Source organism: Enterobacter sp. I4, from assembly GCF_022669095.1.
In the GTDB taxonomy this organism is placed as follows: domain Bacteria; phylum Pseudomonadota; class Gammaproteobacteria; order Enterobacterales; family Enterobacteriaceae; genus Enterobacter; species Enterobacter pasteurii.
Genome location: NZ_JALBUO010000001.1, coordinates 230,687 through 288,357, shown reverse-complemented (window position 1 = coordinate 288,357; position 57,671 = coordinate 230,687). Strand labels below are relative to the sequence as shown.

The following is a 57,671-nucleotide window of genomic DNA, read 5'->3' as shown; positions in this document are numbered from 1 at the left end:
ACAATCGCAGCTACCTGACGGTGGCGATTGGCTGTACCGGCGGTAAACATCGTTCGGTGTACATTGCCGAACAGCTGGCCGATTACTTCCGCTCGCGCGGGAAGAACGTCCAGTCCCGTCATCGCACGCTGGAAAAACGTAAAACATGACCGTAAAACAGACCGTCGAAATCACCAATAAGCTGGGCATGCACGCGCGCCCGGCGATGAAGCTTTTTGAGCTGATGCAGGGTTTTGATGCTGAAGTCCTGCTGCGCAACGACGAGGGAACCGAGGCAGAAGCCAACAGCGTGATTGCGCTGCTGATGCTGGATTCTGCCAAAGGTCGCCAGATTGAAGTTGAAGCCACCGGCCCGCAGGAAGAAGAGGCGCTGGCGGCGGTGATTGCGCTGTTTAATGCCGGGTTTGACGAAGACTAACGTCTGCTTTGCTGGCGGGTAACGCACCGCGTACCCGCCCTACATCAACGCCTTTCTCTCCATAAAGCCTTGCCCACCTAACTGCTGCATCTGGCGCATGATCCACGCCTGGCGGCTACGCACGTAGCCTGACGGGGCGCTGGCTTTGAAACGGATAGGGTTCGGCAGAACGGCGGCAAGCAGCGCCGCTTCGGACATCGTCAGCCTGCTGGCGGGCTTGCCGAAATAGCGCTGCGACGCGGCTTCGACCCCAAACACGCCGTCGCCAAACTCCGCGATATTCAGATAGACGGTCAGGATCCGTTTTTTGCTCCACACCGTCTCAATCCCCAGCGTCAGCCCGGCCTCCAGCCCTTTTCTCACCCAGCTGCGACCGTCCCATAAGAACAGGTTTTTTGCCGTCTGCTGGGAAAGCGTCGACGCGCCGCGTACGCGGTTCTCATGGCGCTCGTTATGATCAAGCGCCTTTTCGATGGCCGCCACGTCAAAGCCCCAGTGTTCCGGGAACTTCTGGTCCTCTGCGGCAATGACCGCCAGCCCCATCCACGGCGAGATCGCATCCATGCTCACCCAGTCTGAATGGGCAACGTAGCTGAAATCACCCGAGAGCCAGGCACTCGCCTGACGCTCCGCCATCACGGCGGAAAACGGGACGGGCACGAAGCTGAACAGCACAATGCCTCCGCCCCAGAAAACCGCCAGAACCAGCACTATCCGCAACAGAAGCCGTTTTAACCACCCGGCGGGGGTAAATTTACGGCTCATTCGGTAAGAACCAGCACTCTGTCCACCAGCTTTTCAATGCCCGTGGCAGCCTCGGCGATGGTCTGCGCCAGCATATACGCCGGCGTGGTGATGATTTTGTTATCCTCATCCACCACGATGTCGTCGACCGGGCAAGGCACGTGTTCACCGCCCATATCCTCGATAACCTCAGCCGTATCGATGTCGGTTCCGATCGTCAGCCGCAGCGGGAAATCAAAAATTTTCGGCAGCATGGCCGGGGCAATGCAGATAAAGCCCTGCGGCTTACCTGCCGCATGCATCGCCTGCGAAAGCGCTTGCAGATCGGGATCGACCTGACAGGCCGCGCCCTCCGCTGCAAAGGTGCTCAGGTTTTTTGCCGCGCCAAAGCCGCCCGGCACGATGAGGGCATCGAGTTCAGCGGCATCGGCCTGCGCCAGCGGATGAACGTCGCCGCGCACAATACGCGCTGCTTCAACCAGCACGTTACGGCTTTCGGCCATCGGCTCGCCGGTAAGATGATTAATCACGTCTGCCTGAGCTTTATCCGGCGCGAAGCAGATAACGTCAGCCTCACGGCGGGATAAGGCCAGCAGCGTTAATACGGCCTCATGTATCTCTGACCCGTCGTAAACACCACATCCGCTCAGCACGACACCAATCTTTTTCATTCTGTCGATCCTTCTATGCAACTCGCTGAAGCACATTAAAAATTCTGATTAAAACGCTATGCTTCACACATTTCACTGATTCATGTAACAAACTGTTTAAGATTTGCTATCTTATCTGCGTGCGGCCTCAAATTTCAGGCGGCGCCCATGCGAAAACCACCCATAAAAATCAGGCGCAGCCACGATTTCCCTGGTGTTGGCGCAGTATTCGCGCACCCCGGTATAGCCGGGGTCATTTTTTTCTGGACTCGACCCAGGCTTTCAGCACCGCCACATCGTTTTGCCACTCCTGCTTCATCTCCTCAACCCAATCACCGACGTTGTCTTCCCAGGCAGGTAAATCAGGCGACTGGATCTGCTGGCCCAGCTGCTGGAGATGGCGTAACCCGACGGAACCGGCGGCGCCTTTGATTTTGTGCCCCTCTTCTACAATGCCCTTCTGGTCACGCGCCGTCAGGTTTGACTCCAGTACGTTCAGATAGCCCGGCATCATTTTCTCGAACACGGCAAGGCCATCGGTGATCAGTTTTGGTCCCACCAGATCGATATACTGCTCCAGCATGGCGGTATCCAGTATCGTTTGGGCTTTGGCGCTATCAACTGACGTCATGGTGCTCTCCTCTTCATCACAGGTATCCCAGAACTTCTTGATCATCGCCGTCAGGGCAGGTACAGCCAGCGGCTTGCTGAGCACATCGTCCATGCCGGCATCGAGGTACTCTTTTTTATCTTTCAGCACGTTCGCGGTCAGCGCCACCAGCGGCGGCAGCTCGTCAGGGGCATATTTGCGCGTCAGCTCACGGGAGATATCCAGCCCGGTCATGTCCGGTAGCTGAATATCGAGCAGCACCAGGTCATACTCGCCCGGCGTGAACATCTCCAGCGCGGCTTTGCCGGTCATCGCCACATCCACGCTGTTGCCGAGTTTTTCCAGCACCGACCGCGCGACGATAACGTTCAGTTCAATATCTTCCACCAGCAGAACGTGCAGGGCTGGCAGCGGCATATCGTCGTTCTCAAAGGTATCTTCCACCTCTTCAGCTACGGCAGGCGCGTGCACGGTAAGCGTAAAGGTTGAGCCTTTACCCGGCTGGCTGGCAACGGTGATATCCCCGCCCATACTTTTCGCCAGCCGTTTAGACACCGCCAGGCCAATGCCCGTGCCCGTCGCCGGCTTACCGCCGTGGCTGTCTTTGACCTGATAGTACATGGCGAAGATCTTATCCTGCTCCTCCTGAGGAATGCCGATACCCGAATCCTCAACTTCAAAGTGCAGCATGTCCCCTTCGTCATAGCGAATGCGCACCGCAACCTGCCCCTTCTGGGTAAACTTCACGGCGTTACTGATGAGGTTCCACAGGATCTGGCGCAGACGCGTGCCGTCCGTCACCACCTTATGCGGCAGCGGCAGCGTGGGCTCCATCACGAAGCTCAGCCCTTTTTGCTGAGCCTGCAAGCCTGACAGGTTCTCCAGATCCGCGAGGAAGCCGGTAAAATCAACAGGCTGGTTATCGAGCTGAACTTTACGGCGCTCCATCTTATCCATGTCGATAATATCATTGAAGATATTCCCCAGCGTAACCGCTGAAACGTGGATCGTTTTGAGGTATTTTTCCTGCTCGCTGGTCAGATCGGTATCCAGCAGGATCCGGCTCAGCCCCACAATGCCGTTAAGCGGCGTGCGCAGCTCGTGGCTGATGGTAGAGATGAAGGTGGTCTTGTCACGGCTGGCGCGCTCCAGCGCGTCCTGGTAGCGCTTACGCTCGGTGATATCGCGGCCAAAGCCCATCAGGCCATGACGCTTGCCGACGCGGTCGTAATAAGGCACTTTGCGGATCTCAAAGCAGGCCTTACGTCCATCGGGATAATCCAGCCACTGCTCGTAGGTCAGCGAGACGTTATGACGGAACACCTTTTCATCCGTCTCCATCACTTTTGCCGCCGCCTCTTCGGAATAGACGTCCTGAGGCTTCAGGTGGATCAGCTGCTTTTCGCTTTTTCCGGTCAACAGTTCCATAGCCCGGTTACAGCCGGAGAACTCTTTATCTTCATTACGATAGAAAACCAGATCCGGAGAGGCATCCAGGAACGAGCGCAGGAAAGAGGACTGCTGTTCAAGCTGGATCTGCGTGACTTCGCGCTCTTTCATCTCAATTTTGAGCTGCTCCAGCGTGGCCTGACGCTCGGCTTCGGCCTTCTCACGATCTGAGATTTCCTGATTCAGCTGGGCAATGTTGTCCTTGAGCTGGACGTTGAGCTTGAGATCGCGCTCGCGCATCTCCTCCAGCTTTTCCACCAGCCTCGAAAGGCGCTGTCGGGATTCTTCCAGTTGCTCGACCACCACGGAGAGGAAGTAGACCGCCCAGGGCGTGATCAGCAGGCCAAAGAAGATGGAGCGGATCACGTCGATACTCTCGACCTGACCATGCAGGACCATGGTCACGGCCATCTGTACCACTATAGCCAGAACCACCAGCGCCAGCGCCAGCAGCATGGAAAAACGCACCAGCCCGAGCTTCATCATCAGGTCTACGTAGTACTGGGCCAGCATTCGAATTTGCTTCATAGAGGATCCCTTCACGACTTTATCGCTCAATAATACTCAAATTCAGAGCGAGGCGTTGCAGGTTGTGAGAAAAAGTGCGGGGTGAAACAGGAGATTAGCCTCGCCCCCGGGGTGCCGGGAGCGAGGAAAAGGAAATATCAGGAACGTTTAAGCAGCATCCAGAGGCTGATCAGGAAGAAGCTGGCGCTCGGCAGCAGCGCACCGATAATCGGCGGAATGCCATACACCAGCGTCAGCGGGCCAAAAATCTGATCGAGGACGTAGAAGACGAAGCCGAAGCTGATACCGGTTACCACGCGTACGCCCATCGGCACGCTACGCAGTGGACCAAAGATGAACGACAGCGCCATCAGCATCATTACCGCAACGGACAGCGGCTGGAAGATTTTGCTCCACATGTTGAGCTGGTAACGCCCCGCATCCTGCCCGCTGGATTTCAGATACTTCACGTAGTTATGCAGACCGCTGATGGAGAGCGCATCCGGGTCAAGCGCCACGACGCCAAGTTTGTCCGGGGTCAGGTTGGTTTTCCAGGTGCCGCTCACCGTCTGCGAACCGGTGATCTGTTTCGGGTCGGTCAGATTAGACTCATCAACCTGCGATAAACGCCACAGCTTGTTGTTCGCATCAAATTTGGCAGAGGCGGCATAGCGTACGGACTGTAAACGACGCTGGTCGTTAAAGGCATAAATACTCACGCCGCCCAGCTCGTCATCCCCTTTCACGCGTTCGATATAAACGAAGTTCTGGCCATCTTTGGCCCATAACCCCTGCTGCGTGGAAAGCAGTGAACCACCGTACATGGCCTGAGCGCGGTAGTTACGCGCCATCTGTTCGCCCTGCGGCGCAACCCATTCGCCAATCGCCATGGTCAGCAGCACCAGCGGGATCGCGGTTTTCATCACCGACAGCGCTACCTGCATACGGGTAAAGCCCGACGCCTGCATCACCACCAGTTCGCTACGCTGTGCCAGCATGCCCAGCCCCAGCAGCGCACCCAGCAGGGCCGCCATCGGGAAGAAGATCTGCACATCTTTTGGTACGCTGAGCAGGGTATACATTCCGGCGCCCAGCGCGTCGTAGCTGCCCTGCCCGGCTTTTTTCAGCTGATCGACAAATTTGATAATGCCGGAGAGCGACACCAGCATGAACAGCGTCATCATGATGGTGGTAAAAATGGTTTTACCGATATAGCGGTCAAGTACGCCAAACGCCTGCATTAGATGGCTCCTTTACGCGTAAACCGGGCACGAATACGACGCACAGGCACCGTGTCCCATAAGTTGAGTCCTACTGCCAGCAGCAGATACAAACCATTCACGACCCAGGTCCAGATCATCGGGTCAATTTTGCCTTTCCCGCCGTTAGACTTGATTGAGGTTTGCAGCAGGAAGAACACCAGATACAGCAGCATCGCCGGCAGCATGGACAGCACGCGGCCCTGACGCGGGTTCACCACGCTCAGCGGCACGACCATCAGCGCCATCATAAATACTGTGAATACCAGCGTAATACGCCAGTGCAGCTCGGCACGCGCACGATCGGTATTGGTGTTAAACAAGGTGCGCATATCCATCTGCTCGGTGTCCGTAGGATCGAGCGCAACGGCCTGGTGACCGATAATAGCCTGGTAGTTCTGGAAATCCGTAATGCGGAAGTCACGCAGCATTGCCGTGCCTTCGAAACGCGTTCCTTTGTTTAGCGTGACAACCTGAGAGCCATCCTTACGCTGCGCCAGCTGGCCGGAATCCGCTACCACCACGGAAGGGCGAGCGTTGCCTTTCGGACGCAACTGAGCAAGAAACACATCGTTAAAGCGGCTGCCATCAACGCTTTCGATAAACAGAACGGAGTTACCGTCGGTCGCCTGCTGGAACTGGCCCTGCGCAAGCGCCGCCATGCCGGGGTTCGCTTTCGCTTCTGCCAGCACTTCATCCTGATGACGGGAAGAGGTCGGCCCTGCCCACATCACGTTGACGGCAGCAACGATGCCCGTAAACAGCGCAAGCACCATGGCGGCTTTCACCAGTACGGCTTTACTGAGGCCGCAGGCGTGCATCACGGTGATTTCACTTTCGGTATAGAGCTTGCCCAGCGTCATCAGCAAACCGAGGAACAGGCTTAACGGCAGGATCAGCTGCGCCATTTCCGGCACGCCAAGCCCGAGCAGGGAAAGCACCAGATTCGTTGGGATTTCGCCATCGACCGCCGCGCCGAGGATCCTGACCAGCTTCTGACAGAAAAAGATCAGAAGGAGGATAAAGAGGATCGCCAGTTGGCTCTTCAGCGTCTCCCGAACCAGATATCTTATGATTATCACTTTAAATACGCCCGTTAAAACTCGTCTTATGCAGGAATTTAGCTTGTTTCATGGCTTAAACGTCATTTATTCTCTTGAGTCGTCGAAATCATCGCTAAGATTAAAAAACCCGGCGGATTCGCGCTTCATGACATTTTTTGACGTGTCGAAACCGTAGTAACGTAAGATTAACACGAAGTCACCACAACGGCGGACATGAGTTACGAAAGGTTTCAATTCTATCCGTAGCCGCCGCCGTTGTCTTTAAGATTCAGGAGCGTAGTGCATGGAGTTCAGTGTAAAAAGCGGTAGCCCGGAGAAACAGCGGAGTGCCTGCATCGTTGTGGGCGTCTTCGAACCACGCCGACTCTCCCCGATCGCCGAGCAGCTCGATAAAATCAGCGACGGCTATATCAGCGCCCTGCTGCGCCGTGGCGAACTGGAAGGCAAACCAGGGCAGACCCTGTTGCTGCACCATGTTCCGAACGTCCTGTCCGAGCGTATTCTGCTGATTGGCTGCGGTAAAGAACGTGAGCTTGATGAGCGCCAGTACAAGCAGGTTATTCAGAAAACGATTAATACACTGAATGATACTGGTTCGATGGAAGCCGTCTGCTTCCTGACCGAGCTGCACGTTAAGGGCCGCAACACGTACTGGAAAGTGCGCCAGGCTGTCGAAACCGCAAAAGAGAGCCTCTACAGCTTCGATCAGCTGAAGACCACCAAAAGCGAGCCGCGTCGCCCGCTGCGCAAGATGGTCTTTAACGTGCCAACCCGTCGCGAGCTGACCAGCGGCGAGCGCGCCATCCAGCACGGCCTGGCGATTGCTGCTGGTATTAAAGCTGCGAAAGATCTCGGCAATATGCCGCCAAACATCTGTAACGCCGCCTATCTGGCGTCTCAGGCGCGCCAGCTGGCTGACTCCTACAGCAAAAACGTCATCACCCGCGTTATCGGCGAACAGCAGATGAAAGAGCTGGGGATGCACTCTTATCTGGCGGTCGGTAACGGCTCTCAGAACGAATCCCTGATGTCGGTCATCGAGTACAAAGGGAATCCGTCTGAAGATGCGCGCCCGATCGTACTCGTCGGTAAAGGCCTGACCTTCGACTCCGGCGGTATCTCTATCAAGCCTTCTGAGGGCATGGATGAGATGAAATACGACATGTGCGGCGCGGCGGCGGTATACGGCGTCATGCGCATGGTTGCAGAGCTTCAGCTGCCAATCAACGTGGTCGGCGTGCTGGCTGGCTGCGAAAACATGCCTGGCGGGCGCGCTTATCGTCCGGGCGACGTGCTGACCACCATGTCAGGCCAGACCGTTGAGGTGCTGAATACCGACGCCGAGGGCCGTCTGGTGCTGTGCGACGTATTAACCTACGTTGAACGCTTCGAACCTGACGTGGTGATCGACGTGGCCACCCTGACCGGTGCCTGCGTGATTGCGCTGGGCCACCACATCACCGGCCTGATGTCGAACCACAATCCGCTGGCGCACGAGCTTATCGGCGCGTCTGAACAGGCTGGAGACCGCGCGTGGCGCCTGCCGCTGGGCGATGAGTTCCAGGAACAGCTGGAGTCTAACTTCGCGGACATGGCGAACATCGGCGGTCGTCCTGGCGGGGCCATCACCGCAGGCTGCTTCCTGGCGCGCTTCACCCGTAAATACAACTGGGCGCACCTGGACATCGCCGGCACCGCATGGCGCTCCGGTAAAGCCAAGGGCGCGACCGGTCGTCCGGTTGCGCTACTGTCGCAGTTCCTGTTGAACCGTGCGGGTTTTAACGGCGACGAGTAACACGGTACGGCAGTAAACCGCAGGCCGGGTAAGGCACAGCCGCCGCCCGGCTTAAGCATTTAAAATGAGCACAAGAAGCCCCACATATGAAGAATGCAACGTTCTACCTTCTGGACAACGACACCCATCAGGACGGACTCAGCGCCGTAGAACAGCTGGTGTGTGAAATTGCCGCAGAACGTTGGCGCGCGGGTAAACGCGTGTTGATTGCCTGTGAAGATGAGCAGCAGGCGATTCGCCTTGATGAAGCGCTATGGGCCCGCCCGCCGGAGAGTTTTGTTCCGCATAACCTCTCGGGCGAAGGTCCGCGCGGCGGAGCGCCGGTTGAAATTGCCTGGCCGCAAAAGCGCAACAGCAGCGCGCGCGACATTCTCATTAGCCTGCGCACAGACTTTGCAGATTTTGCCACCGCTTTCACAGAAGTGGTAGACTTTGTCCCTTACGAAGAATCTTTGAAACAGCTGGCGCGCGAACGCTATAAAGCGTACCGCCTGGCCGGTTTTAACCTGAATACGGCAACCTGGAAATAATGGAAAAGACATATAACCCACGCGATATCGAACAGCCGCTTTACGAGCACTGGGAACAGCAGGGCTATTTCAAGCCTAACGGCGACGAAAGCAAAGAGTCCTTCTGCATCATGATCCCGCCGCCGAACGTCACCGGCAGTTTGCATATGGGGCATGCTTTCCAGCAGACCATCATGGACACCATGATCCGCTACCAGCGCATGCAGGGCAAAAACACCCTGTGGCAGGCGGGGACCGACCACGCGGGTATCGCAACCCAGATGGTGGTTGAGCGTAAAATTGCCGCTGAAGAAGGTAAAACCCGCCACGACTACGGTCGCGACGCGTTCATCGATAAAATCTGGCAGTGGAAAGCGGAATCCGGCGGCACCATTACCCGTCAGATGCGCCGCCTTGGCAACTCCGTGGACTGGGAGCGCGAGCGCTTCACCATGGACGAAGGCCTTTCCAATGCCGTGAAAGAAGTTTTCGTCCGTCTGTACAAAGAAGACCTGATTTACCGCGGCAAGCGCCTGGTAAACTGGGATCCGAAACTGCGCACCGCGATCTCTGACCTGGAAGTGGAAAACCGCGAGTCTAAAGGCTCCATGTGGCACATCCGCTATCCGCTGGCCGACGGCGCAAAGACCGCAGACGGTAAAGACTACCTGGTCGTCGCGACCACTCGTCCGGAAACCCTGCTGGGCGATACCGGCGTGGCCGTCAACCCGGAAGATCCGCGTTATAAAGATCTGATCGGCAAATTCGTGGTGCTGCCGCTGGTAAACCGCCGTATTCCGATTGTGGGCGACGAACACGCCGACATGGAAAAAGGCACCGGCTGCGTGAAAATCACCCCGGCGCACGACTTCAACGACTATGAAGTGGGACGTCGTCACGCCCTGCCGATGATCAACATTCTGACCTTCGACGGCGATATCCGTGAAAGTGCAGAAGTGTACGACACCAAAGGCAACGAATCCGACGTTTACTCAAGCGACATTCCGGCTGAGTTCCAGAAGCTGGAGCGCTTTGCCGCGCGTAAAGCCATCGTGGCCGCCGTTGACGCGCTCGGCCTGCTCGAAGAGATCAAACCTCACGATCTGACCGTGCCGTACGGCGACCGTGGCGGCGTGGTGATCGAGCCGATGCTGACCGACCAGTGGTACGTGCGTGCCGACGTGCTGGCAAAACCGGCCGTGGAAGCGGTTGAGAACGGCAGCATTCAGTTCGTGCCGAAGCAGTACGAAAACATGTACTTCTCCTGGATGCGCGATATTCAGGACTGGTGTATCTCCCGTCAGCTGTGGTGGGGTCACCGAATCCCGGCATGGTACGACAATGAAGGCAACGTTTACGTTGGCCGCAGTGAAGACGAAGTGCGTCAGGAAAATAACCTGAGTGCCGACGTGGCGCTGCGCCAGGACGAAGACGTGCTGGATACCTGGTTCTCCTCCGCGCTGTGGACCTTCTCCACCCTCGGCTGGCCTGAGAACACCGACGCGCTGCGTCAGTTCCACCCAACCAGCGTAATGGTGTCCGGCTTCGACATCATCTTCTTCTGGATCGCCCGCATGATCATGATGACCATGCACTTCATTAAAGACGAAGACGGTAAACCGCAGGTTCCGTTCCATACCGTCTACATGACCGGTCTGATCCGTGACGATGAAGGCCAGAAGATGTCCAAATCCAAGGGTAACGTTATTGACCCGCTGGATATGGTTGACGGTATCTCTCTGGAAGATCTGCTGGAAAAACGTACCGGCAACATGATGCAGCCGCAGCTGGCTGATAAAATCCGCAAGCGCACCGAGAAGCAGTTCCCGAACGGCATTGAGGCTCACGGTACCGACGCCCTGCGCTTCACCCTGGCGGCGCTGGCCTCCACCGGCCGCGACATTAACTGGGACATGAAGCGTCTGGAAGGTTACCGTAACTTCTGTAACAAGCTGTGGAACGCCAGCCGCTTCGTGCTGATGAACACTGAAGATCAGGACTGCGGCTTTAACGGCAGCGAAATGACGCTGTCTCTGGCAGACCGCTGGATCCTGGCGGAATTTAACCAGACGGTGAAAGCGTTCCGCGACGCGCTGGACAGCTACCGCTTCGACATCGCGGCGGGCATCCTGTACGAATTCACCTGGAACCAGTTCTGTGACTGGTATCTGGAGCTGGCGAAGCCGGTGATGAACGGCGGTTCTGAAGCAGAGCTGCGCGGCACGCGCAACACGCTGATTACCGTTCTGGAAGGTCTGCTGCGCCTGGCGCATCCGGTCATTCCATTCATCACCGAAACCATCTGGCAGCGCGTGAAGGTGATTGCCGGCATCAACGCCGATACCATCATGCTGCAGCCGTTCCCGGAATTCGATGCGGCGAAAGTCGATGAAGCCGCGTCAGCGGATACCGAGTGGCTGAAACAGGCAATCGTTGCGGTACGTAACATCCGTGCTGAAATGAACATCGCGCCAGGTAAACCGCTTGAGCTGCTGCTGCGCGGCTGCAGCGAGGCTGCCGTTCGTCGTGTAAACGAGAACAACACCTTCCTGAAAACCATGGCGCGTCTGGAAAGCATCACCGTGCTGCCTGCGGATGACAAAGGTCCGGTTTCCGTGACCAAAATCATCGACGGCGCCGAGCTGCTGATCCCGATGGCTGGCCTGATCGACAAAGACGCTGAGCTGGCTCGCCTGGCGAAAGAAGTGGCGAAAGTCGATGTGGAAATTGGCAAAATCGAAAGCAAGCTGGCGAACGAAGGCTTTGTGGCCCGCGCGCCGGAAGCGGTCATCGCCAAAGAGCGTGAGCGCCTGGTTGCCTTCGCCGATGCGAAAACCAAACTGATCGAGCAGCAGGCCGTTATCGCAGCCCTGTAATGCTTTACCCCTTACGCTTCAGGGCGTAAGGGGTTTTCTTCCTGAAAACTCCTCGCTTGCACTCCCCTTCCTGCGGTGCTATTAACAGCAGCTGTGTGTCAATTTTTGTCATGAGTAATGCTATGAGCGTGATTACCCCCGTCGCGACGACAATGCGTCGGATCGCTGTGCAAGACAACCCGTCAATCGCCGCCGTTATCCGCACGGTCTCTGCCGAATATGGCCTGACCGCAGACAAAGGCTATACCGTAGCCGATCCCAATCTGGACGAACTTTTCCAGCTCTATAGCCAGCCAGGCCATGCTTACTGGGTCATCGAGCAGGACGGCCGGGTGGTGGGCGGCGGCGGCATCGCGCCACTGCTTTGCAGCGAGCCGGATATCTGTGAACTACAGAAAATGTATTTCCTGCCGACGATACGCGGCCAGGGCCTGGCGAAAAAGCTGGCGCTGGTTGCCCTGGAACAGGCGCGCTCGCAGGGCTTTAAACGCTGTTATCTAGAAACCACCGCCTTCCTTAAAGAGGCCATTGGCCTGTATGAACGTCTTGGCTTTGAGCATATCGATGCGCCGCTGGGCTGCACTGGCCACGTCGACTGCGAAGTCAGAATGCTGAAAAGTCTGTAAATTTTGTTCCTGCCCTCTTCTGTTAAGCGGCTGTAAACTGAATGCTCTACACTCACAGTTCACACCAAAACAGGGGAAACGCGATGTCGAAGATAAAAAGCTACGCCGCACCGCAGGCGGGTGCAGAGCTTGAGCTGTACGAATATGATGCGGGCGAACTAAAAGCGGAAGACGTCGAGGTACAGGTTGATTACTGCGGGATCTGCCACTCCGATCTCTCCATGATCGACAACGAATGGGGCTTCTCCAGCTATCCGCTGGTTGCCGGGCACGAAGTCATTGGCCGCGTTGCAGCGCTCGGTAGCGCCGCGCAGGACAAAGGGCTGAAGGTTGGCCAGCGCGTGGGCATTGGCTGGACGGCACGCAGCTGCGGCCACTGCGACGCCTGTATCAGCGGTAATCAGGTTAACTGCACGGAAGGCGCTGTTCCAACCATTCTGAACAAGGGCGGCTTTGCCGATAAGCTGCGCGCCGACTGGCAATGGGTTATCCCGCTGCCGGAGAGCATCGATATTGAATCCGCCGGCCCGCTGCTGTGTGGCGGTATTACCGTCTTTAAACCGCTGCTGATGCACCACGTCACCGCCACCAGCCGCGTAGGCGTGATTGGTATTGGCGGACTGGGCCATATCGCCATCAAGCTGCTGCATGCGATGGGCTGTGAAGTTACTGCATTCAGCTCTAACCCGGCAAAAGAGCAAGAAGTGCTGGCGATGGGCGCGGATAAAGTGGTGAACAGCCGCGATCCTGACGCGCTGAACGCGCTGGCGGGACAGTTCGATCTGATCATCAACACCGTGAACGTCGATCTTAACTGGCAGCCGTACTTTGAAGCGCTGGCCTATGGCGGTAACTTCCACACCGTAGGTGCGGTGATGAAGCCGCTGCCGGTTCCGGCATTTACCCTGATCGGCGGCGATCGCAGCGTATCCGGCTCTGCAACCGGTACGCCATACGAACTGCGCAAGCTGATGAAGTTTGCCGGACGCACTAAAGTGGCGCCAACCACCGAGCTGTATCCCATGTCAAAAATCAATGAAGCCATCCAGCACGTGCGTGACGGTAAAGCCCGTTACCGCGTGGTGTTGAAAGCGGATTTTTAATCTGACGGTGCTGGGGTATGTGCGGCCTGATGCCCTCACCCCAACCCTCTCCTACAGGGAGAGGGTGCAAACGCTTAAAACGGTAACGGTTGTTACCGTTTTGCTTCCACCATGGCCTTAAACACCTCTGCCACCGCAACCGCCCCCGGATCCATCACGCCGTCCAGATTCTCTTTGTTCACATACGACGAGCGCCCCGCACCGGCTTTCTCCATTTTCGCCGTTGACTCCGCCCCCTGCTGCGCCGCCTGCGCTGCTGCCTGAACATCGCCTTTCTGCAACGCCTCAAGCGCTGGCTGCAGCGCGTCGATCAGCGTGCGATCGCCGAGATCTGCCCCGCCATACTGCTTCATTTGCGCCAGCCCGCTCAGCAGCGCATCCGCAAGCGATTGTCCGTCATGAAGCTTTTGCCCGGCCGCCGTGAAGAAGATCGACATTAATACGCCGCTCGATCCGCCCATTACGGTTGCCAGCCGCTCGCCCACCAGCAGGAGTAACGTCGATACCTCGTTAAGAGGAAGGGCGTTCTCCTCAAGACGCTGCGCAATATCCCGCGCGCCTTGCGCAAAGGTAGAGCCGGTATCGCCATCGCCGACTTTCGCATCCAGCGCATTCAGGCGGTTTTCCAGCTGGCTCAGCGTCTTCGTCACCGCGGAAACGTATGCCCGCACCTGCGGATTGTCCGACGGGGCGTATTCCACGCGGTCGTGGATGGCGCTATGCGGGACGGTTCGCAGCGGCGCAAACGCGACGGGTTTCTGCCAGCCCAGCGTTTCTACCTCGGAGCGGATCGCTTTTTCGAAGTAATCGTTAAGCTTCAGCAGCGTCAGCGAAAAGCCTTTCATATCCAGCGCGCTGACCAGCGGCGCGGGGCCAATCAGCCAGGCAATCTCGTCTTTCAGCGCCGAGTGCGCCAGCTCTTTGGTCAGCAAAGCCATCTCCAGCGCCGACACGCCGCCGAGGTTATTGATCAGTACCGCAAAGCGCCCCGTTCCCGCCTGGGCCTTCAGCGGCGTGATTAACGTGTCGATAATCGCCCTGCTGTTCTGCGTATCCACCACGGATGCCCCAGGCTCGCCGTGAATGCCCAGCCCCAGCTCCACATGGCCCTGTTTGATCCTTCCTTCTTCTTCATCGCTACCCGGCAGATTGCAGGTTTGCATCGCCACCCCCAGGCTCCAGAGGTTATCGCAGGCCTGTTGCGCAATATCCCGCACTTCGCTTAACGATTTCCCCTGCTCTGCCGCGTACCCGACAATCTTGTGTACCAGCGCGGTTCCCGCGATGCCGCGCGGCTGCCTGTTATCCGGCAGGGCGATGTCATCCGCCACGATAACCATCTCCACCTTCAGGCCGTAGCGTTTGGCTTTTTCAGCGGCCAGACCAAAGTTAAGACGGTCGCCGGTATAGTTTTTCACGATCAGCAGGCAGCCACGGTCGCCCGTGACCGCAACGATGGCGTTCAGCACCGCATCCACGCTCGGAGAGGCGAACAGATCGCCACACACTGCCGCCGTAAGCATCCCTTTACCGACGAATCCCGCATGTGCCGGTTCGTGACCGGAACCACCGCCGGAGATGACCGCTACGCGGCTTTTATCCCAGTCGCCGCGCGCCACTACGCGGATGGCCGGATCGATTTCAAGTTTGACGAGATTACCGTGCGGCGCGGAGAGGAGTATGCCTTCAATGGCATCGTTGACAAGCTGTTTGCGGTCGTTAAAAAAGAATCTGGACATAGTTTCCCAAAAATTTGTTTACCGTATGCAAAAGCATAGTCCGCACTGGATAATGCGCCGCAAAGTAAGGAATTTACGCAGACATTTCGCCGTCAGGTTGCCTATACTCCACCCAGGACTACGAGAGGACGTGCATCATGAGTACACCATTGTTAATCGCCAGGACGCTGGAAAAAGAGCTGTTTTTACTGCCCGCAATGGCAAACCGTCATGGCCTGATCACAGGCGCAACCGGGACGGGGAAAACCGTCACCCTGCAAAAGCTGGCGGAGTCATTGTCGGAGACTGGCGTACCGGTCTTTATGGCTGACGTGAAGGGCGATTTAACCGGGGTGGCTCAGGCGGGTACGGCGTCGGAAAAACTGCTCGAACGCCTGAAAAACATCGGCGTTACGGACTGGACGCCGCACGGCAATCCGGTAGTGCTATGGGATATCTTTGGTGAAAAAGGTCACCCGGTGCGCGCCACCGTCTCCGATCTCGGTCCGCTGCTGCTGGCCCGCCTCCTGAACCTCAACGACGTGCAGTCCGGCGTGCTGAATATTATTTTCCGCATTGCCGATGACCAGGGTCTGCTGCTCCTCGATTTTAAAGACCTGCGGGCCATTACCCAGTATATCGGCGATAACGCTAAATCGTTCCAGAACCAGTACGGCAATATCAGCAGCGCCTCAGTCGGCGCCATTCAGCGTGGGTTACTGACGCTGGAGCAGCAGGGTGCCGAGCACTTCTTCGGCGAGCCCATGCTGGACATCAAAGACTGGATGCGCACCGACAGCAGCGGCAAAGGCATCATCAATATCCTGAGCGCAGAGAAGCTCTACCAGATGCCGAAGCTTTACGCTGCCAGCCTGCTGTGGATGCTCTCCGAGCTCTATGAGCAATTGCCTGAGGCAGGCGATCTTGAGAAGCCAAAGCTGGTGTTCTTCTTTGACGAAGCGCACCTGCTGTTCAACGATGCGCCGCAGGTATTGCTGGACAAAATTGAGCAGGTTATTCGCCTGATCCGTTCCAAAGGCGTCGGTGTCTGGTTTGTATCGCAAAACCCGTCCGATATTCCTGACAACGTGCTGGGACAGCTGGGTAACCGGGTGCAGCACGCCCTTCGCGCCTATACTCCCAAAGATCAGAAAGCCGTCAAAGCCGCCGCTCAAACCATGCGCGCCAATCCGGCGTTTGATACCGAAGCCGAGATTCAGGCGCTGGGCACCGGTGAAGCGTTGGTTTCCTTCCTGGACGCGAAGGGCAGCCCAACCGTTGTGGAACGTGCGATGGTGATAGCACCCTGTTCACGCATGGGCCCGGTCACTGATGACGAACGCAACGGCCTGATTAACCACTCCCCCGTTTACGGAAAGTATGAAGACGAGGTGGATCGCGAGTCCGCGTTTGAGATGCTGCAAAAAGGGGTGCAGGCAACTACAGATGCCCAGGATGCGCCCGCGGCCAAAGGGCAGTCTGTCGCCGTGGATGACGGCATTCTCGGCGGGCTAAAAGACATTCTGTTTGGCACCACCGGACCGCGCGGCGGCAAGCGCGATGGCGTGGTGCAAACCATGGCGAAGAGCGCAGCGCGGCAGGTCACGAATCAGATTGTGCGCGGCATGCTGGGAAGCCTGTTAGGCGGCCGTCGACGGTAGACGAGGAACCCACGGCCTTCCCAGCGCCGACCCCTGCACGCCGTGCTCATGCAGATAGCGGTCGATCTCTACCATTCCCGTCCAGCGGTTCTCGCACCAGAGCGGTGCCAGCAGCGTTGGGCGGCGCGCGCTGGCTGAGAGTCGGTGGTAAACAATCTCCGGCGGCGTGTGGCGAATCATCTCCCCCGCCGTCGCGGTATAGTCGTCGAGCTCAATGCCGCTTAAGCGCCCCGCTTCCCACGCTTTCGCCATTGTGCTGCCCTTCACAATATGCAGCGGATGCAGCTTGATACCGTCCACGCCTGTCTCAACGACTTTTTCCAGCGTCTCAAGGCCGTGCTGCTGCCCTTCGCCGGGCAAGCCGACTATCAGATGCGAGCAGACTTTCAGCCCACGCGCGCGGGCGAGGCGCGTGGTGCGCTGGTAGCAGGCAAAATCATGGCCGCGATTAATACGGTGCAGGGTTTTGTCGTGCGCGCTCTGCAGGCCCAGCTCCAGCCAAATCTCGTAGCCCTGCTCTTTATACTCGCTGAGTAAATCCAGCACCGCGTCGGGCACGCAGTCCGGGCGCGTACCGACGCACAGCCCGACAATGTTCGCCTGAGCAACCGCCTGCTGATACATCGAACGCAGCACCTGCACTTCCGCCCACGTGCTGGTATAGGCCTGGAAATAGGCCAGATACCGCTTTGCTCGGTTTACAAGGCTGGCCTGATGCGCGAGCTGCTCCGCAATGGATTTATGCTGCTGGGCCTCGTCCGCAAACGAGGCCACGTTGCAGAACGTACAGCCGCCACGTCCGATGGTGCCATCGCGATTCGGACAGCTAAAGCCGCCGTGCAGCGTCAGCTTGTGAACCTTTTGCCCATAGCGCTGCAAAAGATCCCCACCAAACATATTGACTAATTTCTGTAACTGCATAATCTGATAGACCGTCCCGAAGAAAGGGGACAAGCCTGCCATTTTTAGCCTCCGTCGGCGATGACCTGGATCAATCGCCCTGGACGGCCTTTATCTATATGAATAAATAATCACGATAACCGAGATTTAATTCACCCAGCGCGTAATTACTTTTCCTTATGTTCTGATTGTTTTTTTCATTTATAGCGCCAACACTGAAAAACAGTGATTTTATGCGGGCCCGAACAGATCACCAGCGTATTATTCTGCTATAAATCAGCATTTCAGCACGCTGCATCGATAATACCGCTTTCATACAGTGAGTCAGATCACACTCTTCAGTCGCTTCCCAACGCTTTCAGCGCTTGTAAAAATAGTTAAATATCTTTTTAAATCAATATTATAAATACTCTTTAGCACAATTTTGTATAAATAAGATTGCCATTTGACCTGTGTACCAATTCCCGATAAGTTGGAAATCCGCTGGAAGCTTTCTGGATGAGCGGCCTGCTCATCATATTTATGCAGTAATTGAGATTCCCTCTGAAGCAAGTCCTCAAACTTGTTTACCTGCGCGAAAGGATGAAAAAGAGGGCGAATGCGAGGTCCGCGTATGAAACGCCAGCCCCGTCGCCACGCTCTTTCTGTGCCTGTGCGCCACGGTTACGTTCAGTGGGAAGCCCGACGAGCCTGGGGAGGTTCACTGATATGTTGTACGATAAATCCCTTGAGAAGGATAACTGTGGTTTCGGCCTGATCGCCCACATAGAAGGCGAACCTAGCCACAAGGTGGTGCGTACCGCTATTCACGCACTGGCCCGTATGCAGCACCGTGGCGCCATCCTTGCCGATGGTAAAACCGGCGACGGTTGCGGCCTGCTGCTGCAAAAACCCGATCGTTTCTTCCGCATCGTGGCGGAAGAGCGCGGCTGGCGTTTAGCCAAAAACTACGCTGTCGGCATGCTGTTCCTGAATCAGGATCCTGAAAAAGCGGCCGCCTCACGCCGCATCGTCGAAGAAGAACTTCAGCGTGAAACCCTGTCCATTGTCGGCTGGCGCGATGTGCCAACTAACGAAGGGGTACTCGGTGAAATCGCCCTCTCCTCGCTGCCTCGTATTGAACAGATTTTTGTTAACGCGCCTGCGGGCTGGCGTCCGCGTGATATGGAACGCCGTCTGTTCATCGCACGCCGCCGCATTGAAAAACGTCTTCAGGACGATAAAGAGTTCTACGTCTGTAGCCTCTCGAACCTGGTGAACATCTATAAAGGTCTGTGTATGCCGGCCGATCTGCCGCGCTTCTACCTGGACCTGGCGGACCTGCGTCTGGAATCGGCCATTTGCCTGTTCCACCAGCGCTTCTCCACCAACACCGTACCTCGCTGGCCGCTGGCTCAGCCGTTCCGCTATCTGGCGCACAACGGCGAAATCAACACCATCACCGGTAACCGCCAGTGGGCCCGTGCCCGTACCTATAAGTTCCAGACCCCGCTGATCCCGGACCTGCACGATGCCGCGCCGTTCGTGAACGAAACCGGCTCTGACTCCAGCTCCATGGATAACATGCTGGAGCTGCTGCTGGCAGGCGGGATGGACATCGTGCGCGCGATGCGTCTGCTGGTGCCACCGGCCTGGCAGAATAACCCGGATATGGATCCGGAGCTGCGCGCGTTCTTCGACTTTAACTCCATGCACATGGAGCCGTGGGACGGTCCGGCGGGCATCGTCATGTCCGACGGTCGCTTCGCTGCCTGTAACCTGGACCGTAACGGCCTGCGTCCGGCGCGCTACGTGATCACCAAAGATAAGCTCATCACCTGCGCCTCTGAAGTGGGGATCTGGGATTACCAGCCTGACGAAGTGGTTGAGAAAGGACGCGTCGGTCCGGGCGAGCTGATGGTTATCGATACCCGCGGCGGCCGTATTCTGCACTCTGCGGAAACCGATAACGATCTGAAAAGCCGTCATCCATACAAAGAGTGGATGGCGAAGAACGTGCGTCGCCTGGTGCCGTTTGAAGATCTGCCGGACGAAGAGGTGGGCAGCCGTGAAATGGACGACGATACGCTTGCGAGCTTCCAGAAGCAGTTCAACTACAGCGCGGAAGAGCTGGACTCGGTTATCCGCGTTCTGGGTGAAAACGGCCAGGAAGCGGTCGGCTCCATGGGTGACGATACCCCGTTTGCCGTGCTTTCAAGCCAGCCGCGTATTATTTACGACTACTTCCGCCAGCAGTTTGCGCAGGTAACCAACCCGCCGATCGATCCGCTGCGTGAAGCCCACGTCATGTCGCTGGCCACCAGCATTGGCCGCGAAATGAACGTCTTCTGCGAAGCCGAAGGCCAGGCGCACCGTCTGACCTTTAAGTCGCCGATCCTGCTCTACTCTGACTTCAAACAGCTCACCACCATGACCGAGGAGCACTACCGTGCCGACACGCTCGACATTACGTTCGACGTGACCGAAACCAACCTCGAAGAGACGGTAAACGCGCTGTGCGACAAAGCCGAACAGATGGTACGTAACGGTACCGTTCTGCTGGTGCTGTCCGATCGCAATATCGCAAAAAATCGTCTGCCGGTGCCTGCGCCAATGGCGGTAGGCGCTATCCAGACGCGTCTGGTGGATAAGAGCCTGCGCTGCGACGCCAACATTATCGTGGAAACCGCGAGCGCCAGAGATCCGCACCACTTTGCCGTGCTGTTAGGCTTTGGCGCCACGGCGATCTACCCGTACCTGGCCTACGAAACGCTGGCCCGCCTGGTGGATACCCGCGCCATCGATAAAGACTACCGCGCGGTGATGCTGAACTACCGTAACGGCATCAACAAAGGCCTGTACAAGATCATGTCCAAAATGGGCATCTCGACCATTGCCTCCTACCGCTGCTCGAAGCTGTTTGAAGCGGTGGGTCTGCATGACGATGTGGCCAACCTCTGCTTCCAGGGCGTGATCAGCCGTATCGGCGGCGCCGGTTTTGCTGACTTCCAGCAGGATCTGGTGAACCTGTCTAAACGCGCCTGGCTGGCACGTAAGCCGCTGGATCAGGGCGGTCTGCTGAAATACGTTCACGGCGGCGAGTATCACGCCTACAACCCGGACGTGGTGCGCACGCTGCAGCAGGCGGTGCAGAGCGGCGAATACAGCGATTATCAGCAGTACGCTGAGCTGGTAAACAACCGTCCGGCGGCGACGCTGCGCGATCTCATTGCCCTGAACCCGGGTGACGAGGCTGTCAGCATCGACGACGTTGAGCCTGCCTCTGAGCTGTTTAAACGCTTCGATACCGCGGCGATGTCAATCGGCGCCCTGAGCCCGGAAGCCCACGAAGCGCTGGCGGAAGCCATGAACAGCATCGGCGGCAACTCGAACTCCGGCGAAGGTGGCGAAGATCCGGCGCGCTACGGCACCAACAAAGTGTCGCGTATCAAGCAGGTGGCATCCGGTCGCTTTGGCGTAACGCCTGCGTACCTGGTTAACGCCGACGTCATTCAGATTAAAGTCGCTCAGGGTGCTAAACCGGGCGAAGGCGGCCAGCTGCCGGGTGATAAAGTCACCCCGTACATCGCCAAACTGCGCTACTCGGTACCGGGAGTGACGCTGATCTCCCCGCCGCCGCACCACGATATTTACTCTATCGAGGATCTGGCGCAGCTGATTTTCGACCTGAAGCAGGTCAACCCGAAAGCGATGATCTCCGTGAAGCTGGTTTCCGAGCCGGGCGTCGGCACCATTGCGACCGGCGTAGCAAAAGCCTATGCGGATCTGATCACCATTGCTGGCTACGACGGTGGTACCGGCGCAAGCCCGCTCTCCTCCGTGAAATACGCGGGTTGCCCGTGGGAGCTTGGTCTGGTGGAAACCCAGCAGGCGCTGGTCGCTAACGGCCTGCGTCACAAGATCCGTCTGCAGGTGGACGGCGGCCTGAAAACCGGCCTCGACATCATCAAGGCAGCGATTCTGGGCGCGGAAAGCTTCGGCTTCGGTACCGGCCCGATGGTCGCGCTCGGCTGTAAATACCTGCGTATTTGCCACCTGAACAACTGCGCAACCGGTGTTGCAACCCAGGACGAGAAGCTGCGTAAGAACCACTATCACGGCCTGCCGTTCAAGGTGACCAACTACTTTGACTTCATCGCCCGTGAAACCCGCGAGCTGATGGCGCAGCTGGGCGTGAAGCGTCTGGTGGATCTGATTGGCCGTACCGACCTGCTAAAAGAGCTGGAAGGCTTCACGGCGAAGCAGCAGAAGCTTGAGCTGAGCAAGCTGCTGGAAACCGCGCAGCCGCACCCAGGCAAAGCGGTCTACTGCACCGAGAAAAACCCGCCGTTCGACAACGGCGTGCTGAACGCGCAGCTGCTGCAGCAGGCGAAGCCGTATGTTGATGAGAAGCAGAGCAAAACGTTCTGGTTTGATATCCGCAATACCGACCGCTCCGTGGGCGCATCGCTCTCCGGCTACATCGCGCAAACGCACGGCGATCAGGGGCTGGCAGCGGATCCGATCACCGCGCACTTCAGTGGTACGGCGGGTCAGAGCTTCGGCGTGTGGAACGCCGGCGGCGTTGAGCTTATCCTTACCGGCGATGCCAACGACTACGTCGGTAAAGGCATGGCGGGTGGTCTGCTGGCGGTGCGTCCTCCGGTCGGTTCGGCATTCCGCAGTCACGAGGCCAGCATCATCGGTAACACCTGCCTTTACGGCGCGACCGGCGGTCGTCTGTTTGCCGCGGGCCGTGCGGGCGAACGTTTTGCAGTGCGTAACTCCGGTGCTATCACCGTGGTGGAAGGCATTGGCGATAACGGCTGTGAATACATGACGGGCGGAATTGTGTGCGTCCTGGGTAAAACCGGTGTGAACTTCGGCGCTGGCATGACGGGCGGTTTTGCTTACGTCCTGGATGAAGACGGCGAGTTCCGCAAACGCGTGAACCCGGAGCTGGTGGAAGTGCTGGACGTTGATACGCTGGCCATCCACGAAGAACACCTGCGCGGCTTAATTACCGAACACGTGCAGCATACCGGTTCTTCGCGCGGCGAAGAGATCCTGGCGAACTGGCCGGCGTTCTCAGCGAAATTCGCGCTGGTTAAGCCGAAGTCCAGCGATGTTAAAGCCCTGTTGGGTCACCGTAGTCGTAGCGCAGCAGAGCTGCGCGTGCAGGCGCAGTAAGGAATTCAGATGAGCCAGAACGTATACCAGTTTATCGACCTGCAGCGTGTTGATCCGCCTAAGAAACCGCTGAAGATCCGTAAAATTGAATTTGTAGAAATCTACGAGCCGTTTTCAGAAGGCCAGGCCAAAGCGCAGGCAGACCGCTGCCTGTCCTGCGGTAACCCTTACTGTGAGTGGAAATGTCCGGTCCATAACTACATCCCTAACTGGCTGAAGCTGGCTAACGAAGGACGTATTTTTGAAGCCGCCGAGCTCTCTCACCAGACTAACACCCTGCCGGAAGTGTGCGGCCGCGTGTGCCCGCAGGACCGTCTGTGTGAAGGCTCCTGTACGCTGAACGACGAGTTTGGCGCGGTGACCATCGGTAATATTGAGCGCTATATCAACGATAAAGCGTTTGAGATGGGCTGGCGCCCGGATATGACCGGCGTGCGTCAAACCGACAAGCGTGTGGCGATAATCGGTGCAGGCCCTGCTGGCCTGGCCTGCGCGGACGTCCTGACCCGTAACGGCGTGAAGGCGGTGGTCTTTGACCGTCATCCGGAGATCGGCGGCCTGCTGACCTTCGGCATCCCGGCCTTCAAGCTGGAGAAAGAGGTGATGACCCGCCGCCGTGAAATCTTTACCGGCATGGGCATCGAGTTCAAGCTGAACGTGGAAGTGGGCCGCGACGTGCAGCTCGACGATCTGCTGAAGGATTACGACGCCGTGTTCCTGGGCGTGGGCACCTATCAGTCGATGCGCGGCGGTCTGGAGAACGAAGAGGCACCAGGCGTGTATGATGCCCTGCCGTTCCTTATCGCCAACACTAAGCAAATCATGGGCTACGGCGAAACTGCCGACGAGCCGTTCGTCAGCATGGAAGGCAAACGCGTGGTGGTGCTGGGCGGCGGTGATACTGCGATGGACTGCGTGCGAACCTCCATTCGTCAGAATGCGGCACACGTGATCTGCGCCTATCGTCGTGACGAAGAGAACATGCCAGGCTCTAAACGCGAAGTGAAGAACGCGCGTGAAGAGGGCGTCGAGTTCCAGTTCAACATCCAGCCTCTGGGTATTGAAGTGAATGCTAACGGCAAAGTAAGCGGCGTGAAGATGGCGCGTACCGAGATGGGCGCGCCGGATGCAAAAGGCCGTCGTCGCGCGGAGATCGTCGCAGGCTCCGAACATGTGATCCCGGCCGATGCCGTGGTAATGGCGTTCGGTTTCCGTCCTCACAGCATGGAGTGGCTGGCGAAGCACAGCGTTGAGCTGGATTCACAGGGCCGCATTATTGCGCCAGAAGGCAGCGACAATGCGTTCCAGACCAGCAATCCAAAAATCTTCGCCGGTGGCGATATCGTTCGCGGGTCTGACCTTGTGGTAACGGCGATTGCCGAAGGTCGTAAAGCGGCTGACGGTATACTGAACTACCTGGAAGTGTAATAAAAAAGCCCGGTGATAAACCGGGCTTTTTTTTGGATTATTTCTTAAGAAGCTGCCACGCCAGGTCAGTCTCGAGCGCGGTTTGATCCGCAATATGGCTAAACGCGCTGTCATTCAGCACCGGGAAAATGGTTACGGTAAAATTCATTTGCTGACCAACGGGAATCTGACCGTTTTCAACCGCCACGACGGCCTCGTTATTGCGGATAAACAGTGATGATCCACTATCATTATCCGGCGTAAAGTTCACCTGATCCGTTGTTTTCCCTACGCTGTAGCTTTTACCATCAAGCGTCAGGTTGCTGACTTTAATCGCCACACCGCCGTTCTGACCGAACTGAAAACGCCCTTTCTGGCCAGAAGCCCCCTGCAACAGGGTCGCCATCTGCTGCTTTTCCGGGCAATAAACGCTGACGTTAATGTCTTTTTCCGGCATTTTGTTCCAGCTTTGCTGACTGGAAATGATGTTGTCACGCCGCATCTGATGGTAATCCACAATCTGCTGAGAGAGCGTTAACTGGCATTCTTCAGCATAAGAAAGCCCTGGTAAAGCAAGCAGCAATAGCGCAGCCAGACGTTGAAGGTTCATCGACATACTCCGTTCACTTCCTCATAAAACGCGTCTTCGTCATGCTTTTCAGGAAGTGCGAACTCAAGCCTGCACAGACGTTGGTTGTCATCATTAATGGCATACAGTGCAGCGACCCGGTCGGCATCGTTCAGGAAGACATGCCCGTCATCAACGACCGTCACTATGTAGTTATCTTTGTCATCCACTACGGACAGCCCCTTCGTCAGCGGCTTACCGTCCGCCTGTTTGATGCGTAACATCACGCGGCGGCTGTTCAGTACCTTGAAGCTCACTTCGCTTACCGAACCATGTGCAGCAGCAATATATTTGGTACCGTTTGCCAGGGTCATGCTTTGCGGTAACTTGTTCGCATCCACTTCGATGCGCGAGTTACGCCACTCCGTCAAACCAGGAATAACAGCCTGGCCCCAGCGGTCGGTCCAGACGGTACCCTGCGGCGTGGTAATTTCTACACCCGCTTTCGGCTCGCTCAGTCTGGCAATCGCGAAGGTATCCTTGATGGAATACGGCGAGAAGGTGACGCCGTTTTTATGCATCGCAATGCCGCCGGACAGGGTAGCATTGTAGTTACGCTGGTTATCACCGCTGGTTCCCCCACCTACGCTCAGCTGGGTGTAATGCAGGTTGGTATTGACGTTACCGTTAAAACTGTTTTCCTTTGTTTCCTGGTCACGATCGGCAGAAATATAGTAGTTGGTGTCACTACCCAGCGAGCCGCTGTTTGCCAGGCCGTAGCTGGTGCTGTCGCCCTGCTTGCGCATGTAGGAGCTCAGGCTCTGCGAACCGCCTAACGGAATGCTGAGGTTGATGTAGAGCAGATCGTCGTCCTGGTCATCATCGGTGCTGCCCACTGCGCTTTGCCAGTTCACGTTGATCGAAGCGTATTTGAAGGTTTTCCCCCATGTAAGCAGTAAATAGCGAGAATCCTCACCCTCTCCTGCCGCCTGGTTGTAGCTCAGACCAGCACTAAAAGCCCCGGCAAGCTGAGAAGACCAACGCACGTTGCCCGAATAACTGTTGTCGTAACCCTCGTAATCATCATCCATCGCATCCGCCAGTTCGCGGTAATCACCGCTGTAGTGCGCCACGCTGGCAGACAGGCCGACGTTCTCGGTCAGCGAGTAATCGCTCTGTAATTCGTTTTTGATACCGTTATCGCTGTCGCCAAAGTGCGCCTTGCTGGCGGCCATGCTGGTGGAGACGTTCCAGCCATCGGTGACCATAAACTCCGTGCGCGCCCCTGCCGCCTGGTAATCCTCCGCCACCACGCCGGAGGCAAGGAGGTTCATCCAGGGGAAAATTCGCCAGCCATCGGATACGTTGAACACCAGCGGATCGCTGTAGTCGCTGTCAATGCCGCGTACCTGGCCTGCCGAAACGGTCAGCCCGTTTGGTCTTGACAGGTTTCGCGCTTTTACGGATGCGGCGGGAACAATGTAGTGGTTGCTCGAACCGTCAGACTCGACAACGGTGACGTCCAGATCGACGTTATTGCGCACCATGGGCACATCATCAAGGGTAAACGGTCCCGCTGGCACCAGGGTGTTAAAGATAAGTCGCCCATTCTGGCGAACCTCAACGCGCGCCTGGGAGGTACGGGCAATACCGGATACGCTCACCCCGGTACTGTCTTTCTGTAAACCGCTGGTCGGCATTAACTGCACACCCGTGATGGGAATGCCGCTTAGCACATCGGACATGGCGTTAACTTCCCCCACCTGCATGGTCAGGCGCTGGGGAACAAATACGTGTTCGGCGTATGTGTAAATACTCTCTGCGTTTCGGTTGCCGTCATCGTCCGTCAGGATATAGCGGCTGCGCAGAGACCAGTCCATCGCGTTAAATCCCGCCTCCAGGCTTGCCTGTGAGTAACGGTTACTGCTGCCATCGCTGCCGCTGTAGTCGCTTTTGGTGCTGAATAACGAGTAGTTAAGCATGCCTGCCGTGCCGCCATGCTGGAAGTTTTTCACATCAGCGCTCAGGCTGTTAAGCGCTTCCGGTGGCAGATAAAGCTCGACCGTCTCCTGGTTTGGCAAAGGGTTAATCACTGCCTGAGCATAATCGCTGCGAAGATCGTGGCAGGTTTCGTTTGCCTTTATGGGAACCGGCATGAGGCCAGCGAATTCCAGGAAGTCGTTATCAACGCACATCGTACCGTCTTCACTGAAGCGTACGGCTGCCGTTCCGCGATTGTTGCCGTTCACTTTGACCGAAACGGAGTGCGTCCCCGGTAAAAAGCGTGGGGCTTCAGCAAAGTAGCGGTTCAGATCGATACCCAGCCCACGGGATTTGAGGATATCGGTATCAAACGTTACCTCCCTCGCGTGGAGGGAGGGGGCATCAAGAAGCATCAGAGGTATTGCGCTATAAATCACAGCGCGCACAAAAAGTGCAAGTTGGCTTTTTTTACGCACTGCCATAATCCTTTATTTATTCAGATCCGCAATAAAACTGGGGACTTCAACGCCATAGCGGCTGGCAGGGAAAAATTTCACTTTGTTATTGCCGCTGACGGATTTACCCATCGAAACCGTCATGGTTTCGCCAGGTAAAATGTAGGTTTTAGCCAGCACGCCGCTGGTACCCGATGGTTGCAGCACCACGTTCTGCGCCAGGCGTACAACATACTTACTCGGGTTTTTTACCGTGACGGAGGTGCCGGAGGCGGTCCAGTCGAGGAACTTCCAGGCATCGGTCACCACTGCCAGCTTCGCCGGGCGAATGAGCACGGGAAGGTCCTGACGAATATTGATGCCAATTTTCACTTTGTTGTCATCGCTCTTCGGCGGGATACCTTCAAAGGTCACACGCTTGTAGTGCTCAACGTCTAGCGGTTTGCTGGTTTGCAGGATGAAGCGCAATTGCTGAGTCTGACCGGGCTCGAGTCGCACCACGGGCTGAGTGGTGACGAGTTTGAGGCCCTTGTCATCTGGCAGATCCACCACGTCGGTGTACAGCAGCGAAGGATGGCTGTCGGTATTTTTAACGTTGATGGTGCCGCTGTGGGTCGCTTCATCAATAACCAGCAGACTGGTTTCTGGAACCATGCCTGCGGCGTGCGCAGTAAACTGTGCCGTGAATAAGGCGGCTACGGCGAGCGTTTTAAATAAAACATTTTTAGAGCATGTCATAGGTATATTCCTTGAAAGCACTACTTAACACTCCGTGTTTATGGCGCTTCTTTATGAGGGAAAAAGCTTTCCCTCTGCATTAAATTTAACTCACTTTAAATTCGAAAGGATTAGAGATATTTAAGGCTAATCGTTAGCTGACCATCCAGTCGGGTATCATCGGTAATGGCAAGCGTTGCGGTATTTTGAATAGCCAGAGACGTTACCAGCGGAAATGTTGCTGTCTGAAAAGCGAGCGGGTCAACAGTTCCTGATAATGCGACGGTAATATTGCGATTATTTTCGCCCTGGCTGGAGCCATCAGTACTTTTAGCCCAGGTCGATGAACCATTCTGCTGATATATGGGATCCACCGATTTGCCGTCTGCAGTAATGCTGTTCACCTTCATGAACATGGCATAAGAGCCAATGTTTACCGTGCCCGCTTTTCCGACACCGTATGTCTGGTTAGTTGCACTCTGCGCGCCTCCCGTGAATGTCCCGGCAGACACGGTTAAACCCGCGTTAGAATCGGCTCGATCGTCTATCATATTCCAGGCAACTTTTGTTGCTGCCGTGCAGGTAATAGTAAGATCGATATTCCTTTGGCCAAGCTGGTTAACGGTTGTAGATGACAATTCACCTAAGCGGATGTTGCCGTAGTCCACCACACCGCCATTGCTAAATTCGGGGGTACAGGCCGAGCTCGTCAGCGTACCTTTGATTTTCAGTATCGCGGTTTCAGAGGCAAACGTCGAATTTACGCAAAGGAAGAATGTTGCTGCCAATAGAATCTTTTTCATGAGTTAATCCTTAACTTATGAGATATAGCCAATACAATATCGACGTAAACCATCCCTGCCTGTCGTTATCATCCCCTATGCAGAAAGCATGCCGCGATAATATAGAAATCTTAAATACATGCAATTTAGGTTTATTAATTATTCTTTTTAGATTTACTCAAACAATAGGTAGGATATATAAAAAAGCACACTCAAGCTCTTTATAGCCTATTTTTATTCATAGTATTTATTGATTAAGCGAGATTATAAAGATTACATCTTTATTCCATCACCTCTCTTATATGGAATAATGCATTGCATTGTCTTAATTTTCAACAAACCTATACATGATAAAAATATTCTCCCAACGGGTAACGAACTGTCTTTATCCATAAAAAAATCCAGCCGACTGACGAGGGCTGGATTTTATAAGGGATGAGTCGTTATTTTACCACTCTGAGAGCAGGACGCCCCCCGCGTGGCGGCGGATCGTCATCCGGATCGTTATCATCCTGCGTATCGGGTTTGTCCCCGTCAATAACGGACATCACCGTGTCGCTTTCGCGCGCCTCGGCTGCATCGTCATCGTTCAGGCTGGCAACGTCTTCATCGTACGCCGCTTCCGGCTCAAACATGGTGCCTGCACCGTTTTCACGGGCGTAGATAGCCAGTACCGCGGCCAGCGGTACGGAAACCTGACGCGGCACGCCGCCGAAACGCGCGTTAAAGCGCACTTCGTCGTTTGCCAGCTCGAGGTTACCGACGGCGCGTGGCGCAATATTCAGTACAATCTGTCCGTCGCGTGCGTATTCCATTGGAACCAGCACGCCCGGCAACGTCACATCCACAACCAGGTGCGGCGTGAGCTGGTTATCCAGCAGCCATTCATAGAAGGCGCGCAGCAGATACGGACGGCGTGGTGAAAGTTGTGACATTTCCACAGTCATTAGCCTCGGCCGAGACGCATTTCACGTTCCGGTTCAGTTAAGGATGCCAGGAAAGAGTCGCGTTCAAATACGCGAGTCATGTAGCCTTTCAGCTCTTTGGCGCCAGGGCCGCTGAACTCAACGCCCAGGGTTGGCAGACGCCACAGCAACGGTGCCAGGTAGCAGTCTACCAGGCTGAACTCATCGCTCAGGAAGAACGGCTTTTGACCAAATACCGGCGCAATCGCCAGCAGCTCTTCACGCAGCTGTTTACGTGCAGCATCCGCTTCTGAAGAGGAACCGTTAACGATAACGTTCATCAGCGTGTACCAGTCTTTCTCGATACGCTGCATGTACAGGCGGCTTTCACCACGCGCAACAGGATAAACAGGCATCAGCGGCGGATGCGGGAAACGCTCATCCAGGTATTCCATAATGATACGGGATTCCCACAGGGTCAGCTCGCGATCCACCAGCGTCGGTACGCTTTGGCTCGGGTTGAGATCGATCAGATCCTGAGGCGGGTTATCCTTTTCCACATGCTCGATCTCAAAACTGACACCCTTCTCGGCCAGCACGATACGAACCTGATGGCTATAAATGTCAGTAGGACCAGAAAACAGCGTCATTACCGAACGTTTGTTGGCAGCGACAGCCATGAAAACCTCCAGGTATATTCAGAATTTTTACTGCTACCAGCCCAACGGGGCCAGCCAGATGAAGTATCGCCCATCCCAGAGAAGACACATTGTTCAAGAATCGAACAAAAATCGAGTATTCACCGATATTTGGGCAGAAAATTGGATGATAGTTTACCAGATTTTGATGGCTTTGTGGTGAGGGGATGCCGGAAATGTGGAAAAAGAGAAGATATATGAAATGTTACTGTGGATAACCTGCGCATTATCCATAAAAAAACCCGCCGAAGCGGGTTTTTCGCCAATCGTTCTGCGTGAGCAGAAGGGATTAACGTTTGGAGAACTGTGGACGACGACGTGCTTTACGCAGACCTACTTTCTTACGTTCAACCTGACGAGCGTCACGAGTAACGAAGCCAGCTTTACGCAGTTCAGAACGCAGGGATTCGTCGTACTCCATCAGAGCGCGGGTGATACCGTGACGGATCGCACCTGCCTGACCGGAGATACCACCACCTTTAACGGTGATGTACAGATCCAGTTTTTCTACCATATCAACCAGTTCCAGCGGCTGGCGAACTACCATGCGGGCAGTTTCGCGACCGAAGTACTGTTCCAGAGAACGCTGGTTAATTACGATTTTACCACTGCCCGGTTTAATGAAAACGCGAGCTGCGGAACTTTTGCGGCGACCAGTGCCGTAGTATTGATTTTCAGCCATTGCCTATAATCCCGATTAGATGTCAAGAACTTGCGGTTGCTGTGCCGCGTGGTTGTGCTCGTTGCCTGCGTAAACTTTCAGTTTACGGAACATAGCACGACCCAGCGGGCCTTTTGGCAGCATGCCTTTAACCGCGATTTCAATCACACGCTCAGGACGGCGAGCAATCATCTCTTCAAAGGTCGCTTCTTTGATACCACCGATGTGGCCGGTGTGGTGGTAGTACATTTTGTCAGTACGCTTGTTGCCGGTAACAGCAACTTTGTCAGCGTTCAGAACGATGATGTAATCACCGGTATCAACGTGCGGAGTGTATTCCGCTTTATGCTTACCGCGCAGGCGACGAGCCAGTTCAGTAGCCAGACGGCCCAGAGTTTTACCGGTCGCGTCAACAACATACCAGTCGCGCTGTACGGTTTCTGGTTTAGCTGTAAAAGTTTTCATTAAAAGCTTACCCAAATAATAAGTTACACGTTGGTGAACACCCAAACGTTTAGTCAGTTGAGGTTCACACGACAAAGTCCGGCAAACCTACCCCTTCGAATAGCACATGCCGACACATAGAAAGTTTCGGGAAAAAAACCTTCTCGTAACGTGGGGTCGCAAGATTATAGAGAAGTTGAGGTCAAAGATCGACCCTTAAATGTGATTTGGAATGGGTTTTTCGGGGGGCAAGTTTGTGCGGTCTGGCGCCCTCACCCCCAGCCCCTCTCCCACCGGGAAAGGGGGGCTTTTACGGCATGTGTTCAAGCTTCAGGTATTCCTCGCTTTGCATCTCCTGCAAACGCGACAGGCAGCGCTGGAACTCAAACTTCAGGCGCTCGCCCCGGTAGATGGCATATAAAGGCGCCTCGGCGCTGACCACCAGCTTGACGTGGCGTTCGTAAAATTCATCCACCAGCGCGATGAAGCGGCGCGCTTCGCTCTCCATCAGCGGCGTCATCACCGGCACATTCAGCAGCATGACGGTATGGAACAGGCGCGAAAGCGCGATGTAGTCATGCTGGCTGCGTGCATCCACGCACAGCGTGGCAAAAGAGACGGCCAGCGTCTGGTTCTCGACGCCCAGCGTCGGCAACGGACGATGGTTAATCTCCAGCTCCGGCGCGTTATCCCGCTTTTCGCCCGCCAGCGCCAGCCACAGTTTCTCCATCTCCCGGGTCGTGTCGTCGTTCAACGGCGAAAGCCACAGGTGCGCCTGCCTCAGCGTGCGCAGACGATAATCGACACCGGCATCGACATTCATAATGTCGCAGTGCTGCTTGATGGCATCAATGGCGGGGAGAAAACGCGCCCGCTGGAGGCCGTTGCGGTACAGTTCATCCGGCGGGATATTGGAGGTCGCCACCAGGGTGATCCCGCGCGCAAACAGCGCTTTCATGAGTCCCCCCAGCAACATGGCATCCGTAATATCGGAAACAAAAAACTCGTCAAAGCAGAGCACGTCCGTTTCAGCCTTGAAGCGGTCTGCTACGATTTCCAGCGGATCGGTTTCGCCCTGTAGCGCCGTCAGCTCCTCATGGACCCGCAGCATAAAACGGTGAAAGTGCAGACGCTGCTTACGCGAGCCGGGCAGGCTCTGGTAGAACATATCCATCAGCCAGGTTTTACCGCGCCCTACGCCGCCCCACATATATAAGCCGCGAACCGGTGCGTTTACCTGCGGCTCTTTTTTGCCCAGTAAACGGCCGAGTGCCGCCTTCAGCCCGCTGCTCTGCACCGCATCGGCGGGTTTAGCCTGAAGTTCATGGTAAATAGTGTCCAGGCGGTTAACCGCCTCACGCTGGACATCATCCGGCTGATGCGTGCCCTCACTCAGGGCCAGTTGGTAACGCGATGACGGGGACAGGTTTTGCATGATGTTATTGTTATTCCTTTAGTTAAACCTCATCAGCGGTCATGGCTGATGAAAAAAAGGCCGTTCTACACTACGCGATGATACGTCAGGATTCCACTTCTGCGGAAATAGCGGTTATAGTGGCATAATCAGGCACAGGCAGGAGCCGAGCCAACACCCTACGGAACAACAAGACAACGGGAGAAGTTCATGACCTGGGAATATGCGCTAATCGGTTTAGTCGTCGGCATCATTATCGGTGCCGTGGCCATGCGTTTCGGTAACCGCAAATTGCGTCAGCAGCAGTCATTGCAATACGAACTGGAAAAGAACAAAGCCGAACTGGAAGAATACCGCGAAGAGCTGGTCAGCCACTTTGCCCGTAGCGCCGAGCTGCTGGACAACATGGCGACAGATTATCGCCAGCTCTACCAGCACATGGCAAAAAGCTCCAGCAGCCTGCTGCCGGAAATGACCGCGGAAAGCAACCCCTTCCGCAATCGCCTGGCGGATTCAGAAGCCGGTAACGATCAGGCACCGGTGCAGATGCCACGCGACTATTCTGACGGCGCGTCCGGCCTGCTGCGCGGTGGCGTAAAACGCGATTAATCGCACAAGCTGAATAAATTTAACGGGCGCACCTTATGCGCCCGTCCTTTCTTCCCGTCCCCAGCTATTATTTAGTCAAACACCTCATTGTTCAGCGGTTGAAAATTCAATAACATCAAGATGTTTTTGGGGCCGTTCTTTTTCATTCCAGGATACGAGAGTCAGCATCGATGAAGAAAAAAAACCAGCTGTTGAGCGCCTTAGCGTTAAGTGTCGGGTTATCTCTCTCGGCGTCCTTCCCTGCCGGTGCGGCACTGCCTTCGCAGGTGCCGGGACAAAACGCTATCCCAAGCCTCGCGCCAATGCTTGAAAAAGTTCTGCCTGCGGTGGTCAGCGTTCAGGTGGAAGGGACGGCACGCCAAAGCCAGCGCATCCCCGAGGAGCTAAAGAAATACTTTGGCGATGACGCGCCCGATCAGCAGGCAACGCCGTTTGAAGGCCTGGGTTCAGGGGTGATTATCGACGCGGCCAAGGGCTATATCCTCACCAATAATCATGTGATCAGCCAGGCCGACAAAATCAGCGTCCAGCTGAATGACGGCCGGGAGTTCGACGCAAAACTGATCGGCGGCGACGATCAGAGCGATATCGCCCTGTTGCAGGTGCAAAAGCCCAGCAACCTGACCCAAATCGCTATTGCCGATTCCGACAAGCTGCGCGTCGGTGATTTTGCCGTCGCGGTCGGCAACCCGTTCGGCCTGGGCCAGACCGCCACCTCCGGGATTGTCTCCGCGCTGGGGCGCAGCGGCCTGAATCTGGAAGGGCTGGAAAACTTTATCCAGACCGATGCCTCCATCAACCGGGGCAACTCCGGCGGCGCGCTGCTTAACCTGAACGGCGAGCTGATCGGCATAAATACCGCCATCCTTGCCCCTGGCGGCGGCAGCGTCGGGATTGGCTTTGCCATCCCGAGCAACATGGCCAAAACGCTATCTCAACAGCTGATTCAGTTCGGCGAGGTTAAGCGCGGACTGCTGGGCATCAAAGGCATGGAGATGAGCGCAGATATCGCCAAAGCCTTTAACATTAACGTCCAGCGCGGGGCGTTTGTCAGCGAAGTACTGCCAAATTCCGGTTCGGCGAAAGCGGGCGTGAAGTCCGGAGACGTTATTGTCAGCCTGAACGATAAGCCGCTGAGCAGCTTCGCGGAGCTGCGATCGCGTATTGCCACCACGGAGCCTGGCGCTAAGGTGAAGCTGGGCCTGATCCGCGAGGGCAAACCGCTGACCGTGGAAGTGACGCTGGATAAGAGCACCTCCTCTTCCGCCAGCGCGGAACAGATCTCCCCGGCGCTACAGGGCGCAACGCTGAGCGACGGCCAGCTTAAGAACGGGACAAAAGGCATTTCCGTCACGGCCGTTGAGAAGAGTAGCCCGGCCGCGCAGGCGGGGTTACACCAGGACGACGTGATCGTTGGCGTGAACCGCACCCGCGTTCAGTCCATCGCCGAAATGCGCAAAGTGCTGGAGAGTAAGCCGGCGGTCATTGCCCTGCAAATTATCCGCGGCAACGATACCCTCTACATTTTACTGCGTTAACCATTTGCGACTCCGGGCATCGCCGCCGCGTGTGATGTCCGGATAACTCATGTTATGCTGCAAACCGTTCCTTTATTAACGACACACGCATCATGCTTTTAAAGCTCTTTCGTTCAATTGTCATTGGTCTGATCGTTGCCGGTCTGCTGTTAGTGGCTATGCCGTCTTTACGCCAGTTCAACAAACTGTCGGCACCCCAGTTCGACAGCGCGGATGAAACGCCTGCAACCTACAATCAGGCGGTACGCCGTGCCGCCCCCGCCGTGGTTAACGTCTATAACCGCGGGCTTAACAGTTCCGCTCATAACCAGCTGGAAATTCGCACGCTCGGGTCCGGGGTGATCATGGATGACCGGGGTTACATCATTACCAACAAGCACGTGATCAACGATGCCGACCAGATCATTGTCGCCCTGCAGGACGGTCGCGTGTTTGAAGCCCTGCTGGTGGGGTCGGACAGCCTGACCGATCTGGCGGTGCTGAAAATCAACGCTACGGGCGGTCTGCCCACTATCCCGATCAATCGCAAACGAACCCCGCACATTGGTGACGTGGTGCTGGCAATTGGTAACCCGTATAACCTGGGCCAGACCATCACTCAGGGGATTATCAGCGCAACCGGCCGAATCGGCCTGAACCCGTCAGGGCGACAGAACTTCCTGCAAACCGATGCCTCAATCAACCACGGTAACTCCGGCGGCGCGCTGGTGAACTCGCTGGGCGAACTGATGGGCATTAACACCCTTTCCTTCGACAAGAGCAACGATGGTGAAACACCGGAAGGGATTGGCTTTGCCATTCCGTTCCAGCTGGCGACCAAAATTATGGACAAGCTGATCCGCGATGGCCGCGTGATCCGTGGCTACATTGGTATCGGCGGGCGTGAAATCGCGCCGCTGCATACGCAGGGCGGTGGTATCGATCAGATCCAGGGGATTGTGGTCAACGAAGTCGCGCCTGGCGGCCCGGCGGCTAATGCAGGCATTCAGGTGAACGACGTCATCCTTTCCGTCAACGGTACGCCAGCGGTCTCTGCGCTCGAAACGATGGACCAGGTGGCTGAAATTCGACCGGGCTCTATCATCCCCGTCGAAGTCATGCGTAATGACAAGAAGCTGACGATTCAGGTCACCATTCAGGAATACCCGGCCACTAACTGACGGGCATAAAAAAACGGAGCGTAGCGCTCCGTTTTTTTTACCGGGACAAGATCACTTGTTAACGAATTCTTCGCCCAGGGTGATATCTTTTTTCAGCGTATCCAGCATGCCTTCCATCGCGTTTTGCTCAAACGCGCTCAGCGTGCCGATAGACTTACGCTCTTCAACGCCGTTTTTACCCAGCAGCAGCGGCTGAGAGAAGAAGCGCGCGTGCTCGCCGTCGCCTTCTACGTAGGCGCATTCAACCACGTTTTTCTCGCCCTGCAGCGCGCGAACCAGAGACAGGCCGAAACGCGCCGCCGCCTGGCCCATAGACAGGGTTGCAGAACCGCCACCCGCCTTCGCTTCCACCACTTCGGTGCCCGCGTTCTGAATACGTTTGGTCAGATCGGCTACTTCCTGCTCGGTGAAGCTCACGCCCGGGATCTGCGACAGCAGAGGCAGGATGGTCACACCAGAGTGTCCGCCGATAACCGGCACTTCCACTTCCGTTGGCTGCTTGCCTTTCAGCTCAGCCACGAAGGTGTTGGAACGGATGATATCCAGCGTAGTCACGCCGAACAGTTTGTTCTTATCGTAAACACCCGCTTTCTTCAGCACTTCCGCAGCGATGGCAACGGTGGTGTTCACCGGGTTGGTGATGATACCAATGCACGCTTTCGGGCAGGTTTCAGCGATCTGCTGAACCAGGTTTTTCACGATTCCCGCGTTGACGTTGAACAGGTCTGAACGATCCATACCCGGTTTACGCGCAACGCCAGCGGAGATCAGCACGACGTCGGCACCCTGCAGCGCAGGACGCGCATCTTCACCGGAGAAGCCTTTGATTTTCACAGCTGTCGGGATGTGGCTCAGGTCAACCGCCACGCCTGGGGTTACCGGAGCAATATCGTACAGGGAGAGTTCTGAGCCTGAAGGCAGTTGGGTTTTCAGTAGTAGGGCAAGCGCCTGGCCGATACCACCAGCAGCGCCGAGGACTGCAACTTTCATCCTAAACTCCTTATTATGGTTAACTTTAAGTATCTGTAACTCCGTTGCGGCGACCATAATTCAGCAAGTCATTAATTACAATTTTCGTAGCTAAAGAATTTGAGGTCGCGCGTCTTTCGCCTTCACCTGAATACTATCGGGCTGCGGGCAGCAACGAATTAAGAGGGGGTTACAATACACCCTGCCACACCACCAAAACAACATCATTTTGATAACATTTAATTTACTTTTAAGCTTATTTGCGCGGCGTGACCCAGGCATGTTTTCCGATAACGAAATCTGATAAAATCACTCCCTTTCATAACATTATTTCAGCCTACCCGCTGGCAGATTGTTTGCATAAAAATTCATCCACATGCATAATAATGTTGTTTCTACCGTCATATTCCGGGTGACTTATGCGAAGCTCGTCTAAGCAAGAAGAATTAGTAAGGGCGTTTAAAGCGCTACTTAAAGAAGAGAAATTCAGTTCTCAGGGAGAAATTGTTCAGGCGTTGCAGGAACAAGGCTTCGACAACATCAACCAGTCGAAAGTCTCCCGCATGTTAACCAAGTTCGGTGCGGTGCGTACGCGTAACGCTAAAATGGAAATGGTCTATTGCCTGCCTGCTGAACTTGGCGTGCCGACCACCTCCAGCCCGCTGAAGAACCTGGTTCTCGACATCGACTATAACGATGCGGTGGTGGTGATCCATACCAGCCCCGGTGCCGCACAGCTGATTGCCCGCCTGCTGGACTCGCTGGGTAAAGCTGAGGGGATCCTCGGCACCATCGCCGGTGACGACACCATCTTTACCACACCTGCTAACGGTTTCTCTGTTAAAGACCTCTACGAAGCTATTCTGGTTCTGTTCGAACAGGAACTGTAATTGCCCGCCCCGCAGCATTCGGCTGCGGGGATAATGCTGCCGCTGCCTCGTTTCACCCTGCTTTGCTCTGCCTTTTACTTTTGCATTTAGTGCTTTTTACCGCCCGTTAACATTCATCCAGTGAATAATCTGCCGCGAAATCGCACAAAAAATCAAATTCACCTATCCTGTTGATTCTCATTACAAAAAGCAGCTTTTGCGGCGCGATAGCCCCCTTTTTTATGCAATACGGTTATTAAAACCAACTTTTTTAACGCATAATAACAAGCGCAACCATTAGCCTGGTATTAATTTTTTGTGTGATTAGTGTATACTTGATTTTGTGATGAGGGTCACAGAACAAAGACCCCAGTAAAATAATTGACGAGGTAAATAATCATGAAAATCAAAACCACTGTTGCTGCCCTGAGCGTACTCTCTGTCCTGTCATTCGGTGCCTTCGCAGCCGACACTATTAACGCCGAGCAGGCACAATCCCGTCAGGCTATCGGGACGGTTTCTGTCGGTGCCATCGGTACTTCTCCGATGGACATGCACGAAATGCTGAACAAAAAAGCGGAAGAACAGGGTGCGTCAGCCTATCGCATCATCGAAGCGCGCAGCGGCGACCACTGGCACGCTACCGCAGAACTGTACAAGTAAACCCTCGTCGTATCTCATCATACGACTTGCCCCTGGCCTCCCGGTCAGGGGCTTTTTTATGGGTGACGCACATTGAAGCGTAGCTGCCCTTCCAGCTCCTCTTCCGCTTCATCAAATAACAAAATCAAGGCACCGAAGCGTCTGCGCTGTTTTTCAGGCAGATGGGTGAACTCGATTTCCAGCGGTAGCGGCAGCCGATCGCCGGTAACCACATCCCACAGCATATCCAGATTGCTCACGCTGTCCCGCTCCAGGTCGAACGCCCGAATAAACTCGCGATAGAAGTCTTCCTGACTGTCGATTTCATCAAAATCAAAGGTATAAATTTTCATTGCCAGCCACCCGGTACAGGCGGGCGGCAGATGCCGCCCTGTCTATTATAATCCCCCGATATGCAGGGTTTTAACTTCGAGAAACTCCTCCAGCCCCAGCACGGAACCCTCACGGCCCAGCCCGGACTCTTTTACTCCCCCAAACGGTCCCAGCTCGGTCGATACCGCGCATTCGTTAATGCCGATCATGCCGCTCTCAATCGCCTGCGACACGCGGAACACGCGCGACAGATTCTGGGTATAGAAGTAGGCCGCCAGCCCGTATGGCGTATTGTTGGCGCGCATGACCACCTCATCTTCCGAGGTGAAGCGGAAGCAGGCGGCTACGGGACCAAAGGTCTCCTCTTCTGCCAGCTTCATCCCTTCATGACAGTCGCCGAGCACGGTTGGCATCCAGAAGTTACCGCCAAGCTCGTGCGGCTTACCGCCAGCCAGCACGGTGGCGCCCTTCGCTACCGCATCCTCGACGTGCTCACGTACCTTATCGACAGCCGAAGGTTCAATCAGCGGGCCGACAACGACTCCTTCCTCCAGGCCGTTACCGACCTTCAGCGCCTTCACCGCGTCGGCAAGCTGATTCACAAACCTGTCGTAGACCGTTTCCTGAATATAGAAGCGGTTTACGCTGACGCAGACCTGCCCGGCGTTACGGAACTTATTGGCAATCGCGCCCTTAACGGCGGCATCAATATCCGCATCCTCGAAAACGATGTAGGGCGCGTTGCCGCCCAGCTCCATCGACACTTTTTTCATCGTTTCCGCGGCGTTGCGTACCAGCGTTTTCCCGACGGCGGTTGAGCCGGTGAAGGAGATTTTGCGCACGTCGCGGCTGGCCATAATGGCGTCGCTGATTTCTGAGGTACTTCCCGCGACCGCATTGAGCACACCATCCGGCACGCCGGCCTGCTTCGCCAGCGTCAGCAGCGCAAAGGCGCTCAGCGGCGTGTTGTTTGCTGGCTTAATGACGCCGGTACACCCTGCCGCCAGCGCCGGGCCGAGCTTGCGGGTGAGCATGGCCATCGGGAAATTCCATGGCGTGATGGCAGCAACCACGCCGACGGGTTCACGGGTTGCCAGAATACGGGAGCCGGGCTTAACCGGTGGGATGATTTCACCGTTGGCGCGCTTGGCCTGCTCGGCAAACCACTGAATGAAGCTGGCGGCATATTCCACTTCGCCCTCAGCCTCTTTCAGCGGCTTACCCTGCTCGGTGGTCATCAGCCGTCCGAGCCAGCTTTTGTTCTCAATAATCAGTTCATACCAGCGGTAGAGGATCGCAGAGCGCTCTTTTGCCGTTTTTGCGCGCCATGCGGGAAAGGCTTTGGTCGCGGCCGCAATGGCCTCTTCGGTTTCGGCTTTACCCGCTTTCGCCACCCTGGCGATGGTCTCGCCCGTGGCGGGGTTCAGCACGTCAAACGTGGTGTCGAGAGTTTTCCAGATACCGTTAACCAGATACCCGTTCTGAAAAAGAATACTGTCCTGAAGAGCCTGGGTTGTCATGTGTCCTCCCTTCCTGAATGTTTGAACCTGCAGGAATAAGTATAGCCACAAAAAAACCGACGCTTTTGGCGTCGGTTTTCTCTTCATCAGCTGTCCGTTAGCGCATTCTGGTAGCGGTGGAGCATAAATACCAGCCGCTCTACCGGCTCGGTGACCTGCGGCGGGGCTTCCCAGATCCGCAGCTTCTCCTGGTAAACGTCCAGCTCCTCCAGCAGCTGCCTAAAGTAGCGGCGACGCTTGTCATCGCTGGATGCAGAAATCACGTGGTCCGCCGTGCGCCGAAGCTGGCGGTGGAAGGCGGATAAATCGTCGTTGATCGGCACCGGCGCGTTTCGCAGACGCTGGTGCGCAATAATCATGGTCAACGCCAGGCGGAACCTCGCGATATCGCCCGGGAATTTGTTCAGCAGCAGGAAAAGCTGCTGATAGAGCGCCGGCAGGTGGTTCTCCTTGCGCCGTGCGGTATTGGTGGTCAGGGAAGAGACGGCCGCCGACACGAACTGATTCAGCAGCACGCGCCCTGTCCGCGCCCGGGAGTTATCCCGCACCAGCAGGATCACCATCATCGCCAGGAAACAGCCCACCAGCTGGCCCAATGCGCTGTCCAGGAACTGGCTGAAATGGAAGGTCATCGGGTTATCCAGCACGATGATGTTAATGGTGCTCGCCAGCGCCCCCAGCGATCCCAGGCGGCGCTTCTGAACCTCTATGCCAATAAAGAACGCCATTACCGCCAGGCTGATACAGAGTAAAAGCATGCTTTGCTGCGTCGAGGGGATAATCACCAGGAAGTAGAGCGCGCCGATGGGTAACGCAGCAATGGTGCCGTACAGAAAATCGATGGCGACCATGCGCGGATTAGGCAGACGCATCGCCAGGGCGGTAACGACGGCAATCATCACCATCGCGCCGCTGCCGGACGTCCAGCCGGTCCACAGCCAGAACAACGTGCCGAGTATGCAGGCCAGGGTGGTACGCCAGAAGTTGACCATCGCATGATGGCGCTCGGCGGATTCAGGTTTGATCACCACTTCGCCCTGTAACACTTCTTCTTCCGCCGCACTGATTTTGGTGTTGCCCGTCACGCCGCGCTTCAGAAGCAGATAGCGCGTCGCCGCGCCGACCCAGGTATAAATGGTCACCGGGGTATCGCGCTCCCCTGTCCAGGCGATAACCCGACGCATGCGCTTAAGCTGTCGGTGCACGTCCTGCACCGTCTCTACCGGCTCGTCAAACAGCTCGCGGAAGGTATCCGTTACCGCTTCAGGACGAGTGTTCTGAATCAGGTAGGTTTCGCACGCCTGGGTGATCAGCGTTAACGACACGGTATTGATCGCTTTCAGGCGACGGTTTGCCCGATCCCAGCGGGAAGACTCCATATTGAGATTACTGCGCATCCCCTCCAGCGCCTGCGTACGGCGCACCAGGCCGCTCCAGGCTTTGTCGACCTCTTCGCTGTCGCCATGCTTAATGCACAGCTGCATGAGCTGGTACTGGGCAACGATGAGCGCATCCAGCTCCCGATCGACTTCCTGCTTGATGGATCGCGGAGAGAAAAGCAGATCCGCAACTATCGCGCAGACGATGCCGATGACAATTTCGCTGCAACGCTCCACGGCGAACTGCGGGGCGAGCAGCGGTTCGGTCTGAATAGTGATGATGATAATCAGCGCGGTATACCCGGCCAGACCCCAGGCGTAGGAGTTCTCAACCTTCACCAGAGAAGAGACCCAGGTACAGAAACCGGCCCAGATACAGCACACGATCAGCATCAGCAGCGGGGTGCGGATCATCAGTATGATTATGGTCAGCGCGGCGATACAGCCGATAAAGGTCCCGATAATGCGCAGCATCCCGCGATAGCGGATTGCCCCGGAGTAGGGTTCACCGCCGGCAGCAAAGGCGGGACCGGCGGCGACAATCGCGGCGGTCAGAACGGCCCAGCGCGGCGTTTCAAGCTGGAAGTGGAAGCCAACGAACAGCGCCAGCACAATGGCGCATGCCAGCTTCACGGCGAAGCGGATGTGCTGGCTGGCGATGGAAAAAATGCCCATAACGATTAACCAAACTCGCGCAGGCGATGGGCGATTTGACGGAAGAGCGAATCCTGGCTGGCATCACGGTCTTTTTCACCGGTGATCACCACCGTCGCGGTGGTGCCTGCGGGCCAGAGGTTACTCTGCTGCTCATCCAGACGAATGCGTACCGGCACGCGCTGCGCCAGGCGCACCCACTCAAGGTTGGAGTCTACGGTCGCCATCCCTTTCGCATCATTGGAGCTGCTGGCGTTAGTTACCCCCGCTGCAATGCTGTCCACGGTCCCTTTCAGAACCCGGTTGCTGCCGAGCGGCGTGATTTCGGCGCGATAGCCCGGACGTACGCCTTCCAGCTTGGTCTCTTCCATATAGGCAAGAACGTAGAAGGAGTTCTGTTTCACCAGCGCCACGGCGGTTGAGCCGCGCGTGATAAACTCGCCCGCATAGACGTTAAGGTTGGTCACCCAGCCATCGGACGGGGCGCGGATAACGGTACGCTCCAGATCGAGCTTCGCCAGATCGCGCGTCGCCTGGGCTTTTGCCAGCTGGTGCAGCACGGTTTGCAGAACGTTGTTGGACTGGTCAATCTCTTCTCGGGACATGGCCTGGATGCCCAGCCTGTTACGGCGCCCTGCTTCACGGCGTTTTTCCGAGGCCAGCGCGTTGTAATACGCCACGTCCGCTTCAGCTTCTTCGAGGGCTTTTTGATAGCGCGGCTGGTCGATGGTGAACAGCACCTGATCTTTTTTTACCAGCTGGTTATCGTGGACGTTGACGGCCGTAATAAGCCCGGCGACATCTGGCGCGATGGCGACCACTTCGGCGCTAAAACGCGCATCGCGCGTCCACGGTGACTCGGTGTAATAGACCCAGGCGCGAAAAATAGCGATGAACGCCAGGATGACCAGCGCCATAGTGATGGCGGTGCGGGAGATTTTTCTTGTTAGCGTTTTCACATCAACCTCAGACAAACATGCGCGATATTAAGTAGAACAGGCAGCAATACAGCGCGGTATTAAACAATGCAGGGTGCCAGACGAAATCATAAATCCCGGTGGGGACCAGCACCTTGCGCACCAGCCAGAAGATCGCCAGTGATAAAAGAAGCTCGAAAAATATCGGTGGGAACGACAAACCGAACACCACGATAACGGGAAACAGACTCATGTTGACCTTGATTAGAGAGAGTGCAGGCTACTGGATTGTTAAGCACGCGCCGCCGCAGGAGAGCAGGAAATGCCGGGCGAAAGTGGCGCAGCCGTTATGTAATTAATAGTATATTAACGTAACTGTTATGCTGTTATCTATCATATGTGATCTAAATCACTTTTAAGCCAGAGTGAATAATGGAACGTCTAAAACGCATGTCGGTGTTTGCCAAAGTGGTTGAACAAGGCTCTTTTACCGCCGCAGCTCGTCAGCTACAAATGAGCGTCTCATCCATTAGCCAGACGGTGTCAAAACTGGAAGATGAACTCCAGGTAAAGCTGCTTAACCGCAGCACCCGCAGCATCGGGCTGACGGAGGCCGGTAAAATTTACTACCAGGGCTGCCGCCGGATGCTGCATGAAGTGCAGGATGTACACGAACAGCTCTATGCTTTTAACAACACGCCGATCGGCACGCTGCGCATTGGGTGTTCTTCAACTATGGCACAAAATGTTCTCGCTGCCATGACGGCGGAAATGCTGAAAGAGTATCCCGGCTTAAGCGTCAATCTGGTGACGGGCATTCCGGCACCGGACCTGATTGCCGATGGATTAGACGTGGTGATCCGCGTTGGCGCCCTGCAGGACTCAAGCCTGTTCTCGCGTCGCCTGGGCAGCATGCCGATGGTGGTCTGCGCCTCGAAAAGCTATCTGGCGCAGTATGGCGTGCCGGAAAAACCCGCCGATCTCGGCAACCATTCATGGCTGGAATACAGCGTGCGCCCGGACAATGAGTTTGAACTGATCGCACCGGAAGGGCTTTCCACTAAACTGCTGCCGGAAGGCCGGTTCGTCACTAACGATCCGATGACCATCTCGCGCTGGCTGGTTGCCGGCGCCGGGATCGCCTACGTGCCGCTGATGTGGGTGATCAACGAGATCAACTCCGGCGAGCTGGAGATCCTGTTCCCCCGGTACCAGTCCGATCCGCGTCCGGTTTATGCGCTCTATACCGAAAAGGACAAGCTGCCGCTGAAGGTGCAGGTCTGTATTAACTATCTGACGGACTATTTTGTGGAAGTGGCGGAGCTGTTTCAGGGCATGCGGGGAAGAAGGAAAGAGTAGGCCTTCCCCCTCATCCCGGCCCTCTCCCAAAGGGGTGAGGGCGAAAAGACCGCACGGAGCAGTCCCCTCTCCCCGTTGGGCAGAGGGTCAGGGTGAGGGGAAAATGAAAAATTACGCCGTGCCGCCCACCGTCAGGTTATCGACCTTCAGGGTTGGCTGGCCCACGCCTACCGGCAGGCTCTGACCTTCTTTGCCGCAGACGCCCACGCCGTTATCCAGCTTCAGATCGTTACCGACCATGGAGATCTGCTGCATTGCTTCAATCCCGGATCCGATCAGCGTCGCCCCTTTTACCGCTTTGGTCACTTTGCCTTTCTCAATCAGATACGCTTCTGAAGTCGAGAAGACAAATTTGCCGGAGGTGATATCCACCTGGCCGCCGCCAAAGTTTGGCGCGAAGATGCCGTAATCAACGGATTCGATAATCTCCTGCGGCGTGGATTTGCCCGGCAGCATGTAGGTATTGGTCATGCGCGGCATCGGCAGGTGCGCGTAAGATTCACGACGACCGTTGCCCGTTGGCGCAACGCCCATCAGGCGCGCGTTGAGCTTGTCCTGCATGTAACCCTTCAGCACGCCGTTCTCGATCAGCACGTTGTACTGGCCCGGCGTACCTTCGTCGTCGATAGAAATCGAGCCGCGACGGTCGAGCATGGTGCCATCATCCACCACGGTACACAGCTCGGAGGAGACAAGCTGCCCCATCTGGCCGCTGAATACCGACGTACCGCGACGGTTGAAATCGCCTTCCAGACCGTGCCCAACCGCTTCGTGCAGCAGCACGCCCGGCCAGCCAGCGCCCAGCACCACCGGTAGCGTACCGGCGGGGGCTGCCACGGCAGACAGGTTAACCAGCGCCATGCGCACGGCCTCTTTTGCCCACGCATCCGCGCGCGCTTCACCGTCAACATCGCCCAGGAACCAGTCATAGCCGAAACGTCCGCCGCCACCGCTTGAGCCGCGCTCGCGCTTGCCGTCGTCTTCTACCTGAACGCTGATGGAGAGACGGACCAGCGGACGCACGTCGGCGGCCAGCGTACCGTCTGTCGCCGCCACCAGAATCAGCTCATAGACACCGCTCAGGCTGGCAGACACTTCCTGCACCCGTTTATCCGCTGCACGGGCCACTTTGTCCACGCGGCGCAGGATGTCCAGCTTCTCTTCGCGGCTCATGCTTTGCAGCGGATCGATGCTGGTATAGAGCGCAGAATGCTGTACTTCACCCAAGGTTTTTACGCGACCGTCGCCGGTATCGCGCACAATGGTTCGCGCGGCCTGCGCGCTCTGCTCAAGTGCGGCCAGGCTAATCTGGTCGGCATAGGCAAAACCGGTTTTCTCGCCGCTGACGGCGCGTACGCCGACGCCCTGGTCAATGTTGTAAGAGCCATCTTTAATGATGCTGTCTTCTAAAACCCAGGATTCGTGATAGCTCGACTGGAAATAGAGATCGCCGTAGTCGAGACGGCGTTCGGTCAGTTGACCAAGAATGGAGAACAGGTCCTGATGGCTCAGGCCGTTCGCTGCGAGCAAATGTTCACTTACCAGGTTCAGACTCATCGTATTGCTACTCGTTCGTTGCCGCCCGTGGCGGTATAAAGATCGTATTTATTGAGAGTGAGGCAATTACCTGCCCACGTCAAATCATTGCTGTGCTTCTTTGCGCGGCTGGCGCAGCACTTCATTAATCTGCGGTTTATCGATTGGGCCCGTAATGCGGTAGCGCAGAATCGAGACTTTGCTCCATAGCGGCCCCAGCACTTTGCTGGCGGCAAATACCGCTGCACCGATAATCGGGTTGACCACGAAAGCCGTCGCCACGCCCACGGTGGCTGAAATTTCCGGGGCGACGACCGCTTCCATATCCAGCTCACGACGCACGAGGTTCACCGACCCTTTCATGGCGATATCCGCTTCCAGGCCGTCCACCAGCGTATCGTCTGTATGCATAACGCCATCCTTGATCCAGGCCGTTGAGCGAATGGAGTCATAATAGAAACCCTCGTTAAAGGTGTCGCTAAAATCGAAGCGCAGCTTGCGCAGCAGCGCGTCAAAGCTCAGCAGGCGCAATATCTGCCCCGCATGACCGGTGCTGACATCGGCGATTTCACCCTTACCAAAGCGGGTTCTGAGAATACCGTTGAGCGAGGCCTCGTCCGGCGTCCACGGCGCGGCGCGCCAGTGCAGATCGTAATTTACATCGAAGGACGATCCGCGAAGCGGCGTGCTGATGCCGAAGAAGTTAGCCGCGGCATCGAGCTTGTTTCCTTTAATATCCCCTTTCAGCGAGGTGCGCTGTTCACCCGGTTTATTTACCCATTCGCCTGCGGCAGTAAGGCGTCCAAAGCCAGTATCCACCAGCCCACCGGAGAGGCTCAGCGTATGGCCCTTAATAGCAAAATCACCGTCGATACGGCCATATTTTTGCCCCCACAACCAGCACTCCGCGCAGCGAAGCTGGAGATCGGGCCAGCCGCTGAAATCCACGCGCGTGGAGCCACTCAGCGGCGAGGCAGTCGTCGGCTGGGCGTTAGATGCCGCAAAGGTCGGGTTGTAATAGAGATAGCGAATTGCCGCCTGCCACGGGGCGTTATCGCGCATCGTCAACGTGCCGTTAATTTCCCGCCCCTTCGCCTCCACGCGCGAGCCGTTAGCCGACGGCCGGGAAACAATGCTCAGGTTATTCCACTGCTGCCCCCCCAGCGTCAAAGCCGGCGTGCGCAAGGTGATGGCCTGCGGGAACTGCGCCGTTTGATCGACGTTTTGTCCTACCCCTTTCTGGAACAGCGCCAGCCACTGCGCGCCGTCCAGCGGCGGGAGGTTCAGCTCAACCCCCGCCTGCTCCGGCAGCGGCGGCAGGGTTCGGCTGTCCGTCGTCCAGATCGCCCTGTCCAGCGTCAGCTTGCGGCTGAGCAGCCAGCGGCTGTTAAAGTGGTTCGTTCCGCCAGCGTTACCGGTTAAATCAAAGCTGTTGAGGTTACCCGCAACGTTAACGTTAACAGGCAGTGGTTCACCGCTTTTCTTATTCAGCGGCGCGGGAAGCTGGCTGCTGAGATTTTTCAGGTCGCCGGTGATATCGACGCTGTAGCGCGCCCCGGCGTGATAAGGCAGGTCGATGGCGACCTTGCCATTCCATGACACCGCACCGTCCACCGCGTTCTCAATCGGCTTCGGCAGAATATTCATGCGTGACGGCTGCCAGCTCGCGTCCATATTTACCGCCACCTGATAGGCTTTATCGCCCTCGGTAGTGGAGAAATCGATATTGACGGGTTGATTAAACCAGGTCGCTTTCAGCGGCTCGCTTTTCAGATTGCCGTTAACAAAGCTGAACTGTCCGCTGAGGTTCTTCAGGGTGCTGTCCAGCGGCTTGATATAGAGGCTGTTGTTGTTAAGGCGCACGTCGCCTTTGGCGGTAGTCATCTCGCCGTCGAGGGGAATATCCAGATGTAAGCGAGCATTCACATCGCCATCTAACTGTAGCTGCTGAAGGGTAGCTGCCAGGGAGTCATTCAGCGGCGTATCCTCAAAGTACGGACCAACCGCTTTACCCGGCCCCTGTATATCCGCATCAATTAGCAATTTCTCTTTGGAGTAATCCGGGATATTCGCCGTCAGGTTGCTGGCGGTCACGCCGCCCAGCGCAACGCTGTCGGTCTTCATCCACAGGCCGTCATTCAGGAAGTTGAGTTCGATATCCAGATTTTTCAGCGCGGGCCAGCCCGGCTGGAAGGCATAGGTGGCGTTGCGCAGCGGCACCAGCACCTGGAACTGGCCTTCGTTATGTTTATAGGGGAACAGGTGCGGATTACCGCCGTAGACCAGCGTGGCGTTATCAGCCTGACCGCCCTGAATGGCGCCGCTGAGGTAGTCCACCAGCGCCTTGCCCATCAGGTTTTCCGGGAAGTAGCGCCACGCCTGCGAACCATCATCCGTGCTGATGCCCGCCAGAATACCCAGCCACGGCTCATCGCCTTCAGGCTGTAGATAACGGAAGTTTCCGCGCGCATGTACCGCTTTGGCTTTTACATCGATGTCGCGGCCATCCAGCTGAAAACCGTTGCCATTCTTCAGCCAGTTGAGCGTAGCGTTGCCTTTTTCGATTTCCAGCGGTGCTCGAAAGACCGTTTCGTACGGCATGTTGGCGTCATGCATTTCTGCCGTCAGCCTGCCGTTCTCCACGCTACCTTCCAGCTTGCCGCTAAAGTGTTCGGCACCCGGCAGCAGTTTCCACTGGTTCCACGCGAGGTTTTTCCATGACGCCTGGAAGCGTGTCTTTTCCGTAGCCTGTAGCGGAATATCCAGCGCCAGCCGGTTTATCTGCCCGCTCGGCTGCGTCGCCAGCCAGATTTCGCCCAGCTCCGGGGAGAGTTTTGCCGCCATTGAACGCAGCCCTTCGATCGCCGTCAGATCCAGGTTACTGGCGCGGATACGCAGCTCGTCGCTGCGTTTACTGTTTATCCCGCCCACGTCCTGCTCCGGCATCCACGCCAGCGTCAGCGCGCCGCGCGGCCAGGGTTTGTTATCCATGGATATCCGCGTATCGGGAATAGCGAACTGCCAGCCGCCTTTTTCCTGCGTAACGTGCGCGGTGAGGTTATCGACGGAAAGCTGATGCTGACGGCGTTCCCCTTTCCAGCTCGCGCCCCCCTGCTTCAGCCAGATATCTCCGCTGGCGAACGCGCCGTTTGTCAGCGTCATCCAGCCTTCGAGGCTGAAGCGCGCGGTTTCGAGCTGCATGTTTTGCTGCAGCCATTCCCCCAGCCACGGCTTCACATCCACGTCGTCCGCCTGTAGCCAGACCCTGCCGTTGTTCAGCAGGCCGTTGTCGTCGCGCAGATCCATCCGCACCTGCATAACGCCGTGCTGTCCGTTCAGGCTGGAGAGATTCACCTGTCCCTCGGCGCGGTGGCGATCTTTCCCGTTAAGCCATGTCAGCTGCGGGATAGCCAGCTCAGCGCGCTGCCCGGAAAGGGTAATAAAGCTCACTTCGCTGTCGCGTAGATCGAAGTGATCGAACTGACGCAGGAAGAGATCGCTGATACGGTTAGCTTCCAGCCCCTGATTGCCGTCACCGCTTCGCAGCGGCGTGTTGGTTATTAGCTGTAGCTGCCAGAAGGTGAGATCGCGAAACTGCCAGCGCATATGCAGCAGGCTTTGCCAGACGTCCAGCGCCAGGGTGACGCGTTTGATTTTAAGATGGCCGCCATCTTTCAGGCCGGCACTGATATCCCGCGCATCGAGCGTCGGGCCGAAGTTCTGCCAGCTTGCTTCGATGTGGCTCACGTCCACCGGCATTCCGGTGGCGGATTCGATTTTGGCCAGGATCTGCGGACGCCAGCTGTCCAGGTGCGGTAAGGCGAGACGCAGCCCGCTCACGAGCAACGCGACAATCACGACCAGCGTTGCCCCTGTAAGCAGTAAAATCCCCGGCAATCGCCTCACGCGTCTCTCCTTGTCAGCCTTTATTCTCGCAGCGAAAACTGCGCTTACATCATTACGACGTCAAACTGCTCCTGGTTATAGAGCGGCTCAATTTGCACTTTTACCTGTTTGCCGACAAAGATTTCCACTTCCGCCAGCGCGTGCGACTCTTCCCCTTTCAGGGCCTCCGCCACAGCAGGGGAAGCATAGACCAGAAAACGGTCCGAGTCGTAGGCGTGATGCACCCGCACAATCTCACGCATGATTTCGTAGCAGACCGTCTCCACCGTCTTTACCGTTCCGCGTCCATGGCAGGTTGGACACTCATTGCAGAGCACATGTTCCACGCTTTCGCGGGTCCGTTTCCGGGTCATTTCCACCAGACCCAGCTGCGAGAAGCCGTTGATGCTGGTTTTCACGCGATCTTTACTCAGCGCCTGCTCCAGCGAGTGCAGCACGCGGCGGCGGTGATCTTCATTATTCATATCGATAAAGTCGATGATGATAATGCCGCCCAGATTGCGCAGGCGAAGCTGGCGCGCAATGGCCTGCGTCGCTTCGATGTTGGTGTTGAAGATGGTGTCATCAAGGTTGCGATGGCCGACAAACGCGCCGGTGTTGATATCAACGGTGGTCATCGCTTCGGTCTGGTCGATGATCAGGTAACCGCCTGATTTCAGCTCAACCTTACGCTCCAGCGCGCGCTGAATTTCGTTTTCAACATCATACAGGTCGAATATCGGCTGGCGGCCCGTGTAATGCTCCAGCAGACCCGGCATTTCCGGGATGTATTCGGCGGTGAACTCCAGCAAGGCTTCGTACGTCAGGCGGGAGTCCACGCGGATGCGGTCAAGCTGGGCGTCGGCAAAGTCACGCAATACGCGCTGGGCGAGCGCCAGCTCACCGTAAAGCCGATAGCGGGTCTGGTTGCGTTTTTTACGCTCCATCACCTTGGTCCAGACGCGCTTCAGGTAGGCCGCGTCAGAGGCCAGATCGTCCTCGCTGATCCCTTCGGCCGCGGTACGGATAATAAAGCCGCCCTGCTCGTCGCAGTAGGCGCTAACCACCTTTTTCAGGCGCTCGCGCTCGCTTTCGCTTTCGATACGCTGTGAGACGCCAACGTGCGACGCGCCCGGCATAAACACCAGGTAGCGTGAAGGCAGGGTGATGTCGGTGGTCAGACGCGCGCCTTTAGTGCCCAGCGGATCTTTCACCACCTGCACCATCAGATCCTGGCCCTGACGCACCAGCTCAGAGATGTCGCGCACGGCAAACTGCTTTTGCTCTTCGCCTGCCACGCATTCGGTGTGCGGCATGATATCGGAGGCATGTAAAAACGCCGCCTTATCGAGCCCAATATCTACAAAAGCCGCCTGCATACCCGGTAGTACACGACTGACACGACCTTTGTAGATATTGCCTACGATTCCGCGCCGCGCTTCACGCTCAATATGGATTTCCTGAAGAATGCCACCATCAATGTAGGCCACACGGGTTTCCGATGGCGTTACGTTTACTAACAATTCAGCCGTCATAATTATCCCTTCCCTCACGCAGTGAGTTAAAATTGCTCAGCAACTCATACGTTTCCACCAGCGGTAAGCCGACTACGGCGTGATAGCTGCCATTTATCTTCCTGACAAAACAGCCACCCAACCCTTGAATACCGTATGCACCTGCTTTATCCATAGGTTCACCGCTGGCGATATAGCCGGCGATCTCCTCGTCGGTGAGGACTCTGAACGTCACTTCCGTAACCACCAGGCAATCCAGCACGTGCTGGCTATCCGCCAGCGCCACCGCCGTCATCACCTGATGCGTTTGTCCGGACATTTTGCGCAGCATCCGCGCCGCGTGGGCGGCGTCGCGGGGTTTCTCAAGCACTTCACCATTAAGAATAACGATGGTGTCTGCACCCAGCACCGGCAGGTCACGCGGCACACAGGCAACGCCCGCCTGCGCTTTCTCGCGCGCCAGACGGGAAACGTACTGCTGAGCGCTTTCGCCCTCAGCGCGTTTTTCTTCAATACCGGTAACGATGCGTTCGAAGGACACGCCCAACTGCGCGAGCAGTTCCTGGCGACGCGGAGAACCGGAGGCAAGATACAGAGACGTCATAGAAACCTTTTATTGCACGGCAAACTGCTGGCGGATTTTACGCATCAGCAGGAACAGCCACGGCCAGAGCACACCGTTTACTACACTACTCCAGAACACTTCCGGTCGGAAAGAGACGTTGATCACTAAAAACTCTGCCCAGAAAACAACGATATCCGCAGCGAGCGACAACAACATCACCACCAGCGCCTGTTGCCAGAGCGCAAGGTTACGAAAGAGCTGGAATTTGAGTGCAACAAGATACGCGATAATGCTCATGGATAAGGCGCGCACGCCAAGCGTAGAGCCGCTGATCAGATCCAGTATGGCACCCATCACAAAACCTGTGCCGACATTTACGCGATGCGGCAGGGCAAGGATCCAGTAGAGCAAAATGAGCAATACCCAGTTTGGCCGGAAAACGAGGATGTCGTCCGGCCAGGGCATGATTTGCAGCAGCAGTGCAACGAGAAATGAGAGCCAGATTACCCAGCGCCCCTGGCTACGATAACTTGCCACTACTGCCCTCCACCCGAGACTTGCGGCGGTGGCGGCGCATCCGGCAGCGGCTGCGTTAAGCCTGTCGCCGGAGCCGGTACGGGCGCAGGTGGTCCCATCGCGTCAGGCGCAGGCAGCACCTGCGGCATCATCTGCATCAGGCGCTCGTTCGCCACGCGATGCACGTCTTCTGGCGTCATCGGGTTAGCGCCGTTTCGATCGGCACCCCACAGCAGCAGCAGGTAGCGCAGACGCTGCAGTCCGGCCGTTGGACGCGCCTGAATAACGGTGTAGGCACGCTGAGTATCGAGCTTCACGGAAGAGACAACCGCAACCGGGTAACCTTCAGGGAAACGGCCGCCCAGCCCGGATGTCACCAGCACGTCGCCCACGCGGATGTCCGTGTTGGCGGGCAGATGTTCCAGCTGCAGATCGTCCGTACAGCCGTTACCGGCGGCAATCACGCGGATGTCGTTACGCAGCACCTGAATCGGCAGCGCATGGGTGGCATCACAAATCAGCAGCACGCGGCTGGTCAGTTTGGCTACCGCCACGACCTGGCCCACAACGCCTTTATCGCTGATAACGGGCTGACCTTCGTATACGCCGTTCACGCTGCCTTTATCAATCACCACCTGATCGCTGTACGGATCGTTAACGGTGGAGATCACCTGGGTGACCATTTTCTGTTCATCCTGGCGCAGCGGCGAGCCAAGCAGTTCACGCAGACGCGCGTTTTCCTGCTTATATTGCCCCAGCATCAGCAATTCGCTGTTTTTCAGCAGCAGTTCCTGGCGTAACGCACGGTTTTCGAGTTCGAGCTGGTCACGCGATGAGAGCGTTTGCGACACGGAGTCGAGCAGTTCACGGGGACCATTTGATATAAAGTAGAAAGGACTGACGGCGGTATCCATGTACGTTCGGATCTGGCTGAACGTACCAAGGCGGCTATCGGCAATAATGACCCCGAGTGCCACCAGAACCGCCAGGATCAGGCGAAACTGTAGCGACGGGCCACGGCTAAAAATTGGCTTCATAGGCTATGCGTATTCTCGCGTCAGAGAGAAAGGGTAGCAAATTGCTACCCTCTCACACCCGACTACTCTTCGCTAAACAAGTCGCCGCCGTGCATGTCGATCATTTCCAGCGCCTTGCCACCACCACGGGCGACGCAAGTCAGTGGATCTTCTGCAACTACGACAGGAATACCTGTCTCTTCCATTAACAGGCGGTCGAGGTTACGCAGCAGCGCACCACCACCGGTCAGAACCATACCGCGCTCGGAGATATCGGAGGCCAGTTCTGGCGGGCACTGTTCCAGCGCAACCATCACCGCACTCACGATGCCGGTCAGCGGCTCCTGCAGCGCTTCCAGGATTTCGTTGGAATTCAGGGTAAAGCCGCGTGGAACGCCTTCTGCCAGGTTACGGCCGCGAACTTCGATCTCGCGCACTTCGTCACCCGGGTAAGCAGAACCGATTTCATGCTTGATACGTTCTGCGGTTGCTTCACCGATCAGAGAGCCGTAGTTACGGCGAACGTAATTGATGATGGCTTCGTCGAAACGGTCACCGCCGATACGCACGGAAGAGGAGTACACCACGCCGTTCAGGGAGATAACGGCCACCTCAGTGGTACCGCCACCGATATCCACCACCATAGAACCGGTTGCTTCAGAAACCGGCAGACCCGCGCCAATTGCCGCCGCCATCGGTTCTTCAATCAGGAACACTTCACGTGCACCAGCGCCCTGCGCGGATTCACGGATTGCGCGGCGTTCTACCTGCGTTGCGCCAACGGGCACACACACCAGCACTCGCGGGCTTGGGCGCATGAAGCTATTGCTGTGAACCTGCTTGATGAAGTGCTGAAGCATTTTTTCAGTCACGAAGAAGTCAGCAATAACACCGTCTTTCATTGGGCGGATCGCGGCGATGTTGCCCGGAGTACGGCCCAGCATCTGCTTCGCATCATGACCGACTGCGGCCACGCTTTTTGGCGAGCCGGCACGATCCTGACGAATGGCCACAACGGAAGGCTCATTCAATACGATGCCTTGTCCTTTAACATAAATAAGGGTATTCGCGGTACCCAGGTCAATGGACAGGTCATTGGAAAACATGCCACGAAATTTTTTCAACATACTAAGGGATAATCCTGAAAGCTGGGGCGGAAAACAAAATCCGCTTACTTTACCAACCACACGCAGCAGCGACAAGGCGCAAAAATCGTCTGCTACGGTGAAAATTAGTGCAGCACGTTTCCTTTGTTACAAATTCATCCCCTGAATCCCTCAGGGCTGAGTAAACAGCAGCGTCCCTCACTTTCACTTGTAACCCACTAAAGGTCGTTCACTGGCTTTTATGCTCGTCGTACTCAAAGCTACAGGCGCGATATTCTACGTGAAAACAAAGTAAACGGCAGGTCAAACAGAGTATCTTTGCAAATATTTTTTCACGTTGGTGTCAAGCGGCTGAGAGGCGGCAAAAAAATCCCCCTGACCGCCCGCTACGCCGCGCTCTTTCAACATCTGCCATTCACTGCGTGAACGTACGCCTGTGGCAAATACCTGCGTTTGCGTTCCTTTGCACGCTTCCACCAGGCTCTGTACCAGCAGCTGGTTTTCCGTGCGTTTTTCAATCGTTCTGACCAGACCAGGATGCAGCTTCAATAATTCAACATCCAGCTCCTTGATCCAGCTGGTGCTCACCAGCGTCAGACCCGCCTGCGTGACCGCCACGCGAGCCCCCAGCGCATTGATTAATCGCACCACCGGGCGCAACCGGCTGATGTGTTGACCAACATCTGCCTCTGCAAGTTCAAAAATAATGCGTTTACGCTGCGATTTTTCGCACTGCATTAACGTATCGCGCAGCCAGCGCTGGAAACGCGGGCGAATCAGCGACTCGACGGTCACCTGTAAAGCCAGATTTTCCTCAGGCCAGTACGATAAAAACGGGATGAGGCGGGAGATTTGCTGACGGTCGTACTCTTCAGATAAGCCAAATTGCAGCACCATCGGCAGATACTCAGCGGAAATAACCTCCTCCGCCCCATCAAAAATACGGCACATCAGCTCGCGGTGATGAACGTGACCATTTCTCATGACCGCCGGTTTCTGGTAAATACGCGGTCCACCGCGGCTCAGCATTTGCTCGATCAGCGTTCGCCAGCGCACGTTACCGCGCCCTTTTTCCGGCAGCGTATCGTCATAGACCGCCCAGCCGTTCGCCCCCTGCAATACGGCGTTACGCGTGGCCGCTTCCGCATGCTCCATGACCTGCTCCGTCGACTGGCCGCCGCGCCATGCGCAGATGCCCATATGCACCATGTCGTCTCGGTCGAGCATTTTGCTCTGCGGCAGCGCATCGACGGCCTTCAGAAGCTGGCTGGCGATACTTTCAGACTCTTTTAACGTGCGGTGAGGCAGTAAGACGGCGAAATCGCTGCGGTGATAGCGTGCCAGTAACGCCCCGGGGTAGCGCATGATAAAGGTCGACAGCAGGTTGATCAGCGTGAAGAGATTCTCCTCCGCCACGCGCTGACCCCACGTATCGCGCAGGAGGTCGAAATCGGGCAGGCGAATCATCATCACCACGCCGTGCGTGCCCACCTTTTCAGGGTCATCAAGAAGCGTAGCCAGCTGATTATCAAAGAAGAGACGGTTGTTGAGGCCCGTTTTGTTATCCTGCGCGGCGTAGGAGCGGATCAGCGTGTCCATACGGCTACGCTGATCGCTGGCAAACTGGATTTCTGAGAGCAGCACGTCCAGCGCGCTGCTGGTACGTGACGGCCATTCATATACCGACCCCCGCACCTGCGGACCGCGTTCACCATTGAGTATCCGTACGGAGCGTGTCTCCAGCAGTTCCTGACCGGAAAGCTGGCGACGCTGCCAGCGAACGGCGAGGAAAATCAGCAGTACGATAAAGGCAACGGCGATGGTTAGCGGTGCGGTGGTCATGAGCGAGCGCAGATAGTTGCTCATCGGATCCTGATAGGTCATATGAATCGACATTCCAGGATGCTTAAGGGAGTGCACCGTTATGTCCCGATACTGATCTACCGTGCCGGCAGGCCGATAGCTGCCCTGCCGGGTATGGCTAAATACGGTCTGCTTCCCCTGCTTAATGTCGATTTTGACGATATCTACCGGCACCATTAACTCATCCAGCTCGCGCGAAAGCGCCGGGAAGGACGTCGTAATGAGGCGGGTATCAATAACCGATGCCACCGATTCAACCCGGTTTACCAGCTTGTCCTGAATGGCGTTATAAAAACTCAGAGAGCAGCCAATTAGCGTGACAAATATGGTCAGCCCTGTCAGCAAGGTGATAAAAGCTGAGAACTTCGTCGTTAATCGCATCCTTGAGATTACTCCGTGGGTTGAAAGGGGTAGCAAGTGAGCGCTAACTTGCATATCAAATGCGGCATACTACCAAACCTGATGTATCTGGCAATTTATTGCGTTAAATCGGCACTGAGTTTCATTGAGCGAGTATAGTCTTCGGAACATATTTTCCCATTACTAAACCTGGTGAGGACCCCCTATGCAGGCTTTGATCTTAGAACAGCAGGACGGCAAAACCGTTGCCTCGGTACAAGCTATCGAGG

At 56.3% G+C, this 57,671-nt stretch carries 47 protein-coding genes (2 of these 47 running past the window's edge); 17 read left to right on the top strand and 30 right to left on the bottom strand.

Going from position 1 to position 57,671, the window contains the following annotated elements:
* Together rapZ and npr are read left to right on the top strand one after the other, a co-directional pair.
* Positions 1-149: the end of an RNase adapter RapZ gene (gene rapZ / locus MOQ06_RS01335; protein ID WP_148418307.1), read on the top strand. Its footprint begins 706 nt before the window's first position; 149 of the gene's 855 nt are visible here — the last part of the coding sequence; its start codon lies off the left edge, out of view; it ends in the stop codon at positions 147-149.
* Entirely contained in the window at positions 146-418 is a 273-nt protein-coding gene (npr, locus tag MOQ06_RS01330) for a PTS phosphocarrier protein NPr (protein WP_003861872.1), read from the top strand. The genes rapZ and npr overlap by 4 nt, the downstream gene beginning before the upstream one ends.
* A gap of 39 nt (positions 419-457) precedes the next feature.
* Here npr and mtgA read toward each other — a convergent pair whose 3' ends face one another.
* The 5 genes from mtgA to lptF form a co-directional block, all read right to left on the bottom strand.
* Positions 458-1,183, bottom strand: a complete 726-nt coding sequence (mtgA, locus tag MOQ06_RS01325) for a monofunctional biosynthetic peptidoglycan transglycosylase (protein ID WP_242170145.1) — start codon at positions 1,181-1,183, stop codon at positions 458-460.
* Positions 1,180-1,833 carry an isoprenoid biosynthesis glyoxalase ElbB gene (gene elbB / locus MOQ06_RS01320; protein WP_176609378.1) on the bottom strand — a complete coding sequence of 218 codons (654 nt, stop codon included), beginning with the start codon at positions 1,831-1,833 and terminating at the stop codon, positions 1,180-1,182. The genes mtgA and elbB overlap by 4 nt, the downstream gene beginning before the upstream one ends.
* Before the next feature lie 232 nt (positions 1,834-2,065).
* Positions 2,066-4,399 carry an aerobic respiration two-component sensor histidine kinase ArcB gene (gene arcB, locus MOQ06_RS01315; protein ID WP_242170143.1) on the bottom strand — a complete coding sequence of 778 codons (2,334 nt, stop codon included), beginning with the start codon at positions 4,397-4,399 and terminating at the stop codon, positions 2,066-2,068.
* 137 nt (positions 4,400-4,536) lie between these two features.
* Positions 4,537-5,619, bottom strand: a complete 1,083-nt coding sequence (gene lptG, locus MOQ06_RS01310; RefSeq protein ID WP_148418303.1) for an LPS export ABC transporter permease LptG — start codon at positions 5,617-5,619, stop codon at positions 4,537-4,539.
* Positions 5,619-6,719 (bottom strand): LPS export ABC transporter permease LptF, encoded by a 1,101-nt coding sequence (gene lptF, locus MOQ06_RS01305; protein WP_148418302.1) that lies wholly within the window; start codon positions 6,717-6,719, stop codon positions 5,619-5,621. The genes lptG and lptF overlap by 1 nt, the downstream gene beginning before the upstream one ends.
* 265 nt (positions 6,720-6,984) lie before the next feature.
* Here lptF and pepA point away from each other — a divergent pair, with 265 nt between their 5' ends.
* From pepA to MOQ06_RS01280, 5 genes are all read left to right on the top strand, one after another.
* The gene (gene pepA / locus MOQ06_RS01300; protein WP_242170101.1) at positions 6,985-8,496 is read left to right on the top strand and encodes a leucyl aminopeptidase; all 1,512 of its coding nucleotides are present in this window, start codon (positions 6,985-6,987) and stop codon (positions 8,494-8,496) included.
* Positions 8,497-8,582: 86 nt separating this feature from the next.
* On the top strand, positions 8,583-9,026 hold the full coding sequence (gene holC / locus MOQ06_RS01295) for a DNA polymerase III subunit chi (RefSeq protein WP_003861884.1): 444 nt from the start codon (positions 8,583-8,585) through the stop codon (positions 9,024-9,026).
* On the top strand, positions 9,026-11,881 hold the full coding sequence (locus MOQ06_RS01290) for a valine--tRNA ligase (protein WP_242170099.1): 2,856 nt from the start codon (positions 9,026-9,028) through the stop codon (positions 11,879-11,881). The genes holC and MOQ06_RS01290 overlap by 1 nt, the downstream gene beginning before the upstream one ends.
* A gap of 122 nt (positions 11,882-12,003) precedes the next feature.
* Complete coding sequence (locus MOQ06_RS01285) at positions 12,004-12,507, top strand: GNAT family N-acetyltransferase (RefSeq protein WP_148418298.1); 504 nt, start codon at positions 12,004-12,006, stop codon at positions 12,505-12,507.
* Positions 12,508-12,590: 83 nt separating this feature from the next.
* Complete coding sequence (locus MOQ06_RS01280) at positions 12,591-13,610, top strand: NAD(P)-dependent alcohol dehydrogenase (protein ID WP_148418297.1); 1,020 nt, start codon at positions 12,591-12,593, stop codon at positions 13,608-13,610.
* 92 nt (positions 13,611-13,702) lie between these two features.
* Here MOQ06_RS01280 and MOQ06_RS01275 read toward each other — a convergent pair whose 3' ends face one another.
* Complete coding sequence (locus tag MOQ06_RS01275) at positions 13,703-15,349, bottom strand: glycerone kinase (protein WP_242170080.1); 1,647 nt, start codon at positions 15,347-15,349, stop codon at positions 13,703-13,705.
* 137 nt (positions 15,350-15,486) lie between these two features.
* Between MOQ06_RS01275 and MOQ06_RS01270 the strand changes: the two genes are divergently transcribed.
* A complete protein-coding gene (locus tag MOQ06_RS01270) occupies positions 15,487-16,989 on the top strand; it encodes a helicase HerA-like C-terminal domain-containing protein (protein WP_242170077.1) in 1,503 nt (500 codons plus the stop codon).
* Here the strand turns inward: MOQ06_RS01270 and MOQ06_RS01265 are convergent.
* Positions 16,969-17,910 carry a TIGR01212 family radical SAM protein gene (locus MOQ06_RS01265; RefSeq protein ID WP_193355887.1) on the bottom strand — a complete coding sequence of 314 codons (942 nt, stop codon included), beginning with the start codon at positions 17,908-17,910 and terminating at the stop codon, positions 16,969-16,971. The genes MOQ06_RS01270 and MOQ06_RS01265 overlap by 21 nt on opposite strands.
* 687 nt (positions 17,911-18,597) lie before the next feature.
* On the opposite strand from MOQ06_RS01265, the gene gltB reads away from it, so the two are divergent.
* Both gltB and gltD read left to right on the top strand, forming a co-directional pair.
* Positions 18,598-23,058 carry a glutamate synthase large subunit gene (gltB, locus tag MOQ06_RS01260; RefSeq protein WP_242170074.1) on the top strand — a complete coding sequence of 1,487 codons (4,461 nt, stop codon included), beginning with the start codon at positions 18,598-18,600 and terminating at the stop codon, positions 23,056-23,058.
* A 9-nt stretch (positions 23,059-23,067) separates the two neighbouring features.
* Positions 23,068-24,486, top strand: a complete 1,419-nt coding sequence (gltD, locus tag MOQ06_RS01255; protein ID WP_176609372.1) for a glutamate synthase subunit GltD — start codon at positions 23,068-23,070, stop codon at positions 24,484-24,486.
* Positions 24,487-24,523: 37 nt separating this feature from the next.
* On the opposite strand, the gene MOQ06_RS01250 is transcribed toward gltD, so the two are convergent.
* From MOQ06_RS01250 to zapE, 9 genes are all read right to left on the bottom strand, one after another.
* Positions 24,524-25,075 carry a hypothetical protein gene (locus tag MOQ06_RS01250; protein ID WP_242170071.1) on the bottom strand — a complete coding sequence of 184 codons (552 nt, stop codon included), beginning with the start codon at positions 25,073-25,075 and terminating at the stop codon, positions 24,524-24,526.
* Positions 25,072-27,498 carry a fimbrial biogenesis outer membrane usher protein gene (locus MOQ06_RS01245; protein WP_242170068.1) on the bottom strand — a complete coding sequence of 809 codons (2,427 nt, stop codon included), beginning with the start codon at positions 27,496-27,498 and terminating at the stop codon, positions 25,072-25,074. Before MOQ06_RS01245 ends, MOQ06_RS01250 begins: the two co-directional genes overlap by 4 nt.
* A 6-nt stretch (positions 27,499-27,504) precedes the next feature.
* The gene (locus MOQ06_RS01240) at positions 27,505-28,209 is read right to left on the bottom strand and encodes a fimbria/pilus chaperone family protein (RefSeq protein ID WP_148422342.1); all 705 of its coding nucleotides are present in this window, start codon (positions 28,207-28,209) and stop codon (positions 27,505-27,507) included.
* Between the two features lie 110 nt (positions 28,210-28,319).
* Entirely contained in the window at positions 28,320-28,991 is a 672-nt protein-coding gene (locus tag MOQ06_RS01235) for a DUF1120 domain-containing protein (RefSeq protein ID WP_148422341.1), read from the bottom strand.
* A 422-nt stretch (positions 28,992-29,413) separates the two neighbouring features.
* Entirely contained in the window at positions 29,414-29,911 is a 498-nt protein-coding gene (sspB, locus tag MOQ06_RS01230; protein ID WP_148422340.1) for a ClpXP protease specificity-enhancing factor, read from the bottom strand.
* A gap of 5 nt (positions 29,912-29,916) precedes the next feature.
* Complete coding sequence (sspA, locus tag MOQ06_RS01225; protein ID WP_014071978.1) at positions 29,917-30,555, bottom strand: stringent starvation protein SspA; 639 nt, start codon at positions 30,553-30,555, stop codon at positions 29,917-29,919.
* 307 nt (positions 30,556-30,862) lie between these two features.
* Positions 30,863-31,255, bottom strand: coding sequence for a 30S ribosomal protein S9 (gene rpsI, locus MOQ06_RS01220; RefSeq protein ID WP_003860436.1), 393 nt, complete (start codon positions 31,253-31,255; stop codon positions 30,863-30,865).
* A 15-nt stretch (positions 31,256-31,270) separates the two neighbouring features.
* Positions 31,271-31,699, bottom strand: coding sequence for a 50S ribosomal protein L13 (gene rplM / locus MOQ06_RS01215; RefSeq protein WP_003860434.1), 429 nt, complete (start codon positions 31,697-31,699; stop codon positions 31,271-31,273).
* A 289-nt stretch (positions 31,700-31,988) separates the two neighbouring features.
* Positions 31,989-33,113: a cell division protein ZapE gene (gene zapE, locus MOQ06_RS01210; RefSeq protein WP_242170065.1), complete on the bottom strand. Its 1,125-nt coding sequence runs from the start codon at positions 33,111-33,113 to the stop codon at positions 31,989-31,991.
* Between the two features lie 189 nt (positions 33,114-33,302).
* Here zapE and zapG point away from each other — a divergent pair, with 189 nt between their 5' ends.
* The 3 genes from zapG to degS all read left to right on the top strand — a co-directional run bounded on the left by zapG (position 33,303) and on the right by degS (position 36,399).
* A complete protein-coding gene (zapG, locus tag MOQ06_RS01205) occupies positions 33,303-33,701 on the top strand; it encodes a Z-ring associated protein ZapG (protein WP_022649554.1) in 399 nt (132 codons plus the stop codon).
* A gap of 170 nt (positions 33,702-33,871) precedes the next feature.
* Positions 33,872-35,239, top strand: coding sequence for a serine endoprotease DegQ (gene degQ, locus MOQ06_RS01200; protein ID WP_148422337.1), 1,368 nt, complete (start codon positions 33,872-33,874; stop codon positions 35,237-35,239).
* Between the two features lie 92 nt (positions 35,240-35,331).
* Complete coding sequence (gene degS, locus MOQ06_RS01195) at positions 35,332-36,399, top strand: outer membrane-stress sensor serine endopeptidase DegS (protein WP_148422336.1); 1,068 nt, start codon at positions 35,332-35,334, stop codon at positions 36,397-36,399.
* Between the two features lie 51 nt (positions 36,400-36,450).
* On the opposite strand, the gene mdh is transcribed toward degS, so the two are convergent.
* Entirely contained in the window at positions 36,451-37,389 is a 939-nt protein-coding gene (mdh, locus tag MOQ06_RS01190) for a malate dehydrogenase (protein WP_023298737.1), read from the bottom strand.
* 398 nt (positions 37,390-37,787) lie between these two features.
* Here mdh and argR point away from each other — a divergent pair, with 398 nt between their 5' ends.
* Both argR and yhcN read left to right on the top strand, forming a co-directional pair.
* On the top strand, positions 37,788-38,258 hold the full coding sequence (argR, locus tag MOQ06_RS01185) for a transcriptional regulator ArgR (RefSeq protein ID WP_148422335.1): 471 nt from the start codon (positions 37,788-37,790) through the stop codon (positions 38,256-38,258).
* Between the two features lie 378 nt (positions 38,259-38,636).
* Positions 38,637-38,900, top strand: a complete 264-nt coding sequence (gene yhcN, locus MOQ06_RS01180) for a peroxide/acid stress response protein YhcN (RefSeq protein ID WP_148422334.1) — start codon at positions 38,637-38,639, stop codon at positions 38,898-38,900.
* 56 nt (positions 38,901-38,956) lie between these two features.
* Here the strand turns inward: yhcN and MOQ06_RS01175 are convergent, their stop codons facing one another.
* The 5 genes from MOQ06_RS01175 to aaeX all read right to left on the bottom strand — a co-directional run bounded on the left by MOQ06_RS01175 (position 38,957) and on the right by aaeX (position 43,935).
* On the bottom strand, positions 38,957-39,232 hold the full coding sequence (locus MOQ06_RS01175; protein ID WP_148422333.1) for a barstar family protein: 276 nt from the start codon (positions 39,230-39,232) through the stop codon (positions 38,957-38,959).
* A gap of 45 nt (positions 39,233-39,277) precedes the next feature.
* Positions 39,278-40,732, bottom strand: coding sequence for an NAD-dependent succinate-semialdehyde dehydrogenase (locus MOQ06_RS01170; protein ID WP_193355865.1), 1,455 nt, complete (start codon positions 40,730-40,732; stop codon positions 39,278-39,280).
* 86 nt (positions 40,733-40,818) lie between these two features.
* The gene (gene aaeB / locus MOQ06_RS01165; RefSeq protein ID WP_176609364.1) at positions 40,819-42,786 is read right to left on the bottom strand and encodes a p-hydroxybenzoic acid efflux pump subunit AaeB; all 1,968 of its coding nucleotides are present in this window, start codon (positions 42,784-42,786) and stop codon (positions 40,819-40,821) included.
* 5 nt (positions 42,787-42,791) lie between these two features.
* The gene (aaeA, locus tag MOQ06_RS01160) at positions 42,792-43,724 is read right to left on the bottom strand and encodes a p-hydroxybenzoic acid efflux pump subunit AaeA (RefSeq protein ID WP_148422330.1); all 933 of its coding nucleotides are present in this window, start codon (positions 43,722-43,724) and stop codon (positions 42,792-42,794) included.
* A 7-nt stretch (positions 43,725-43,731) separates the two neighbouring features.
* Positions 43,732-43,935 (bottom strand): p-hydroxybenzoic acid efflux pump operon protein AaeX, encoded by a 204-nt coding sequence (gene aaeX / locus MOQ06_RS01155; RefSeq protein WP_003860416.1) that lies wholly within the window; start codon positions 43,933-43,935, stop codon positions 43,732-43,734.
* A 179-nt stretch (positions 43,936-44,114) separates the two neighbouring features.
* On the opposite strand from aaeX, the gene aaeR reads away from it, so the two are divergent.
* A complete protein-coding gene (gene aaeR, locus MOQ06_RS01150) occupies positions 44,115-45,041 on the top strand; it encodes an HTH-type transcriptional activator AaeR (RefSeq protein ID WP_148422329.1) in 927 nt (308 codons plus the stop codon).
* Between the two features lie 111 nt (positions 45,042-45,152).
* On the opposite strand, the gene tldD is transcribed toward aaeR, so the two are convergent.
* The 8 genes from tldD to csrD all read right to left on the bottom strand — a co-directional run bounded on the left by tldD (position 45,153) and on the right by csrD (position 57,423).
* The gene (gene tldD, locus MOQ06_RS01145) at positions 45,153-46,598 is read right to left on the bottom strand and encodes a metalloprotease TldD (protein WP_148422328.1); all 1,446 of its coding nucleotides are present in this window, start codon (positions 46,596-46,598) and stop codon (positions 45,153-45,155) included.
* Between the two features lie 84 nt (positions 46,599-46,682).
* Positions 46,683-50,483, bottom strand: coding sequence for an AsmA2 domain-containing protein YhdP (yhdP, locus tag MOQ06_RS01140; protein ID WP_242170053.1), 3,801 nt, complete (start codon positions 50,481-50,483; stop codon positions 46,683-46,685).
* Positions 50,484-50,527: 44 nt separating this feature from the next.
* A complete protein-coding gene (rng, locus tag MOQ06_RS01135) occupies positions 50,528-51,997 on the bottom strand; it encodes a ribonuclease G (RefSeq protein ID WP_063450998.1) in 1,470 nt (489 codons plus the stop codon).
* The gene (locus MOQ06_RS01130) at positions 51,987-52,580 is read right to left on the bottom strand and encodes a nucleoside triphosphate pyrophosphatase (protein WP_148422326.1); all 594 of its coding nucleotides are present in this window, start codon (positions 52,578-52,580) and stop codon (positions 51,987-51,989) included. The genes rng and MOQ06_RS01130 overlap by 11 nt, the downstream gene beginning before the upstream one ends.
* 9 nt (positions 52,581-52,589) lie before the next feature.
* Positions 52,590-53,078, bottom strand: coding sequence for a rod shape-determining protein MreD (gene mreD / locus MOQ06_RS01125; protein WP_003860402.1), 489 nt, complete (start codon positions 53,076-53,078; stop codon positions 52,590-52,592).
* Complete coding sequence (gene mreC, locus MOQ06_RS01120; protein ID WP_003860400.1) at positions 53,078-54,094, bottom strand: rod shape-determining protein MreC; 1,017 nt, start codon at positions 54,092-54,094, stop codon at positions 53,078-53,080. Before mreC ends, mreD begins: the two co-directional genes overlap by 1 nt.
* A 62-nt stretch (positions 54,095-54,156) precedes the next feature.
* Entirely contained in the window at positions 54,157-55,200 is a 1,044-nt protein-coding gene (gene mreB, locus MOQ06_RS01115; RefSeq protein ID WP_000913396.1) for a rod shape-determining protein MreB, read from the bottom strand.
* Between the two features lie 282 nt (positions 55,201-55,482).
* Entirely contained in the window at positions 55,483-57,423 is a 1,941-nt protein-coding gene (gene csrD, locus MOQ06_RS01110; RefSeq protein ID WP_242170043.1) for an RNase E specificity factor CsrD, read from the bottom strand.
* Between the two features lie 184 nt (positions 57,424-57,607).
* Between csrD and MOQ06_RS01105 the strand changes: the two genes are divergently transcribed.
* Positions 57,608-57,671: the 5' end (the start) of an MDR family oxidoreductase gene (locus MOQ06_RS01105; protein WP_148422324.1), read on the top strand. It continues 911 nt past the right edge of the window; 64 of the gene's 975 nt are visible here — the first part of the coding sequence; its start codon is at positions 57,608-57,610; its stop codon lies beyond the right edge, outside the window.

Excerpts from the sequence above, each read along its gene's own strand:
- npr (WP_003861872.1), top strand. The coding sequence starts at position 146 with ATGACCGTAAAACAGACCGTCGAAATCACCAATAAGCTGGGCATGCAC.
- mtgA (WP_242170145.1), bottom strand. The coding sequence starts at position 1,183 with ATGAGCCGTAAATTTACCCCCGCCGGGTGGTTAAAACGGCTTCTGTTG.
- elbB (WP_176609378.1), bottom strand. The coding sequence starts at position 1,833 with ATGAAAAAGATTGGTGTCGTGCTGAGCGGATGTGGTGTTTACGACGGG.
- arcB (WP_242170143.1), bottom strand. The coding sequence starts at position 4,399 with ATGAAGCAAATTCGAATGCTGGCCCAGTACTACGTAGACCTGATGATG.
- lptG (WP_148418303.1), bottom strand. The coding sequence starts at position 5,619 with ATGCAGGCGTTTGGCGTACTTGACCGCTATATCGGTAAAACCATTTTT.
- pepA (WP_242170101.1), top strand. The coding sequence starts at position 6,985 with ATGGAGTTCAGTGTAAAAAGCGGTAGCCCGGAGAAACAGCGGAGTGCC.
- holC (WP_003861884.1), top strand. The coding sequence starts at position 8,583 with ATGAAGAATGCAACGTTCTACCTTCTGGACAACGACACCCATCAGGAC.
- MOQ06_RS01290 (WP_242170099.1), top strand. The coding sequence starts at position 9,026 with ATGGAAAAGACATATAACCCACGCGATATCGAACAGCCGCTTTACGAG.
- MOQ06_RS01285 (WP_148418298.1), top strand. The coding sequence starts at position 12,004 with ATGAGCGTGATTACCCCCGTCGCGACGACAATGCGTCGGATCGCTGTG.
- MOQ06_RS01280 (WP_148418297.1), top strand. The coding sequence starts at position 12,591 with ATGTCGAAGATAAAAAGCTACGCCGCACCGCAGGCGGGTGCAGAGCTT.
- MOQ06_RS01275 (WP_242170080.1), bottom strand. The coding sequence starts at position 15,349 with ATGTCCAGATTCTTTTTTAACGACCGCAAACAGCTTGTCAACGATGCC.
- MOQ06_RS01270 (WP_242170077.1), top strand. The coding sequence starts at position 15,487 with ATGAGTACACCATTGTTAATCGCCAGGACGCTGGAAAAAGAGCTGTTT.
- MOQ06_RS01265 (WP_193355887.1), bottom strand. The coding sequence starts at position 17,910 with ATGCAGTTACAGAAATTAGTCAATATGTTTGGTGGGGATCTTTTGCAG.
- gltB (WP_242170074.1), top strand. The coding sequence starts at position 18,598 with ATGTTGTACGATAAATCCCTTGAGAAGGATAACTGTGGTTTCGGCCTG.
- gltD (WP_176609372.1), top strand. The coding sequence starts at position 23,068 with ATGAGCCAGAACGTATACCAGTTTATCGACCTGCAGCGTGTTGATCCG.
- MOQ06_RS01250 (WP_242170071.1), bottom strand. The coding sequence starts at position 25,075 with ATGAACCTTCAACGTCTGGCTGCGCTATTGCTGCTTGCTTTACCAGGG.
- MOQ06_RS01245 (WP_242170068.1), bottom strand. The coding sequence starts at position 27,498 with ATGGCAGTGCGTAAAAAAAGCCAACTTGCACTTTTTGTGCGCGCTGTG.
- MOQ06_RS01240 (WP_148422342.1), bottom strand. The coding sequence starts at position 28,209 with ATGACATGCTCTAAAAATGTTTTATTTAAAACGCTCGCCGTAGCCGCC.
- MOQ06_RS01235 (WP_148422341.1), bottom strand. The coding sequence starts at position 28,991 with ATGAAAAAGATTCTATTGGCAGCAACATTCTTCCTTTGCGTAAATTCG.
- sspA (WP_014071978.1), bottom strand. The coding sequence starts at position 30,555 with ATGGCTGTCGCTGCCAACAAACGTTCGGTAATGACGCTGTTTTCTGGT.
- rpsI (WP_003860436.1), bottom strand. The coding sequence starts at position 31,255 with ATGGCTGAAAATCAATACTACGGCACTGGTCGCCGCAAAAGTTCCGCA.
- rplM (WP_003860434.1), bottom strand. The coding sequence starts at position 31,699 with ATGAAAACTTTTACAGCTAAACCAGAAACCGTACAGCGCGACTGGTAT.
- zapE (WP_242170065.1), bottom strand. The coding sequence starts at position 33,113 with ATGCAAAACCTGTCCCCGTCATCGCGTTACCAACTGGCCCTGAGTGAG.
- zapG (WP_022649554.1), top strand. The coding sequence starts at position 33,303 with ATGACCTGGGAATATGCGCTAATCGGTTTAGTCGTCGGCATCATTATC.
- degQ (WP_148422337.1), top strand. The coding sequence starts at position 33,872 with ATGAAGAAAAAAAACCAGCTGTTGAGCGCCTTAGCGTTAAGTGTCGGG.
- degS (WP_148422336.1), top strand. The coding sequence starts at position 35,332 with ATGCTTTTAAAGCTCTTTCGTTCAATTGTCATTGGTCTGATCGTTGCC.
- mdh (WP_023298737.1), bottom strand. The coding sequence starts at position 37,389 with ATGAAAGTTGCAGTCCTCGGCGCTGCTGGTGGTATCGGCCAGGCGCTT.
- argR (WP_148422335.1), top strand. The coding sequence starts at position 37,788 with ATGCGAAGCTCGTCTAAGCAAGAAGAATTAGTAAGGGCGTTTAAAGCG.
- yhcN (WP_148422334.1), top strand. The coding sequence starts at position 38,637 with ATGAAAATCAAAACCACTGTTGCTGCCCTGAGCGTACTCTCTGTCCTG.
- MOQ06_RS01175 (WP_148422333.1), bottom strand. The coding sequence starts at position 39,232 with ATGAAAATTTATACCTTTGATTTTGATGAAATCGACAGTCAGGAAGAC.
- MOQ06_RS01170 (WP_193355865.1), bottom strand. The coding sequence starts at position 40,732 with ATGACAACCCAGGCTCTTCAGGACAGTATTCTTTTTCAGAACGGGTAT.
- aaeB (WP_176609364.1), bottom strand. The coding sequence starts at position 42,786 with ATGGGCATTTTTTCCATCGCCAGCCAGCACATCCGCTTCGCCGTGAAG.
- aaeX (WP_003860416.1), bottom strand. The coding sequence starts at position 43,935 with ATGAGTCTGTTTCCCGTTATCGTGGTGTTCGGTTTGTCGTTCCCACCG.
- aaeR (WP_148422329.1), top strand. The coding sequence starts at position 44,115 with ATGGAACGTCTAAAACGCATGTCGGTGTTTGCCAAAGTGGTTGAACAA.
- tldD (WP_148422328.1), bottom strand. The coding sequence starts at position 46,598 with ATGAGTCTGAACCTGGTAAGTGAACATTTGCTCGCAGCGAACGGCCTG.
- rng (WP_063450998.1), bottom strand. The coding sequence starts at position 51,997 with ATGACGGCTGAATTGTTAGTAAACGTAACGCCATCGGAAACCCGTGTG.
- MOQ06_RS01130 (WP_148422326.1), bottom strand. The coding sequence starts at position 52,580 with ATGACGTCTCTGTATCTTGCCTCCGGTTCTCCGCGTCGCCAGGAACTG.
- mreC (WP_003860400.1), bottom strand. The coding sequence starts at position 54,094 with ATGAAGCCAATTTTTAGCCGTGGCCCGTCGCTACAGTTTCGCCTGATC.
- mreB (WP_000913396.1), bottom strand. The coding sequence starts at position 55,200 with ATGTTGAAAAAATTTCGTGGCATGTTTTCCAATGACCTGTCCATTGAC.
- csrD (WP_242170043.1), bottom strand. The coding sequence starts at position 57,423 with ATGCGATTAACGACGAAGTTCTCAGCTTTTATCACCTTGCTGACAGGG.